Source organism: Streptomyces sp. NPDC007264 (assembly GCF_042869095.1).
Classification (GTDB): Bacteria; Actinomycetota; Actinomycetes; order Streptomycetales; family Streptomycetaceae; genus Streptomyces.
The window spans coordinates 56284-113954 of the sequence record NZ_JBIAFD010000020.1; the positions used below are offsets into that span (position 1 = coordinate 56284).

At 73.0% G+C, this 57671-nt stretch carries 46 protein-coding genes and 1 pseudogene (2 of these 47 only partly in view); 22 read left to right on the plus strand and 25 right to left on the minus strand.

Annotated features, from left to right (window positions below; translation table 11 throughout):
* The 3 genes from ACFYMU_RS28335 to ACFYMU_RS28345 all read right to left on the minus strand — a co-directional run.
* Positions 1 to 504, minus strand: partial view of an alkaline phosphatase D family protein gene (locus ACFYMU_RS28335; RefSeq protein ID WP_388378877.1) — the start only. Its footprint begins 1137 nt before the window's first position; only the first 504 of its 1641 coding nucleotides appear in the window; the start codon lies at positions 502 to 504; the stop codon falls past the left edge of the window.
* A gap of 381 nt (positions 505 to 885) precedes the next feature.
* Positions 886 to 3117: a catalase/peroxidase HPI gene (katG, locus tag ACFYMU_RS28340; protein WP_388378879.1), complete on the minus strand. Its 2232-nt coding sequence runs from the start codon at positions 3115 to 3117 to the stop codon at positions 886 to 888.
* Positions 3118 to 3150: 33 nt separating this feature from the next.
* Entirely contained in the window at positions 3151 to 3588 is a 438-nt protein-coding gene (locus tag ACFYMU_RS28345; RefSeq protein WP_388378882.1) for a Fur family transcriptional regulator, read from the minus strand.
* Between the two features lie 332 nt (positions 3589 to 3920).
* Here ACFYMU_RS28345 and ACFYMU_RS28350 point away from each other — a divergent pair, with 332 nt between their 5' ends.
* The 3 genes from ACFYMU_RS28350 to ACFYMU_RS28360 all read left to right on the plus strand — a co-directional run bounded on the left by ACFYMU_RS28350 (position 3921) and on the right by ACFYMU_RS28360 (position 8023).
* Positions 3921 to 5321 (plus strand): hypothetical protein, encoded by a 1401-nt coding sequence (locus ACFYMU_RS28350; RefSeq protein WP_388378885.1) that lies wholly within the window; start codon positions 3921 to 3923, stop codon positions 5319 to 5321.
* A gap of 192 nt (positions 5322 to 5513) precedes the next feature.
* Complete coding sequence (locus tag ACFYMU_RS28355) at positions 5514 to 6785, plus strand: AAA family ATPase (protein WP_388378888.1); 1272 nt, start codon at positions 5514 to 5516, stop codon at positions 6783 to 6785.
* Positions 6782 to 8023 (plus strand): VWA-like domain-containing protein, encoded by a 1242-nt coding sequence (locus tag ACFYMU_RS28360; protein ID WP_388378891.1) that lies wholly within the window; start codon positions 6782 to 6784, stop codon positions 8021 to 8023. The genes ACFYMU_RS28355 and ACFYMU_RS28360 overlap by 4 nt, the downstream gene beginning before the upstream one ends.
* An 8-nt stretch (positions 8024 to 8031) precedes the next feature.
* Here the strand turns inward: ACFYMU_RS28360 and ACFYMU_RS28365 are convergent, their stop codons facing one another.
* Entirely contained in the window at positions 8032 to 8700 is a 669-nt protein-coding gene (locus ACFYMU_RS28365; protein WP_388378894.1) for a GntR family transcriptional regulator, read from the minus strand.
* A 148-nt stretch (positions 8701 to 8848) separates the two neighbouring features.
* On the opposite strand from ACFYMU_RS28365, the gene ACFYMU_RS28370 reads away from it, so the two are divergent.
* From ACFYMU_RS28370 to ACFYMU_RS28390, 5 genes are all read left to right on the plus strand, one after another.
* Entirely contained in the window at positions 8849 to 10507 is a 1659-nt protein-coding gene (locus tag ACFYMU_RS28370; protein ID WP_388378897.1) for an L-lactate permease, read from the plus strand.
* Positions 10507 to 11889 carry an FAD-binding oxidoreductase gene (locus ACFYMU_RS28375; protein ID WP_388378900.1) on the plus strand — a complete coding sequence of 461 codons (1383 nt, stop codon included), beginning with the start codon at positions 10507 to 10509 and terminating at the stop codon, positions 11887 to 11889. The genes ACFYMU_RS28370 and ACFYMU_RS28375 overlap by 1 nt, the downstream gene beginning before the upstream one ends.
* Positions 11886 to 13061, plus strand: coding sequence for a (Fe-S)-binding protein (locus ACFYMU_RS28380; protein WP_388378903.1), 1176 nt, complete (start codon positions 11886 to 11888; stop codon positions 13059 to 13061). Before ACFYMU_RS28375 ends, ACFYMU_RS28380 begins: the two co-directional genes overlap by 4 nt.
* Positions 13062 to 13206: 145 nt before the next feature.
* A complete protein-coding gene (locus ACFYMU_RS28385) occupies positions 13207 to 14067 on the plus strand; it encodes a YhjD/YihY/BrkB family envelope integrity protein (RefSeq protein ID WP_388378906.1) in 861 nt (286 codons plus the stop codon).
* A gap of 59 nt (positions 14068 to 14126) precedes the next feature.
* Positions 14127 to 14327 carry a hypothetical protein gene (locus ACFYMU_RS28390; protein WP_388378909.1) on the plus strand — a complete coding sequence of 67 codons (201 nt, stop codon included), beginning with the start codon at positions 14127 to 14129 and terminating at the stop codon, positions 14325 to 14327.
* 87 nt (positions 14328 to 14414) lie between these two features.
* Here ACFYMU_RS28390 and ACFYMU_RS28395 read toward each other — a convergent pair whose 3' ends face one another.
* From ACFYMU_RS28395 to betA, 9 genes are all read right to left on the minus strand, one after another.
* The gene (locus ACFYMU_RS28395; RefSeq protein WP_388378912.1) at positions 14415 to 15017 is read right to left on the minus strand and encodes a sarcosine oxidase subunit gamma; all 603 of its coding nucleotides are present in this window, start codon (positions 15015 to 15017) and stop codon (positions 14415 to 14417) included.
* Complete coding sequence (locus ACFYMU_RS28400) at positions 15010 to 18291, minus strand: sarcosine oxidase subunit delta family protein (RefSeq protein ID WP_388378915.1); 3282 nt, start codon at positions 18289 to 18291, stop codon at positions 15010 to 15012. The genes ACFYMU_RS28395 and ACFYMU_RS28400 overlap by 8 nt, the downstream gene beginning before the upstream one ends.
* A gap of 11 nt (positions 18292 to 18302) precedes the next feature.
* Positions 18303 to 19535: a sarcosine oxidase subunit beta family protein gene (locus tag ACFYMU_RS28405; RefSeq protein WP_388378918.1), complete on the minus strand. Its 1233-nt coding sequence runs from the start codon at positions 19533 to 19535 to the stop codon at positions 18303 to 18305.
* Positions 19532 to 21991: an FAD-dependent oxidoreductase gene (locus ACFYMU_RS28410; RefSeq protein WP_388378921.1), complete on the minus strand. Its 2460-nt coding sequence runs from the start codon at positions 21989 to 21991 to the stop codon at positions 19532 to 19534. Before ACFYMU_RS28410 ends, ACFYMU_RS28405 begins: the two co-directional genes overlap by 4 nt.
* 277 nt (positions 21992 to 22268) lie before the next feature.
* Positions 22269 to 23231: an ABC transporter substrate-binding protein gene (locus ACFYMU_RS28415; RefSeq protein ID WP_388378924.1), complete on the minus strand. Its 963-nt coding sequence runs from the start codon at positions 23229 to 23231 to the stop codon at positions 22269 to 22271.
* A 13-nt stretch (positions 23232 to 23244) separates the two neighbouring features.
* Positions 23245 to 25215, minus strand: coding sequence for an ABC transporter permease (locus ACFYMU_RS28420; RefSeq protein WP_388378926.1), 1971 nt, complete (start codon positions 25213 to 25215; stop codon positions 23245 to 23247).
* The gene (locus tag ACFYMU_RS28425) at positions 25215 to 26303 is read right to left on the minus strand and encodes a glycine betaine/L-proline ABC transporter ATP-binding protein (RefSeq protein ID WP_388378929.1); all 1089 of its coding nucleotides are present in this window, start codon (positions 26301 to 26303) and stop codon (positions 25215 to 25217) included. The genes ACFYMU_RS28420 and ACFYMU_RS28425 overlap by 1 nt, the downstream gene beginning before the upstream one ends.
* 20 nt (positions 26304 to 26323) lie before the next feature.
* Positions 26324 to 27793, minus strand: a complete 1470-nt coding sequence (locus ACFYMU_RS28430) for an aldehyde dehydrogenase family protein (RefSeq protein WP_388378933.1) — start codon at positions 27791 to 27793, stop codon at positions 26324 to 26326.
* Positions 27794 to 27879: 86 nt separating this feature from the next.
* A complete protein-coding gene (betA, locus tag ACFYMU_RS28435; RefSeq protein ID WP_388378936.1) occupies positions 27880 to 29562 on the minus strand; it encodes a choline dehydrogenase in 1683 nt (560 codons plus the stop codon).
* Between the two features lie 203 nt (positions 29563 to 29765).
* Between betA and ACFYMU_RS28440 the strand changes: the two genes are divergently transcribed.
* Entirely contained in the window at positions 29766 to 30512 is a 747-nt protein-coding gene (locus tag ACFYMU_RS28440) for an IclR family transcriptional regulator (RefSeq protein ID WP_388379046.1), read from the plus strand.
* Positions 30513 to 30532: 20 nt separating this feature from the next.
* Here ACFYMU_RS28440 and ACFYMU_RS28445 read toward each other — a convergent pair whose 3' ends face one another.
* The 3 genes from ACFYMU_RS28445 to ACFYMU_RS28455 all read right to left on the minus strand — a co-directional run bounded on the left by ACFYMU_RS28445 (position 30533) and on the right by ACFYMU_RS28455 (position 33316).
* On the minus strand, positions 30533 to 31663 hold the full coding sequence (locus tag ACFYMU_RS28445) for an aromatic ring-hydroxylating dioxygenase subunit alpha (protein ID WP_388378939.1): 1131 nt from the start codon (positions 31661 to 31663) through the stop codon (positions 30533 to 30535).
* Positions 31664 to 31793: 130 nt separating this feature from the next.
* A complete protein-coding gene (locus tag ACFYMU_RS28450; RefSeq protein WP_388378941.1) occupies positions 31794 to 32957 on the minus strand; it encodes an NAD(P)/FAD-dependent oxidoreductase in 1164 nt (387 codons plus the stop codon).
* The gene (locus ACFYMU_RS28455) at positions 32954 to 33316 is read right to left on the minus strand and encodes a bifunctional 3-phenylpropionate/cinnamic acid dioxygenase ferredoxin subunit (RefSeq protein WP_388378944.1); all 363 of its coding nucleotides are present in this window, start codon (positions 33314 to 33316) and stop codon (positions 32954 to 32956) included. The genes ACFYMU_RS28450 and ACFYMU_RS28455 overlap by 4 nt, the downstream gene beginning before the upstream one ends.
* 377 nt (positions 33317 to 33693) lie before the next feature.
* On the opposite strand from ACFYMU_RS28455, the gene ACFYMU_RS28460 reads away from it, so the two are divergent.
* The 3 genes from ACFYMU_RS28460 (at position 33694) to ACFYMU_RS28470 (ending at position 35828) form a co-directional block, all read left to right on the plus strand.
* Positions 33694 to 34503 (plus strand): SGNH/GDSL hydrolase family protein, encoded by an 810-nt coding sequence (locus ACFYMU_RS28460; protein ID WP_388378947.1) that lies wholly within the window; start codon positions 33694 to 33696, stop codon positions 34501 to 34503.
* 159 nt (positions 34504 to 34662) lie between these two features.
* A complete protein-coding gene (locus ACFYMU_RS28465) occupies positions 34663 to 35187 on the plus strand; it encodes a hypothetical protein (protein ID WP_388378949.1) in 525 nt (174 codons plus the stop codon).
* A 173-nt stretch (positions 35188 to 35360) separates the two neighbouring features.
* On the plus strand, positions 35361 to 35828 hold the full coding sequence (locus ACFYMU_RS28470) for a hypothetical protein (protein ID WP_388378952.1): 468 nt from the start codon (positions 35361 to 35363) through the stop codon (positions 35826 to 35828).
* Here the strand turns inward: ACFYMU_RS28470 and ACFYMU_RS28475 are convergent.
* Positions 35810 to 36703 carry a hypothetical protein gene (locus tag ACFYMU_RS28475; protein WP_388378955.1) on the minus strand — a complete coding sequence of 298 codons (894 nt, stop codon included), beginning with the start codon at positions 36701 to 36703 and terminating at the stop codon, positions 35810 to 35812. The genes ACFYMU_RS28470 and ACFYMU_RS28475 overlap by 19 nt on opposite strands.
* A gap of 205 nt (positions 36704 to 36908) precedes the next feature.
* Here ACFYMU_RS28475 and ACFYMU_RS28480 point away from each other — a divergent pair, with 205 nt between their 5' ends.
* On the plus strand, positions 36909 to 37082 hold the full coding sequence (locus ACFYMU_RS28480) for a CsbD family protein (protein WP_388378958.1): 174 nt from the start codon (positions 36909 to 36911) through the stop codon (positions 37080 to 37082).
* A 97-nt stretch (positions 37083 to 37179) separates the two neighbouring features.
* Here ACFYMU_RS28480 and ACFYMU_RS28485 read toward each other — a convergent pair whose 3' ends face one another.
* Entirely contained in the window at positions 37180 to 38421 is a 1242-nt protein-coding gene (locus tag ACFYMU_RS28485) for a TIGR04053 family radical SAM/SPASM domain-containing protein (RefSeq protein WP_388378961.1), read from the minus strand.
* A 428-nt stretch (positions 38422 to 38849) separates the two neighbouring features.
* Between ACFYMU_RS28485 and ACFYMU_RS28490 the strand changes: the two genes are divergently transcribed.
* Complete coding sequence (locus tag ACFYMU_RS28490; RefSeq protein WP_388378964.1) at positions 38850 to 39728, plus strand: methyltransferase domain-containing protein; 879 nt, start codon at positions 38850 to 38852, stop codon at positions 39726 to 39728.
* Positions 39729 to 39751: 23 nt separating this feature from the next.
* On the opposite strand, the gene ACFYMU_RS28495 is transcribed toward ACFYMU_RS28490, so the two are convergent.
* The 3 genes from ACFYMU_RS28495 to ACFYMU_RS28505 form a co-directional block, all read right to left on the minus strand.
* Positions 39752 to 40612 (minus strand): alpha/beta fold hydrolase, encoded by an 861-nt coding sequence (locus ACFYMU_RS28495; RefSeq protein ID WP_388378966.1) that lies wholly within the window; start codon positions 40610 to 40612, stop codon positions 39752 to 39754.
* Between the two features lie 179 nt (positions 40613 to 40791).
* Positions 40792 to 41433, minus strand: coding sequence for a TetR/AcrR family transcriptional regulator (locus ACFYMU_RS28500; RefSeq protein ID WP_388378969.1), 642 nt, complete (start codon positions 41431 to 41433; stop codon positions 40792 to 40794).
* Between the two features lie 83 nt (positions 41434 to 41516).
* Complete coding sequence (locus ACFYMU_RS28505) at positions 41517 to 42206, minus strand: alpha/beta fold hydrolase (protein WP_388378972.1); 690 nt, start codon at positions 42204 to 42206, stop codon at positions 41517 to 41519.
* A 449-nt stretch (positions 42207 to 42655) separates the two neighbouring features.
* Here ACFYMU_RS28505 and ACFYMU_RS28510 point away from each other — a divergent pair, with 449 nt between their 5' ends.
* Both ACFYMU_RS28510 and ACFYMU_RS28515 read left to right on the plus strand, forming a co-directional pair.
* Entirely contained in the window at positions 42656 to 43933 is a 1278-nt protein-coding gene (locus ACFYMU_RS28510; protein ID WP_388378975.1) for an MFS transporter, read from the plus strand.
* A 254-nt stretch (positions 43934 to 44187) separates the two neighbouring features.
* Complete coding sequence (locus ACFYMU_RS28515) at positions 44188 to 46362, plus strand: SpoIIE family protein phosphatase (protein ID WP_388378978.1); 2175 nt, start codon at positions 44188 to 44190, stop codon at positions 46360 to 46362.
* Positions 46363 to 46453: 91 nt separating this feature from the next.
* Here ACFYMU_RS28515 and ACFYMU_RS28520 read toward each other — a convergent pair whose 3' ends face one another.
* From ACFYMU_RS28520 to ACFYMU_RS28535, 4 genes are all read right to left on the minus strand, one after another.
* Positions 46454 to 47191, minus strand: coding sequence for an MBL fold metallo-hydrolase (locus tag ACFYMU_RS28520; RefSeq protein ID WP_388378981.1), 738 nt, complete (start codon positions 47189 to 47191; stop codon positions 46454 to 46456).
* Positions 47192 to 47284: 93 nt separating this feature from the next.
* Positions 47285 to 48436 (minus strand): glutathione-independent formaldehyde dehydrogenase, encoded by a 1152-nt coding sequence (locus tag ACFYMU_RS28525; protein ID WP_388378983.1) that lies wholly within the window; start codon positions 48434 to 48436, stop codon positions 47285 to 47287.
* A 307-nt stretch (positions 48437 to 48743) separates the two neighbouring features.
* Complete coding sequence (locus ACFYMU_RS28530; RefSeq protein ID WP_388378986.1) at positions 48744 to 51503, minus strand: SpoIIE family protein phosphatase; 2760 nt, start codon at positions 51501 to 51503, stop codon at positions 48744 to 48746.
* A 193-nt stretch (positions 51504 to 51696) separates the two neighbouring features.
* Complete coding sequence (locus tag ACFYMU_RS28535; protein ID WP_388379049.1) at positions 51697 to 52665, minus strand: hypothetical protein; 969 nt, start codon at positions 52663 to 52665, stop codon at positions 51697 to 51699.
* 157 nt (positions 52666 to 52822) lie between these two features.
* On the opposite strand from ACFYMU_RS28535, the pseudogene ACFYMU_RS28540 reads away from it, so the two are divergent.
* The 6 genes and pseudogenes from ACFYMU_RS28540 to ACFYMU_RS28565 all read left to right on the plus strand — a co-directional run.
* Positions 52823 to 54046, plus strand: a pseudogene (locus ACFYMU_RS28540) (PP2C family protein-serine/threonine phosphatase); the annotation flags it as partial.
* Positions 54047 to 54158: 112 nt separating this feature from the next.
* Complete coding sequence (locus tag ACFYMU_RS28545) at positions 54159 to 54524, plus strand: ATP-binding protein (protein ID WP_388379052.1); 366 nt, start codon at positions 54159 to 54161, stop codon at positions 54522 to 54524.
* Positions 54521 to 55774, plus strand: coding sequence for a sensor histidine kinase (locus tag ACFYMU_RS28550; protein ID WP_388379054.1), 1254 nt, complete (start codon positions 54521 to 54523; stop codon positions 55772 to 55774). The genes ACFYMU_RS28545 and ACFYMU_RS28550 overlap by 4 nt, the downstream gene beginning before the upstream one ends.
* Positions 55775 to 55856: 82 nt before the next feature.
* On the plus strand, positions 55857 to 56681 hold the full coding sequence (locus tag ACFYMU_RS28555; RefSeq protein WP_388378989.1) for a LytR/AlgR family response regulator transcription factor: 825 nt from the start codon (positions 55857 to 55859) through the stop codon (positions 56679 to 56681).
* Positions 56674 to 57048, plus strand: coding sequence for a hypothetical protein (locus tag ACFYMU_RS28560; RefSeq protein ID WP_388378992.1), 375 nt, complete (start codon positions 56674 to 56676; stop codon positions 57046 to 57048). The genes ACFYMU_RS28555 and ACFYMU_RS28560 overlap by 8 nt, the downstream gene beginning before the upstream one ends.
* Positions 57045 to 57671, plus strand: partial view of a cation acetate symporter gene (locus tag ACFYMU_RS28565; protein ID WP_388378995.1) — the 5' portion only. Its footprint extends 975 nt past the window's final position; 627 of the gene's 1602 nt are visible here — the first part of the coding sequence; the start codon lies at positions 57045 to 57047; the stop codon falls past the right edge of the window. The genes ACFYMU_RS28560 and ACFYMU_RS28565 overlap by 4 nt, the downstream gene beginning before the upstream one ends.

Sequence of the window (57671 nt, forward strand, 5' to 3'; positions counted from 1 at the left end):
TCTGCTGCCCCGACCGGGCGCTGTGCGCGTACGGCCGGTGCGGCTGATCCAGGTGCCGGCCTTGAAGCGGTAGTGGTGGACGCGGTTCTCGCGCAGGCCGCGGACCTCCACGTGGACGGCGTGGTTGAACTCGGGGTGCGCGGTGACGGTGCCGCGCCGCAGCACACGCCGGAAGTTCTCGTCGGCGGCCACCTCCCACTGCACGGCGACGCGACGGGCCGGCAGGCCGCCGTCGGCCTGGTGGGGGGCGGGCGCCAGCCGGGTCCAGAGCAGCACGGAGCCGGGCAGCGGGTCCCCGGAGGCGACACCGAGCGTGAACGGGTCGTCGGACAGCTGCCGCGCGTCGAGTTCGGCGGCGCCGGCGACGCCGGCCGTCGGCAGGTCCACCGTGAACGCCAGCGCGGCGGCCGCGCCGGTGACGGTCAGGAAGCGGCGACGGCCGACATGGCGTGCGGCCGCACGGAGTTCGGGGGCTTGGTCCGACGGGCGCGTTGCGGGTGTCATCCGGGCCTTCCCTGTCGAGATGGTTGCCGGGTGGCATTCGAACGGCCCGGAGCGACATCAACCTGGAACGTTCATGACAATCACATGGCGAAGGGATGAGTTCCCCGTGCCGCGCCCGCGCCCGGTCGGGCGGCGGCTCGGCGCACGGTCGGCGCGGCGCCCGCGCGGCGACCCGACCCCCTTGCCAGGTCAGCAAGCTTGTTTGCCGAAAGTGCGGACACGCCGCAGGGTGGCGCCATGGCCTACGACGTCGTGGCGACGGACCACCAGCGCCGGCGGTCCCGTCTGACGCCCCTGCTCGTGCGCACGGATTCCCGTCCCAGCCTCATCGAGGACGTCCGGGCCGGCCCGTGAGAGCCGGCCCGGACGTCGTGATCAGGCTCAGGCCAGGTCGAACCGGTCGAGGTTCATGACCTTGACCCACGCCGCGACGAAGTCGTTCACGAACTTCCCCTTCGCGTCGTCGCTCGCGTAGACCTCGGCGAGCGCACGCAGCTCGGAGTTCGAGCCGAAGACGAGGTCGGCGCGGCTGCCGGCCCACTTCAGCTCGCCCGTGACGGCGTCGCGGCCCTCGAACGTGGTCGCGTCCTCGGACGTCGCCTTCCACGTCGTGCCCAGGTCGAGCAGGTTGACGAAGAAGTCGTTGGTCAGGGACCCGGGGGTGGTGGTGAGGACGCCCAGCTGCGACTGCTGGTGGTTCGCGCCCAGGACCCGGAGGCCGCCGACGAGGGCCGTCATCTCGGGGGCGCTCAGGGTCAGCAGGTTCGCCCGGTCGAGCAGCAGGTACTCGGCCGGCAGCCGGTTGCCCTTCCCCTGGTAGTTGCGGAAGCCGTCGGCGGTCGGCTCGAGCGCGGCGAACGACTCCACGTCGGTCTGCTCCTGCGTCGCGTCCGCGCGGCCCGGCGTGAAGGGGACCCGGACGTCGTAGCCCGCGTCCTTGGCGGCCTTCTCGACGGCCGCACCGCCGGCGAGCACGATCAGGTCGGCCAGCGAGATCCGCTTGCCGCCGCTCCGGGCGGCGTTGAAGGACTCCTGGATGCCCTCCAGGGTGCGCAGCACCGTCGCCAGCTGGTCCGGGTCGTTGGCCTCCCAGCCACGCTGCGGTTCGAGGCGGATGCGCGCACCGTTGGCGCCGCCGCGCTTGTCGCTGCCGCGGAAGGACGAGGCCGACGCCCAGGCGGTGGACACCAGCTGGGACACCGACAGGTCCGAGGCGAGAACCTGGGCCTTGAGGGTGGCGACGTCCTCGTCGTCGACGAGCTCGTGCGTCACCTCCGGCAGCGGGTCCTGCCAGACCAGGGTCTCGGTCGGGACCTCCGGGCCGAGGTAGCGCACGACCGGGCCCATGTCGCGGTGGGTCAGCTTGAACCAGGCCCGGGCGAAGGCGTCCGCGAACACGTCCGGGTTCTCCAGGAAGCGGCGCGAGATCGGCTCGTAGACCGGGTCGAACCGCAGCGCCAGGTCGGTCGTCAGCATCGCCGGGGCGTGGCTCTTCGACGGGTCGTGCGCGTCGGGGACCGTGCCCGCCCCGGCACCGTCCTTCGGCCGCCACTGGTGTGCCCCGGCGGGGCTCTTGAACAGCTCCCACTCGTAGCCGAACAGGATCTCGAAGAAGCTGTTGTCCCAGGCCGTCGGGGTGTTCGTCCAGGTCACCTCGAGACCGCTGGTGATCGTGTCACCGCCCTTGCCGGTGCCGTAGGAGCTCTTCCAGCCCAGGCCCTGCTCCTCGAGCGACGCGGCCTCGGGGTCCGGGCCCACGTTGTCCGCCGGACCCGCGCCGTGGGTCTTGCCGAAGGTGTGACCGCCCGCGATGAGGGCGACCGTCTCCTCGTCGTTCATCGCCATGCGGCGGAAGGTCTCGCGGATGTCGCGGGCCGCGGCGATCGGGTCCGGGTTTCCGTTGGGGCCCTCCGGGTTGACGTAGATGAGGCCCATCTGGACCGCGCCGAGCGGGTTCTCCAGTTCCCGGTCACCCGTGTAGCGCTCGTCGCCGAGCCAGGTGGTCTCGGGACCCCAGTAGACGTCCTCCTCCGGCTCCCACACGTCCTCGCGGCCGCCGCCGAAGCCGAACGTCGTGAAGCCCATCGTCTCCAGGGCGACGTTGCCGGCGAGGATCAGGAGGTCGGCCCACGAGATCTTCCGGCCGTACTTCTTCTTGACCGGCCACAGCAGGCGGCGGGCCTTGTCGAGGTTGGCGTTGTCCGGCCAGCTGTTGAGCGGGGCGAAGCGCTGCTGGCCGGCGCCGGCGCCACCGCGGCCGTCGCTGATCCGGTAGGTGCCCGCGCTGTGCCAGGCCATGCGGACGATCAGGGGGCCGTAGTTGCCGAAGTCCGCCGGCCACCAGTCCTGGGAGGTGGTCAGCACCTCGGCGATGTCCCGCTTCACGGCCGGCAGGTCCAGGGACTTGAAGGCCTCGGCGTAGTCGAAGTCCTCGCCGAGGGGGTTGGCCACGGCGGGGTTCTTGGCGAGGATCTTCAGATTGAGCCGGTCCGGCCACCACTGGCGGTTCCCGCCACCCTGGGTCGGGTGCGCAGCGCGCCCGTGCGCGACCGGGCAGCCACCTCCGCCCTCCGACTTGGCGTCTACGACGATTGCATCATGGTTCTCAGACATGGGAATCCTTCCGGACCAGGTGGATCACGGTGCTCAGGAGCTGCCGGTGGTGGAGCAGTCGGGGCACAGGCCCCAGTAGATGACCTCGGCCTCGTCGATCGAGAAGCCGCGGTCGTCGGACGCGGTCAGGCACGGCGCCTCACCGACGGCGCATTCGACGTCGGCGACGGTGCCGCACGACCGGCACACGGCGTGGTGGTGGTTGTCCCCGACGCGTCCCTCGAACCGGGCCGGGCTGCCGGCCGGCTCGATGCGGCGTACGAGTCCCGCGGCGGTGAGCGCGTGGAGGGCCTCGTACACGGCCTGCACGGAGACATGGCCCACGCGATCGCGCACCCCGGCGGTGATCGCCTCGACACCGAGGTGGTCACCGCCCCGGACGGTCTCGAGCAGCGCGACGCGGGCGGCCGTCACACGCAGGCCGGCACCGCGCAGCTCCTCGCCGGTGGTCGGCCTCGGGGATGCGGTCATGGCGCCAACCTACCTCCACAAACACGAACGGTTCAAGAAAAAGAATCGTTCTAAATCTGACAGAGAATCAGACGCTTTTTGCCCTGTTTTTTCAGGAAACATCGCCCAGATGGTGATCTTGAGGGTCTCACAGTCGAGCCGCACCGGTCACGGAATGCGTACACGTACGTCCTGCGGGTGAGCGCACGCCACCGCGGACCGTGTCCGCCGCACGGGCCGGGCCGCCGCGGCGGCGGGACCTGGCGCGCCGAGGGGAGCGGCGCTACGATCACCGCGATGACGACTCACTCTCTCCGCAGATTGGGGGATCCGTCCGCGCAAGGTGAGTGCTGATGCTCACTCACACCGCGCAGGAGGATTCCCGCCTTTCCCTCTGGCTGCACGTGCGCGAGTACGCCGTGCCGCCCTCCGTGATCGAGACTGCGACCGCCCGCCGCCTTGCCGGGGACTGGGCGGGGGCATGCGCCGCCGCAGGCATCGATGTCGATCTCCAGCTGCGTTCCGTGGCACGCGTGTACGGCCGGGAACTGTCGGCCCGGGTCCGGGCCGACCTGCGCCGTCTGGCTCCCGACCTGTTGCGCTGGCACATGCCGAGGATCGCTCCCGACGGGCTGCTGCGCCCCGGTGCGACCCTCACCCTGGCCCGCTACGGGACCGAGGGCCGCGACGGCGCGGGACCGGTGCACCTCGTGGCCCGGACCCCGCCGGCCTGGGCCGACGCCGGACAGCGGTTCAGCCTCGCGCTGTGGGACGAGTCCCGCGCCGCCGGCGCCCGCCGTCACCCGCATCCCCACCCCGACCGACGGTTCCGCCTCGACCTGCACCGCCACCTGTGGGACGCGCGCCGGGCCGGGGAACTGCGCATCCGGTCCGGGGCCGATCGGCCGGGCGCCGACGGTCCGCCCGCCGTGGACCCGGACCCGCCCGGTGGCATGCCGCGGGGGCGCCGCTGTGCCGTTGACCGCTGGGCGGCCGAGGCCGGGATCCTGCTCCGGGCCCTCGGACGGTCCGGCGGTGCCGTCGCCGTGCGGCTCGGGGCGCGGCATCGGCTGGTCCTGGAGGTGGCCGCGGACGACGACGGCTCCGGGCCGCCCACGCCGCGGATCGCCGCGGCCTCCGCGGAGGGCGGCTCCCGCGGGCTGCCGGTCCTGCCCGACGCGGCGACCTGGGCGCTGCCCGACCTGGAACTGCTCCGCGCCGGGCTGATCGAGGCCGACCGGCTGCATCCGCTGGTCGCGTCGGCCCTGGTACCGGACCATCGGCCGGCCGGTCCGTGCCGGCCGATGGTCCGGCCGGGACGGACCCGCCTCGTCGAGTGCCGGGGGGCTCAGCACCGTATCGGCCTGGTCGGCGGGGTGCTGGCCCCGCTGGACCACGACCCCGACGAGGTCCGCCGCGGGGAACTCCTGGCGGCACTGACCGGCACTCCGCTTCCGTGCCTGCGGGCCGTCGACGAGGCGCACCGTCGTCCGGACTGCCTCCCCGACATCCGCGCGCGCCTCGACCACGGCGACACCGCCGGTGCGCTCGCCGCCGTCGAGGCTCTGCTCGGGCCCGGTGCCCTGCTGCGCAGCGGCGCGCTGCGGGACGAACTGGAGGCGGCCGCACTGCGACGGATCACCTACGGGCTGTTCAGGGCAGACCTGTTCGGCCCGGGCCCCGGAGGCGCCCGCCGGGGTCGTCCCCGTCCCCGTGACCACCGCTCCCACCCGCGTCACGCCGCCCTCCACTGACCCCTGGACCTCAGGGGTCTCCTCCTGCCACGGGGCCTCCCCACCGCCCCCGGCATCCCGCCGACTTGAGAGATCCCACCGACCTGCGCATCCCGCGGACAAGGACCCCCGTCGGCACCGGGCGCCGCCGCCGGCCCCGGGCGCCCGTCCCCCGCACCCACCCGACCCACCACGAACCCCTAGGTGACACCCATGCCCGTAGACATCGCGTCCACCTCGTCCACCACGACCGTCGCCCCTCCGGACCCGCCCCACGCCTCCCAACTCGACGTGGCCGACGAGTTGCTGACGCTGCTGCACGACACGGCCACCGAACCGCGCCCCGACGCGCAGCTGGAGGCCCTGACCCTGGCGGTCGCCGCCGATCTGCCCGTGCTCCTGTGGGGTGAACCCGGGATCGGCAAGACCGCCGCCCTGACCCAGCTGGCCACGGCCCTCGACCTTCCGCTGACCACCGTGATCGCCAGCGTGCACGAGCCGTCCGACTTCTCCGGACTGCCCGTCGTCGGGGACGATCCCGCGGAACAAGGTGTTCCCATGGCCCCGCCGGACTGGGCCGTCCGGCTGGTGCGGGCCGGCCGGGGCCTGCTGTTCCTGGACGAGCTGTCCACCGCGCCGCCGGCCGTTCAGGCCGCCCTGCTCCGCCTGGTGCTCGAGCGGCGGATCGGCGCCCTGCGGCTGCCGCGCGGGGTGCGGATCGTGGCCGCCGCCAACCCGCGCTCCTCCGCGGCCGACGGCTGGGAGCTGAGCCCGCCGCTGGCCAACCGGTTCGTCCACCTCCCGTGGGCCCACGACCACGAGGTGGTGGTACGCGGCCTCGGCGGGACGTGGCCGCGGGCCACCCTGCCACGTCTCGGCCGGACCGGGCTGCCGGAGGCCGTGGCCCTCGCCCGCCGGGCGGTGTGCGGGCTCCTCTCCGCCCGTCCTGGGCTGGTGCACCGGCTGCCCGCCGACGAGGCCCGCCGCGGCGGCCCCTGGCCGTCACCGCGCAGTTGGGAGATGACGCTGCGTCTGATCGCCTTCGCGACGGCGGCGGGCTCCTCCCGGGACGTGCTGTCCGCCCTGGTCAGGGGCACGGTGGGGGACGGTCCGGGGCTGGAGCTGCTGGCCGCCATGGACCGGATGGACCTCCCGGACCCCGAGGTGCTTCTCGCCGACCCGGCCGGAGCCGCCCTGCCCGAACGGGGGGATCTGCGCCAGGCCGCGCTGGACGCCGTGGTGGCCGCGGTCCGCAACCGCCCCGACAGGCCACGCTGGGACGCGGCATGGGCGCTCCTGGTCCGGGCGCTGGAGACCGGAGCCCCCGACCTGGTGGTCGTCCCGGCGACCACCCTGGCCACGCTGCGCCGGGAGGACTGGGACGTTCCGGCATCGATCGAGCGGCTGGCCGGCGCGGTGTCCCTGTCCCGGCGGGCGGACCGGGCGGCGGCCCGGGCCGCCCGTGCCGTGGAGACGGACCGGTGATCCGGAAGGCCCCGGGTGCGCTGGATCGCGACAAGCTCTTCGCCGCCCGGCTGCAGGCCGCGCGGGCCCGGCCCCATCTGGCGACCGCGCTGTTCGCCCTGCACGCCGTGGAGTCACGGCTGGTGCCGACGATGGCCGTCGACCGGCACTGGCGGTGCTATGTCTCGCTGGCGTTCGTGGACCGCACGCCGGTGGAGGAACTCGCCGCGGTGTGGGTGCACGAGGTGTCGCACCTGCTGCGCGACCACCACGCGCGCAGTGACCGGGTCGCGCGGGAGCGCGGGCTGACCGGTCCGGGAGACCGGCTGCGGATGAACATCGCGGCGGACCTCGAGATCAACGACGACGCGTTCGGTGACGGGCTGGTGCGGCCCGAAGGAGCCGTCGAGCCGGGGACGTTGGGGTTGCCGGAGGGCGAGCTGATGGAGGACTACCTGCGCCTGTTCCGGCTCGGGCCGCGGACGCAGAGCCTGGCCTGGCTGGACTGCGGCAGCGGCGCCGACGGGCTGGAGCGGGACTGGGACCTGGGGCCGGACGGCGCGCACGGGCTCAGCGCGCAGGAACGGGACGCGGTTCGGTTCCGGGTGGCCCAGGGCATCACCGCACGCCCGGGGAACACCCCGAAGGGCTGGCGACGGTGGGCGGAGGAGGCGTTCCATCCGCCGCAGCCCTGGCGGGAGTTGCTGGGGGCGGCGGTCCGCTCGGCGACTTCCGGTGCGGGCGCGGGCGAGGACTACACCTACGGCCGGCCGTCGCGGCGCTCGGCCGGGGTGCCCGGGGTCGTACTGCCGAGTCTCCGGCGCAGGCCACCGCGGGTCTCCGTGGTCATCGACACCTCCGGGTCGGTCAGTGACGCCGAGTTGGGCAGCGCGCTCCTCGAGGTGGCCGCCATCTCCCGGGCGCTGGGTGGCCGGAACGATCTGATCACCGTGCTGCCGTGCGACGCGGCGGCGCGGATCGCGCATCCGCTGTGCCGTGCCGAGGGAATCCCGCTGGTGGGCGGCGGAGGGACGGATCTGCGCGCGGGCTTCACCAGGGCGCTCCGGGCCCGGCCCCGACCGGACGTGATCGTGGCCCTCACCGACGGGCAGACGCCCTGGCCGGGCGCACGGCCGCCGTGCCGGACCGTCGTGGGCCTGTTCCCCCGTCGGCGGACCGGCGCGTCCTGGGACGAGGACGACCCCGGCCACGTGCCGGACTCGCCGCCCGAGTGGGCACGCGCGGTCGTCATCGGGTAGCGGCCAGGTCAGCCGCGGCTCTCCTCGAAGAGCCGCTGCAGCGAGCGGCAGGCGCCGTCGAGGTGGTCGCGCATCCGGCGCACCGCCTCGTCCGCGTCGCCGGCGCGCAGCGACTCCAGGACCGCGCAGTGCTCGGCGACGATGCGTTCCCGGCCGAGGGTGTGCCGGGTCTGCACCATGCACAGGTGCATCTCGCCCTTGATGCCGCGGTAGAGCCGGCTGAGCCGGGGGCTGTCGACGGCGTCGACGAGGGACTGGTGGAAGCGCAGGTCGGACTCCACGAAGGCGCTGTGCGGCGCGTCGGCTCCGAGCCGGTCCAGATCGGCTATGGCGCGCTCGGCGGCGGTCACCGGCACGGTGCCGCGCTCGACCAGCACCTGTACCACCTGTGTTTCCAGCGGGGTGCGGACGAGGAACAGGTCGTCGACGTCGGCGCGGGTGAGGTGGGGCACGTAGGCGGGCTTGTTCGCCTCCCGCTGGAGCAGTCCCTCGTGCACGAGGGCGGTGACCGCGCTGCGCGCGGTGGGTCGCGAGACCCCGTACTCGGTCGCGATCTCCGTCTCCGCGAACGTGGTGCCGGACGCGAGTTGACCGTCGAGGACCCGATCGCGCAGGGATGCGGCCAGGGCGTCGACGACCGAGACGGTGGACAGCCGGATCGCGGCGTCCTGAGACATGACTACCTCCGTGGGGACACCGGCATTCTCTCACGCAGCCCCGCGCGATCCATTGACAGACATGTGTCATTGTCTGACAATCGACCGACCCTGCCCGCGGGCAGTGACGGGGGTCACACATGGCAACGGAACGAGGCAAGGACGCGTCATGGCCGGTTACCGACAGATCTTCGACCCCGTAGGGGGCTCACTCGGGTGGAGCGCGATGCTCGCGGCGCTTCCCCTGATCACGCTCTTCGTCCTGCTGGGCGGACTGCGCTGGAAGGCGTGGAAGGCGTCCCTCGTGTCTCTGGGCGTCGCCCTCACGGTGGCGGTCGCGGCCTACGGCATGCCGGCCGGGCAGGCGGCGCTCGCCGCGAGCGAGGGTGCGGCGTTCGGCCTGTTCCCGATCGTCTTCATCGTGCTGAACGCCCTGTGGATCTACAAGATGACCGAGATCACCGGCTGGGACGCGGTGCTGCGCCGCGCCTTCGGCTCGCTCTCGGGCGACCAGCGCGTCCAGGCCGTGATCATCGCGTTCTGCTTCGGTGCGCTGCTGGAGGCGCTGGCGGGCTTCGGCACTCCGGTCGCGGTCTCCTCGGTGATGCTGATGGCCGTCGGGCTGAGACCGATGAAGGCCGCCGCCGTCTCCCTGGTCGCCAACACCGCCCCCGTCGCCTTCGGCGCGATCGCCGTCCCGATCACCACCCTGGGCAAGATCACCGGCATGGACGCCGCCGACCTCGGTGCCATGGTGGGGCGCCAGACCCCGCTCCTGGCGCTGTTCGTCCCCCTCATCCTGGTGCTCATGGTCGACGGCAGGCGCGGGGTCCGGGAGACCTGGCCGGTCGCCCTGGTCGGCGGCGCCGCGTTCGCCGGTGCCCAGTTCGTCACCGCCAACTACCTGTCGTACGAGATCGCCGACATCGTGGCGGCCTTCGCGGGCGCCCTGGCCGTCGTGGGCATGCTGCGCGTGTGGCAGCCCCGGCAGGTGCTGGTCGCCCAGGCCCAGGCTCCGGTGATCGCGGGCGGTGCGGGCGCCGACGACGCCTCGGAGGGCGTACTGCGGCGCCGCCGGACCGGGGAGGGCTCCGCGCTGAAGGCGTTCGCGCCGTACCTGGTCGTGGTGGCGCTCTTCGCCGTGGCCACCTCGGGGCCCGTCAAGACCTGGCTCGAGGCGCACTCGGGATGGAAGTTCGGCTGGCCGGGCCTGGACGTCGTCAACGCCAAGGGTGTGCCGCTGTCCGCGCTGACCTTCAACCTCAACGTCTTCAACGCAGGCGGAACGGTTCTGCTACTGGCGGGGCTGCTCACCGCCGTGCTGTACGGCATCGGGGCCCGCCGCACCGCCGGCGCGTACGCCGACACCGTCCGGCAGTTCCGCTGGACCGTCGTCACCGTCATGGCGGTGCTCGCCCTCGCCTACGTGATGAACCTGTCGGGCCAGACCGTCACCCTCGGTCTGTTCCTCGCGCAGGCCGGCGGCGCGTTCGCCCTGCTCTCCCCCGTCGTCGGCTGGCTCGGCGTGGCCGTCACCGGCTCCGACACCTCCTCCAACTCCCTGTTCGGCATGCTCCAGCTCACCGCCGCCCAGCAGACCGGCATCTCCCCCTACCTCCTCGCCGCCGCCAACACCACCGGCGGCGTGCTCGGCAAGATGATCTCGCCGCAGAACCTGGCCATCGCCGCCGCGGTCGTCGGCCTCGAAGGCCGGGAGGGCGAGCTGTTCCGCAAGGTGGTCGGCTGGGGCCTCGGACTGCTCGTCGCGGTCTGCGCCCTCGTCTACCTCCAGTCCACCCCTGTCCTGGACTGGATGGTGGTGCGCTGATGCCCGCCGTCACCCGGCTCGCCGCGGACCTCGCGGCCATCGTCGGCGGCGACCACGTACGGGTGGACGACGGCGCGCTCGCCGTCTACGCCCGCGACGCCACCCCGCTGTTCACCGCGCGCCCGCAGGCGGTGGTGCTGCCCGGCAGCACCGAGGAGGTCGCCGCCGTGCTGCGCCATGCCACCGCACACGGCGTCCCGGTGGTGCCGCGGGGCGCCGGCTCCAACCTGTGCGCGGGAACCGTCCCGCTGCAGGGGGGCATCGTCCTGGTGCTCACCCGGCTGAACAAACTGCTGGAGATCAGCCCGGGCGAGCTGCTCGCGCGGGCGCAGACCGGCGTCACCACCGCCGCGCTCGCCGACGCCGCGGCCGCCGAGGGGCTGCTGTACGCCCCCGACCCGGGCAGCCGCACCGTCTCCACCATCGGCGGCAACGTCGCCACCTGCGCCGGCGGCCTGCGCGGCCTGAAGTACGGCGTGACCCGCAACTACGTGCTCGGCCTGGAGGCGGTGCTGCCCACCGGCGAGGTCATCCGCACCGGCGGCAGGCTGTGGAAGGACGTCGCCGGCTACGACCTGACCCGGCTGCTCACCGGCTCGGAGGGCACCCTCGCGGTGATCACCGAGGCCACCGTGGCCCTGCTGCCCGCGCCCGCGGACACCGGCACCGGGGTGGCGTACTTCGACTCCCTCGCCGACGCCTCCCGCGCGGTGGCCGCCGTCATCGCCGCGGGGATCGTCCCGGCCACGCTGGAGTTCCTCGACCGCAAGTGCATCGACGCCGTCGAGGAGTTCGCCGGGCTGGGCCTGCGCCGGGACGCCGGCGCCCTGCTGATCTTCGGCGACGACGGGGCACCGGCCACCGTCGCCGGCACTCTCGCCCGCATCCAGGACGTGTGCCTGGACGCGGGTGCGCTGGAGGTCACCCTCGCCGAGGACGTGGCCCGCGCCGACGCGCTGCTCGCGGCGCGCCGCTGCTCGCTGCCCGCGCTCTCCCGGCTCGGCTCGCTGACGATCCTGGAGGACGCCACGGTGCCGCGGCACCGGATGGCCGAGATGGTCGACCGCATCGACGAGATCGCCGACCGGTACGAGGTGCGGATCGCCACCTTCGGGCACGCCGGGGACGGCAACCTGCACCCCACCTGCGTACTGGACCCGGACGACGGCGAGGGAGCCGAGCGCGCCCACAAGGCGTTCGCGGAGATCTTCGCCGCCGCCATCGCGCTCGACGGCACCATCACCGGCGAGCACGGCGTCGGCGCGGCCAAACTGCCCTACCTGGCCGACCGGTTGGGCGAGGACCAGATGGCCCTCCTGCGCCGCATCAAGACGGCCTTCGACCCGGCAGGCATCCTCAACCCCGGAAAGCTCGGATCATGACCGATCACCACGGCGGCTCCTCCCCCGGGCCGGGGCAGCGCCCCGGCATCTTCGACAAGGAACTGCTCGAGCGCTGTATCTCCTGCGGGTTCTGCCTGCCCGCGTGCCCCACCTACGCCCTGACCGGCGAGGAGACCTCGTCGCCCCGCGGCCGTATCACCCTGATGCGGGCCCTGGAGGCCGGCGACCTCGCCCCCGACGACACCACGCTGGCCGAGGAGTCGTCGTTCTGCCTGGGCTGCCGGGCCTGCGAGACGGTGTGCCCGGCGGGGGTGGAGTACGGGCAACTGCTGGAACAGTGGCGCGACCACCAGTGGAGCGGGCCCGACCGCCCGTGGATCGCCCGCGTGCTGATGGCGTTGACGGCGCGGCCGGGTCTGCTGCGGCTCCAGGGGCTCGTGCGCCGCCACGCGCGCGGTCCGGCGAGAGCCGCGGCGCGGACCACGGCCCCGGCGGACGCGCCCGGCGACCGGCCCGCCGAGCCGCCGGTGTCGCTGATGCTCGGCTGCGTCGAACGCGGCCTGTATCCGAAGGTGTCCCGGGCCGCCCGGCAGCTGTGCCCGGAGGCCACCGTGCCCGGCGGCCAGGGCTGCTGCGGTGCGCTGCACGCCCACAACGGCGACTCCGCGACCGGCGCCGAACTGGCCCGCGCACTCGGCGAGCGGCTGCCGGGCACCATCGTCACCACCGCGGGCGGCTGCGCCGCGCACCTCGCCCACCACCTCGGCGAGGACCGGGTGCGGGAACTGAGCCAGTACCTCGACGACAAGGGGCACCGGCCCGTCGGCCAGGTGACGGTGAACGGCCGCAGGGCACGCGCCGCACTCCAGGACTCCTGCCATCTGCGCAACGGCATGGGCGTGACCCGCCCGCCCCGTGAGCTGATCGCCGCGGTCGCCGACTACGTCGAACTGCCCGGTGCGGGTACATGCTGCGGCGCTGCGGGCACGTACGCGCTGCTGAGGCCCGACGACAGCAGGAAGGTGCTCGACCCGAAGCTGGACGCCGTGGACGAGGCGGACGTCGACTACGTCGTGGCGGTCAACCCCGGTTGCCTGCGCCAGTTGCAGCAGGGCCTGCGCCGCCGTGGCTCCCGCGCGAAGGCGATCCACCTGGCCGAACTCCTCGCCCTCGCGGCCCGTTCCGACCCCGGCGCACCGGCACGGCCGTGACACCTCGCGCCCGCCCGAGCGCCCGCCCGAGCGGATGCCCGGGCGGGCGCGGGGCAGACGGGTCCCTTCGGAGACACCGGGTCCTGGGGGTGACGACGAGGACGGGAAGGTTTCGTCCGGCGGGCGGTCGGGAACCGGGGGACCCATGACGGGTTCCTCAGACCCGCCCGGGAACGACGTCCCACCGCAGCCGCGAGCGCGTTCCCGCCGGCACGACTCGGCCGTCCGACGACTCTACCGGCACGGCAGCGAACTGGAACTGCTGCACCGGTCCATGGGCTTCGCCGCGCTGGGCCTGGTCACCCTCGCGCCGCTGCTGATCGTCGTCGCCGCCGCCTCCCCCTTCCCCCATCGCGGCTTCGACGCCTGGGTGATCGACGGCATGAGCCTGTCGGGACACCCCGCACAGGCCGTGCGGCGCCTGTTCGCGGCGCCCCGCAAGGTGCTGAGCGCGACCAGTGTCTTCAGCGTGGTCCTGCTGGCGCTGTTCGGGCTGACCTTCGCCTCGAGCGTGCAGACGGGGTACGAGAGGGTCTGGGGCCTGCCCGCGGGCCGGTGGCACACCGTGTGGCGCCGGGCCGTGTGGCTCACGGCGCTGACGGCGTATCTGTTCGCCGAGGTGCAGAGCGGCACGGTGCTGCGGGAGGGCACTCCCCCGTCGGCCGTCCGCATCACCCTCACCGTCGTGTTCGGCGTGCTGTTCTTCTGGTGGGGCCAGTACTTCCTGCTGGGGCGGCGGGTGCCCCGGCGGGCGCTGCTGCCCGGGGCGATCGCCACACTGCTGGGCCTGGTCGGCCTGCGCTGGTTCTCCTACCAGGTCTTCTCCCCGCTGATCGTGAACAACGCGGTCACCTACGGCGCCGTGGGCACCGTTCTCGTCGTGCAGTCCTGGCTCATCGGGGTCGGCTTCGTGGTCTTCGGAGGCGCCCTGCTGGGCCGTCATGTCCACGATGCGTACGGCGCTCGCCGTACCCGCGGCGCGCCTCCCGTTGATCACCGTCCGTGATATCTCATTCACTCGAACGAGGGACCCATGCGCGTGCGGGCGGAGGGTACCCGGGCCCGGTGGAAGATCACTACGCCGGGGTGCTGCCGGACATGCAGCAGGTGATCGACGAGATCGTGTCCGCCGTCCGTGCGGGCGACGACGCGCGGCTGCGGGTGCTCCTCGTCGAGCGTTTCGCCCCCGAGGCGGACATCGGCGCCGTCTTCGCCCTGAGGCAGCGGCTGTACCACGCGCTGGGGGGCGGGCCGGACGGCGGCTGAGGATGCCCGGCGCCGGTACCGGCCGCGCCGGGTGCGGGGGTCGGCCCCGTCCGGTCGGCGGCGTGCACCGGCCCCGTCCCCGCGCCGTCAGGTGTACTCCACCGCCGCGTCCAGCAGCCAGTCCGTGAGGTAGGCGGCGAAGGACGAACGGACCAGCACCCAGAAGCCCGCGCCGGGCCGGTCCCGGGCGACCAGGACGACCTGGGTGCGGGCCAGTGCGGTCTGGGCGCAGCGTCCGGGGCCGAACACGCGCGGATGCAGGTCCAGCGCACAGCCGTGGGCCAGCAGATCGCGGGCCCGGGGCCCCGCGACGAGGAGGGTGGTGCGCTGCGCGGACACATCGGTGACGGACACCGGCTCGTCCCCGGCGGCCGCCCTGATCCGGGACTCCAGATCCCGCTCGCGGCCGGGCGGGCCCACCACCAGCCATCCGTCGGGACCGAGCCACAGCGCGGTCAGCTCCCCGGCGCGTGCGACCGTGTCCGGCTCGAGGGGCAGGGTGAACCCCAGGGCGAGTCCGACGGCTTCCGCCGCCGGGCCCTTGCCGTCGAGCCGCACGTCGACCTGGGACAGGAAGGGGAGTTCGGCCAGCCGTACGGCGCCGCGGGAGGTGCGCGTCGCGGCGGCCAGTCGCTCCGCGGCGTGCGTCAGGGGGCTGCGGAGCGGGGCGGGAAGGGCGGTGTCAGCCATCGCGGCGGGCTCCCTCGGGGTCGTACAGGACGGGGTGGGCGACGGTGACCGGGACCAGGCGGTCGCCCACGGGGGCGAAGAGCCGCTCGCCGATCCGCTGCCGGCCGCCCTTGACCAGTGCCAGGGCGAAGGCCCGGCCGAGTGCCGCGCTGCGGTAGCTGGAGGTGACATGACCGAGCATCGGGACCGGCGGCTCGGGAAGGACGCCCTCGGCCACCAGTTGGGTGCCCTCGGGCAGGACGTCGTCCGGGTCCTCGGGGAGCAGACCGACCAGGTGCTTGCGGTCGGGGCGGAGCGTGTCCGCGCGGGTGTACGAGCGCTTGCCGATGAAGTCGGGCTTCTTCTTCGACACCGCCCAGCTCATGCCGAGGTCGTGCGGGGTGACGGTCCCGTCGGTGTCCTGGCCGATGACGGGGTAGCCCTTCTCCGCCCGCAGGACGTGCATGGTCTCCGTGCCGTACGGGGTGATGCCGTAGCGGGCGCCGGCCTCGTGCAGCGCCTCCCACAGCACGACGGCGTGCCAGGGCGACACATTGATCTCGTAGGCCAGTTCGCCGGAGAAGCTGATCCGGCACACCCTGGCCCCGATGCCGGCGACGGAGGTCTCCCGCCACGCCATGAACGGGAAGCTGTCGTTGTCCACGGCCAGCGCCGGCGCGAGCGCGCCCAGGACGTCGCGGGAGCGGGGGCCGACCAGGGCGACCGTGGCCCACTGCTCGGTGACCGAGGTGCAGTGCACACGCAGTCCGGGCCATTCGGTCTGCAGCCATTCCTCCATCCAGTCCAGGACCGCGGCCGCGTTGCCGGTCGTGGTGGTGGTCAGGAAGCGGTCCTGGGCGAGGCGGAGGACGGTGCCGTCGTCGAGGACCATGCCGTCCGGCCGGCACATGAGGCCGTAACGGATCATGCCGACCTTCAGGGTGCTCATCATGTTCGTGTACAGGCGGTCGAGGAAGACGGCCGCGTCCGGGCCCTGGACGTCGATCTTGCCGAGGGTGGAGGCGTCCATGAACGCGACGCCCTCGCGGGCCGCCCGGCACTCCCGCAGGACGGCACCGTCCTTGTCCTCGCCGGGCCGCGGGTAGTACCAGGGCCGTTTCCACTGCCCGACGTTCTCGAACAGCGCGCCGTGCGCGACATGCCGGTCGTGCAGCGCGGTCACCCGCACCGGGTCGTGCAGCGCGCCGCGGTCGCGTCCCGCGAGGGCGGCGAAGGAGACGGGGGTCCAGGGCGGCCGGCACGTGGTGGTGCCGAGGGCCGAGAGGTCCACGCCGAGCAGTTCCGCGACCACGCCGCCGGTGAGCACTCCGGATGTCTTGCCCTGGTCGGCCGCGGTACCGGCGGTGGTGTAGCGCTTGGTGTGCTCGACGGAGCGCAGGCCGGCGCCGGTCGCACGGGCCAGGTCGTCGACGGTCACGTCGCGTTGGAGGTCGACGAAGCGTGGTCCGCCGTCGGCGCCGGGGACGGCGTACACCCGCATGGGCGGCGTCGGGGCCAGCTGCGCGGGCACCTCCGGAAGGCGGGGTTGCCGGGGCGGGTGGCCCTGGGCCGCGATCGCGCGGGCGCCGGCTGCGGCGCCCTGCGCGAGGACCGCGGCCAGGTCCGGGGCGCCGTTCGCGCTGCCCGCGACCACCACGGCCTGACGGCAGGCTGCGGGGACGAAGCCGCCGAGCGTGTCGTCGTGGCGCAGCCGGCCGCCCGCCTGGCTGAAGAGGTGCACGACGGGGTTCCAGCCGCCGGAGACCAGCAGCAGGTCGGCGGTGAACTCCCGCGACACCGCCGGCTGCCCGTACCTGGCGACGGTCACCGCCGTCAGGCGCGCGCCGCCCCGGGTGCCGGTGACGGCGTGACCGGGCAGCACCCGGATCCCGGCCGCGCGGGCACGGTCGGCCCACTCCCCCGGCTCGGGCCTGGTGTCGACGATCGCGGGGACGTCGGCGCCCGCCGCCGCCAGGTCGAGTGCGGCCGCGTAGGCGCTGTCGTTGGTGGTGAACACGACGGCGCGGCGGCCGGGCAGCACACCGTGGCGGTGGACGTAGGCGCGGGCCGAGGCGGCCAGCATCACGCCGGGGCGGTCGTTGTCCGCGAAGGCCATCGAGCGCTCGTGGGCGCCGGTGGCGAGGACGACGTGACGGGCGCGGATGCGCCACACCCGCTCGCGGGCGAGGCGTTCGGGGGCCCGGGCGCCGAGGTGGCCGGTGCGGCGTTCGACGGCGAGGAGGTGGTTGTCGTCGTAGTACCCGAAGACGGTGGTGCGGCGCAGTACACGCGTCTCGGGTGCGGACGTCAGCCGCGCGGCGGTCGCCTCCACCCAGTCGAGGTGCTCCCCCGTGCCGAGCAGGCTGCCGCCCGGTTCCGGTCGCTCGTCGGCGAGGATCACTCGGGCGCCGGTGCCCGCGGCCGCCGCGGCGGCCGCGAGACCCGCGGGGCCGGCGCCGACCACCAGCAGGTCGCAGTGGGCGTGGACGGCGTCGTACCGCGCCGGGTCCGGCCCGGTGGCGAGGCGCCCCCGGCCGGGCAGACTGCCGGCCACCAGGCCGTCGTACAGCTCCACCGTGGTGGCGGGCAGCATCGGCTCGGGGAAGGGGGCCTCGATCTGCACGACGGCGTTGGGTTCCTCCGAGCCGGCCGAGAAGATGCCGCGCGGGCGGCCGAGCCTGATGCTGGTGCCGGCCTGGATGACGCCGTTGGCGAGGAGGGCGGAGGCGAGGGTGTCGCCTCGGTAGCCCTGGTACGCGGTGCCGTCGAAGGTGAAGTCCAGGGGTTCGTCCCGGTGGATCCGGCCACGGGCGGCCAGACGGAACGGCTGGGTCCGTTCCCCCGCCCCGCCCCGTCCCGGCACCACGGGCCTGCCGCGGGGCCCCGCAGGGGCCTGTGCCACCGGACCCGCGCCCGGCCCCGAAGGGGCCTCGTCCGCACCCGCCGCACCCGCCGCACCCGCCGCACCCGCCGTACGGGCCGGAGGAGCGGGAGGAGCGGGAGGAGCCGGACGCGTTCCGAACGCGGCCGGACGTTCCTCCCCCGCCCGGTACACCGCCAGGATCTCGTTCGTCGCCGTGTCCCGCACCGCGTTGAACCAGCGTCGGCAGCCCGCCGCGTGGCTCCACCGCTCGGCGAACGGGCCCTTGGGATTGTCGCGGAAGAACAGGTACCGGGCCCACTCCTCGTCGGTGAGGGCCGCCGGGTCCTGGGGGTAGGGCACGTGCGCCTGGCCGCCGTAGTGGAACTCGGCCTCGTCACGGGGCCCGCACCAGGGGCAGGGAATCAGCAGCATGGTTCGGCTCCCTAGTGGGCCACCGCCGCCGCACCGTGTTCGTCCACGAGCGCGCCGGTGGTGAAACGGTCGAGCGAGAAGGGGGCGTTGAGGGGGTGGGGGGCGTCGTGGACGATGGTGTGGGCGTAGACCCAGCCGACGCCCGGGGTGGCCTTGAAACCTCCGGTGCCCCAGCCGCAGTTGAGGTAGAGGTTGTCGACGGGGGTGAGGCCGACGACGGGCGAGGCGTCGGGGGTGACGTCGACGATCCCGCCCCAGGTGCGCAGCACATGGGCCCGGGCGAACACCGGGAAGAGCTCCAGGGCGGCGGACATCTGCCGTTCGATGACGTGGAAGGCGCCGCGCTGCGTGTAGGAGTTGTACGCGTCGACACCCGCGCCCATCACCAACTCGCCCTTGTGCGCCTGGCTGACGTACACGTGGACCGCGTTCGACATCACCACGGTCGGGTGCACCGGTTCCAGGAGCTCGGAGACGACTGCCTGCAACGGGTGGCTCTGCAGCGGGAGTTCGATGCCGGCCATGGCGGCCAGCACGGAGGTGTGGCCGGCCGAGCACAGCGCCACCTTCCCCGCCGCGACGGGCCCGAGCGTGGTCCGCACTCCCACGACCCGGCCGCCGACGATGTCGATGCCGGTGACCTCGCAGTTCTGGATGATGTCGACACCGGCGGCGTCGGCCGAGCGCGCCAGGCCCCAGGCGACGTGGTCGTGCTTGGCGATGCCCCCGCGCGGCTGGTAGGTGCCGCCCAGGACCGGGTGGCGCACGTCGGGTGAGATGTCGACGATCGGGCAGACGTCCTTGACCGCTCGGGCGTCGAGCCATTCGGCGTCCACGCCGCTCAGCCGGTTGGCCTCGACGCGGCGCACGCCGTCGCGGACGTCCTGGAGGCTGTGCGCGAGGTTGAGGACGCCGCGCTGCGAGAAGAGGAGGGGGTAGTCGAGCTCGTCCTCCAGTCCCTCCCACAGTTTCAGGGCGTGCTCGTAGAGGCCGGCGCTCTCGTCCCAGAGGTAGTTGGAACGGATGATGGTGGTGTTGCGGGCCATGTTGCCGCCCGCGAGCCAGCCCTTCTCCAGGACGGCGACGTCGGTGACGCCGTGGTTCTTCGCCAGGTAGTGGGCGGTGGCGAGGCCGTGTCCGCCGCCGCCGACGATCACCACGTCGTACGAGCGCCGCGGCTCGGGCGTGCGCCACAGCCGGTCGGGGTGGTCGGGGAGATCGGCGCCGGGGGTGCGGGGGCTCATCGGGTGTCTCCGTCGTTCCGGCCGCGCAGACGGGACATGGTCGGATCGAACAGGGGCTCGTCGGCGACGACCGCCTCGACGCGCTGGTCGAAGTAGCCGATGTGCACGGTGTTCCCGGTGGTGGCCAGTTCGGCGGGGAGCCAGGCGTAGGCGATGCCCTTGCCGATGGTGTAGCCGTAGGCGGCGCTGGTGACATGACCGACGGCCCGGTCGCCGTCGTACACCGGCTCCCTGCCCATGACGACGGCCCGCGGGTCGTCGATGGTCAGGCAGGTCAGTCTGCGCCGCACGTCGGCCCGGCGCCGCTCGAGTGCGGCCCGTCCCACGAAGTCGCCCTTGTCGAGCTTGACGGCGAAGGCGAGCCCCGCCTCGTACGGGTCGTGCTCGTACGTCATGTCGGTACCGAAGGAGCGGTAGCCCTTCTCCAGGCGCAGGCTGTTGAAGGCGCCGCGGCCGGCGGCGATGCCGCCCAGGGGCCTGGCCGCCTGCCACAGCGTGTCCCACAGCTTCAGGCCGAGGTCCGCGGTGGTGTACAGCTCCCAGCCGAGCTCCCCGACGTACGACAGGCGCATCGCGGTGACGGGCACGGAACCGATGTGGGCGCGCCTGGCCCGGAAGTACTTCAGGCCGTCGTTCGAGAAGTCGGCGTCGGCGAGGGGCTGCAGCACGTGCCGGGCCAGTGGCCCCCACAGTCCGATGCAGCAGGTGCCGGGCGTGATGTCGCGCACCGTGACCGAGCCGTCGGCGGGCAGGTGGCGCCGCAGCCGGTCGAGGTCCACGTTGCCGTTGGCGCCGACCTGGAAGAGGTCGGGGGACAGCCGGGCGACGGTGATGTCGCTGCGGATGCCGCCGCCCTCGTCCAGCAGCAGGGTGTAGGTGACGGAGCCCACGGACTTGTCGACCTTTCCGGTGGACATCCGCTCCAGGAACGCGGCGGCACCGGGCCCGGCGACCTCCAGCCGCTTCAGCGCGGTCATGTCGTACAGGGCGACGGTCTCGCGGGTGACCTGTGCCTCGGCGCCGACGACGGGCGACCAGTAGCGGGCGGCCCAGTCGTTGGGGACCGGGATGCCGCGGCCCTCGGTGAGCGCGGCGTTGGCCTCGTACCACTGCGGGCGTTCCCAGCCGTTCGCCTCCAGGAAGAACGCGCCGAGGTCCTGCTGGCGGGTGTGGAAGGGGCTGGTGCGGATGGGGCGCGGATGTCCCGAGGGCTGCAGCGGGTGCAGGATGTCGTAGACCTCGACGAAGTTCTGGCAGTCGCGGGCGAGGACGTACTCCGGGGCGAGCTGGTGCGGCTCGAAGCGGTTGACGTCGCACTCGTGCAGGTCGAAGGACGAGCAGTGGCCGTCCACCAGCCACTCGGCCACGGCGCGGCCCACTCCGGCGGAGTGGGTGACCCAGACGGCCTCCGCGACCCAGAAGCCCTGGACGTCCGGGGACTGGCCGAGGAGCGGCAGCCCGTCGGGGGTGAAGGAGAACAGTCCGTTGATGCCCTCCTCGATCTCGGCCCGGCGCGTTGCGGGAAGCAGCGACCGGGTCTCGCTCCAGGCGTCGGCGAAGTCGTCCTCGGTGAACTTCAGGACCGACGGCATCGCGTCGGCGTCGTCGACGGAGAGGATGTCGTCGGCGGCCACCGGCATCGGGCGGTGCCCGTAGAAGCCGATGCCCAGCCCGTCGAAGCGGTCGCGGTAGTAGAGGTCGGCGTCCTGGTGCCGCAGGATCGGGCGCACCGCCTCCTCGGTCTGGCCCGCCAGGGCGGGGATGGGGCCCGTCCAGGCCAGTTGGTGGGCGAGCGGGGTGAGCGGGAGGTCCATGCCGGCCATGCGGGCGACCTTCGGGCCCCAGATGCCGGCGCAGCACACGACGATGTCGGCGGGCAGTTCGCCGTGGTCGGTGAGGACGCCGGTGACCCGGCCCGCGCCGTGGAGCACGTCGAGGACCTCGTGGCGGGCGAGGAAGCGCACGCCGCGCGCGCGGGACCGGCGGATCTGCGCCTCGACGGCGAGGACGGCCTTGGCCAGGCCGTCCGTCGGGACCAGCAGGCCGCCGAGGACCTTGTCCTGGTCGAGCAGCGGGTGCCGCTCGACGCACTCCTGGGGGCCGAGGAGGTGTGCCTCGACCCCCCAGGCGGTGATCCAGCCGTGGCGGCGGTGGAGTTCGGCGAGGCGCTCGGGCGTGGTCGCCACCTCGAGGCCGCCGACCTGCAGGAAGCAGGGCTTGCCGTCGACGTCGAGGGAGCGGAACTTCTCGACGGTGTAGCGGGCCAGTTCGGTCATGGTCTTGGAGGCGTTCGTCTGGAAGACCAGGCCGGGGGCGTGCGAGGTGGATCCTCCGGTGGCCGGGAGCGGGCCCTGGTCCACCACGGTCACATCGGTCCAGCCTCGCTCGGAGATCTCGTCGGCGAGGGCCGCTCCCACGACCCCCGCTCCGATGACGACCACTCGGGGTCCCGCCATCACCACACCTCCAGTTGCTGCCTACGCAACATGATTCAGGTTGCGCAACTCAATGTGCCTGCCGTGCGGATGGGTGTCAAGGGGGCCCCGACCTCGGGAAACGGCCCGGAACGCGACGGGCCCGGCAGGCTGTCGGCGCAGCCTGCCGGGCCCGTGACGGGGCGTTCGGGTGCTGGGGCGTGTTGCGAGAGCGGCGTCGTCCGCTTTCGCGACACGCCCTGGTGCGAGGGCGGCCGCCGCCGGTCCCGGAGCGGGGGCGGCGCCGCCGTGACCTCGGCTACTTCAGCCAGGCGTCGACCTTGTCCCGGTGGGACTCCACCCACTTCTTCGCCGCCGCGTCGGCCGTCATCCGGTCCACGGCGATGTACCGGGCGACGGTGTTCTGGTCCTCGTTGGTCCAGTGGAACTTCTTCACCAGGTCGTAGGCCGGGCCGCCGGACGCGGCGAACCTGGCGCTGACGACCTTGTCCAGGTCGTACACGGGATAGTCGCAGGCGACCTTCGCCGCCACCGCGTCACACCCCGTCGTGTACTCGGGCAGGTCGACCTTGACCAGGGGCACCTCCGACAGGAACCACTGCGGCTCGTAGAAGTAGCCGATCACCCATTCCTTGTTCTTCTCGGCCTTGCGGAACGCCTGGATGAGCGCGGTCTCGCTGCCCGCGTACACCACCTTGAAGTCCAGGTCCAGGTTCTTCACCAGCGCCGCGTCGTTGGTGACGTAGGACGGGTCGCCGTCCAGGAGCTGGCCCTTGCCGCCCGACTCGGAGGTCTTGAACCGGCCGGCGTACTTGTTCAGGTTCTTCCACTGGGTGATGTCGGGGTGCGCCTCGGCCAGCCACGGCGGCACGTACCAGCCGATGATGCCCTTGTTGCCGGTCCGGCCGGCCTCGACCGCGGTCTTCTGGCCGGTGATGTACTTCTTCTTCAGGTCGTCGTGGCCCCAGTTCTCCAGGACGGCGTCGACCTCGCCGGTCCCGAAGCCCTGCCAGGCGATCTCCTCCTTGAGGTCCTTCTTGGTGACCGTGCAGCCGAGGTCGTGCTGCGCGACGTACGCGACGACCGCCGCGTCCGCCTCGTAGCCCACCCACGGGTTGACCGCGAGGTTGAAGGTGCCGCACTTTCCCGAGCCCTTGGAGCCGGCGGAGGAGCTGTCGCCGACCTTCGCTCCGGAACAGGCGGTGAGGATGAGGCCGAGGACGGCCAGGCCGGCCGCGCCGGCTCGCCAGTGTCTTGCCATGGTGTCGCGCTCCTTATGCGCTGGTGCGTCGCGCAGCTGCCTGAGTGATCCGGTCGAACATGACTCCGAGCAGTACGATGGCGAGTCCCGCCGCCAGTCCCTTGCCGTACAGCTCGCCCTGCGAGAAGCCGGCCACGACGTCGTAGCCGAGGGCGCCTGCCCCCACCAGGCCGCCCACCACAACCATCGACAGCACGTAGATGAGCCCCTGGTTGGTCGCGAGAGTCAGGGCGCCGCGTGCCATCGGCAGCTGGACCTTGGTGATGATCTGCCAGGTGCTGCACCCGGCGGAGGTGGCCGCTTCCACCGTGGTCCCGGGCACGTTGCGCACCCCGTCCGCGATGATCTTGATCGCCACGGGTGCCGCGTAGACCACGGCCGCGGCGATCGCGGTGAAGCGCGTGGCGCCGAAGAGCGCGAGGAACGGCACGAGGTAGACGAACGGCGGCATCACCTGCGCCGCGTCCAGCGTGGGCCGCACCACCCGGTCGACGAGGGCACTGCGTCCCATCCACACCCCGACGACGACGCCGAGCAGCATCACCAGCACGGTGGCCACGACGGTCGAGGCCAGCGTCGTCATGCCGTCCGACCACACGCCCGTGCCGACCAGCAGACCCACGCAGACCGCCGTGGTCGCTCCGGCGCGCCGTCCGCCCAGCACCGCGCCCAGCCCGGTCAGGGCGGCGCCGACCAGCCACCACGGGGAGTCGGTGAGCAGCGACTGGAACGGGTTGAGCAGACCGTTGGTGACGGCGTCCCGGAAGGCGTTGGTGAGGCCCGAGAGATGGTCCTGCGCCCAGGTGGTCGCGGTGTCCGCCGCGCTCGCGACGGCCCTGCCGGTGCCGCCCCGCCCCGGGAACTCGGCGGCCCACACATAGGTGTGGGACAGGTACACCAGTACCGCGGCCACGACCGCGCCGAGCGCCAGCAGCGGCCGCCGCCAGGTGAGGAAGCGGCTGCCGGAGCGCCGGGCGGCCTCCTCGCGTCCGCTCGCCGCGGTCGTGACGCGGTCGAGCACGATCGCCATGACGACGATGGCGAGGCCCGCGTTGAAGGCCGTGCCGACGTCGAGGGACTGCAGGGCCTGGACGACGGTCTTGCCGAGTCCGGGCGCGTCGATCAGGGCGGCGATGGTCACCATGGCGAGGGCGGCCATGATGGTCTGGTTGACGCCCATCACCACGGTCCGCCTCGACATCGGCAGCAGGACCTTCACCAGGGTCTGACGGCGCGTGGACCCGAGCGAGTCGGCCGCCTCGACGGTGGTCCGCGGGACGGAGCGGACGGCGTGCGCGGTGATGCGGATCGCGGGCGGCGCCGCGTAGATCAGCGTGGTGATCGTGGCGGAGGCCGGACCGATGAGGAAGAAGAGGGTCAGCGGGGCCAGGTAGACGAAGGTCGGCATCGTCTGCATGAAGTCCAGGAACGGCGTCATGATCCGGTCGAAGCGGTCGGACAGTCCGGCCCACAGGCCGAGCGGGATGCCGATCACGAGTGCCACGAGGACCGCGGACAGGGTGAGCGCCAGCGTGTCCATGCTCTCCTGCCACAGGCCCTGCAGCCCGAGGAAGGTGAAGCCGGCCACGGCCAGCAGGGCGACCCGCCAGTTGGCGACGGCCCAGGAGACACAGCCGGTGAGGCCGACGACGCCGAGCCAGCCGATCTGCGGCACCGGGCGGCCGCCTGCGGGTCGGGAGACGAGGGACTGGACGAAGGTCACCAGGTTGTCGATGACCAGCCGGATCTCGTTGAAGAAGTAGAGGAAGAGCGGATCGGAGTTGCGGTGGGCGCCGATCGCGTCGTTGACGTCGTTGAACCAGCGGTGCAGCGCGGTGAGGTCGGCCGCGGCGAGGGGCAGCGTCTGCCGGCCGCGCAGCACGGCGAAGAGCGCCAGCCAGGCGATCAGGATCGCCGCCACGACCGTGCGGCGGCTGATCCCGCGTACGGCCGCCCTCGGTGCGGTCGCGTCGGCGGCGGCCATCACGCACCGCCCTCCCGCCCGGCGACCACGGAGAGGATCTCCTCGTCCCCGACGATCCCGAGCAGCGTGCCGTCCTCGACGACCTTGACCGGTTTCTCGGCCGCCAGCACCGCGCGGGTGGCTTCCCGCACCACGACGTCCGGACCCAGCTCCGGCCCGTCCAGGGCGTCGTGGGGGCCGGCCGGGCGCATGATCCAGCGCAGTGTCAGCACGTCGGCGCGCGGCACGTCCCTGACGAAGTCCCGTACGTAGTCGTCGGCGGGGGCGCCCACGAGTTCGTCACCGGTGCCGCACTGCACCGTCCTGCCGTCCCGCATGATGAGGATGCGGTCGCCGAGCTTGAGCGCCTCGGACAGGTCGTGGGTGATGAACACCATGGTCTTGCCGACCTCGTGGTGCAGGCGGATGACCTCGTTCTGCATGTCGCGGCGGATCAGCGGGTCGAGGGCGGAGAAGGGTTCGTCGAAGAAGAGCACGTCCGGGTCGCCGGCGAGCGCCCGGGCCAGGCCGACGCGCTGCTGCATGCCGCCGGAGAGCTGGTCGGGGTAGGAGTTCTCGTAGCCGGCGAGGCCGACCAGTTCGACGACCTCCAGGGCCCGCCGGGTGCGCTCCGCCCTGCCCGTTCCGCGGATCTCCAGGCCGAACGCCACGTTGTCGACGACCCGCCGGTGGGGCAGCAGCCCGAAATGCTGGAAGACCATGGAGAACTTGCTGCGCCGCAGTTCGCGCAGGCGCCTCGTGTCGGCGCCCCGGATGTCCTCGCCCTCGAAGACGACCTCGCCGGCGGTGGGTTCGATCAGCCGGGTCAGACAGCGCACCAGCGTGGACTTGCCGGAGCCGGACAGGCCCATGACGACGAAGACCTCGCCGGGCGAGACCTCGAAGGTGACGTCGCGTACGGCGGCGGTGCATCCGGTGCGGTCCATGAGCTCGCGGCGGGTCAGCCCGCACAGCTCCTCGGACTCCGGCACCTGGTCGGCCTTCGGCCCGAACACCTTCCACAGCCCGCGCACGGAGATGACCGGCGTGCCGTCCGAGTCCTGGGCTGTGCCGCGCCGCTGCGGCACCTCGGTCTGCGAGGGGGTCACGATCGGCCTCTCTTCGGCGTTCAGCCGCGGAACCAGTGCTGCGGCCGGGGGTGGATGTTCTGCCAGACGTGTTTGGGTTCCCGGTATTCGTCCAGGCCGGTGGGGCCCAGCTCGCGGCCCACGCCCGAGTGCCCGAAGCCACCCCATTCCGCCTGCGGCACATAGGGGTGGTAGTCGTTGATCCACACCGTGCCGTGGCGCAGCCGCCGCGCGACCCGCTGGGCCCTGCCCGCGTCCTGCGTCCACACGGCTCCGGCGAGTCCGTACGCGGTGTCGTTGGCGATGCGGACGGCGTCGTCCTCGTCGCGGAAGCGCTCCACGGTGAGCACGGGTCCGAAGGACTCCTCGTGCACCACGCGCATGTCCTGCCCGCACCCGTCGAGGACGGTGGGCGGGTAGTAGAAGCCGTCCGCCAGCGCGGGGTCGTCGGGGCGGGCGCCGCCGCAGCGCAGCACGGCGCCCTCGGCGACGCCCGCGGCGACGTACGCCTCGACCTTCTCGCGGTGTGCGGCGGAGATCAGCGGTCCGGTCTCGGCCTCGGGGTCGAAGGGGCCGCCGAGGCGGATCCGGCGGGCGCGGCGCACGATCTCGTCGACGAGGGCGTCGTGGAGGCGGTCCTCGACGATCAGCCGGGCGCCGGCCGAGCAGACCTGTCCGGAGTGGAGGAAGACGGCGGTCAGCGCGAAGTCCACGGCCGTGTCGAAGTCGGCGTCGGCGAAGACCACGTTCGGGTTCTTGCCGCCGAGTTCGAGTGCGACCTTCTTCACGGTGGGGGCGGCGGCGGCCATGATGCGCCGGCCGGTCCGGAGACCTCCGGTGAAGGAGACCATGTCGACCGCCGGGTGTTCGGACAGCGGTGCGCCCGCCTCGGGTCCGGCGCCGAGCACCAGGTTCGCGGCTCCGGCCGGCAGTCCGGCCTCCTGCAGCGCCCGCATCAGCAGGATCGCCGTGGAAGGCGTGAGCTCGCTGGGCTTGAGGACGATCGTGTTGCCGGCGAGGAGGGCGGGGGCGACCTTCCAGGACGCCTGGAGCAGCGGGTAGTTCCAGGGGGTGATCAGGCCGCAGACCCCGACGGGTTCATAGGTGATCCGGCTGAGGGCGTCGTCGCGGCCGGTGTCGACCACCCGGCCGGCGCTGGTGCCGGCGATGCCGCCGTAGTAGCGGAGACAGGAGACGACGTCGGCGGTGTCGTACTCGCTCTCCACCAGCCGCTTGCCGGTGTCGAGCGACTCGGCGCGGGCGAACTCCTTGGCGTCGCGCTCGATGATGTCGGCGGTGCGCAGGAGCAGTGCGCCGCGCTCGCGTTCGGGGGTGCGGGGCCAGGGTCCGTCGTCGAAGGCCCGGCGGGCCGCGGCGATCGCCGCCTCGGTGTCGGGGCGTGTCCCTTCGGACACGGTCGCCACCGGCGTGCCGTCCGCGGGACACCGGATCCCGCGGTGACCGCCGGCCACCGCGGCGCGCCATTCTCCGTCCACGTACAGGTCTGCCACGCGCCGATCCCTTCAACCGGAATTCGTTGCGCATCGTGCATTGTATTGCTCGTGGTGAAACACCCTGGCGAATCAGGGGAGATACGTCAAGGGGTTGGCCCGCTCGCCCGTTTCCGGGCGTCGGGGTGGCGGTAGTACACGGCCGCGGAGGGCGGCAGGGGCTCGTCGCCGAGGATGAGGTCCGCCGCCTTCTCGGCGATCATCATCACCGGTGCGTAGATGTTGCCGTTGGTGACGTACGGCATCACCGACGCGTCCACGACGCGGAGCCCGTCCAGTCCGTGCACCCGCATGCTCAGGGGGTCGACGACGGACATCTCGTCGGTGCCCATCCGGCAGGTGCAGGAGGGGTGCAGCGCGGTCTCGCCCTCCTCGGCGACCCAGGCGAGGATCTCCTCGTCGGTCCCGACGGAGGGCCCCGGGGAGATCTCGCCGTCGTTGTAGGGGGCGAGTGCGGGCTGGTTGAGGATCCTGCGGGCGACACGGATCGCCTCCACCCACTCCCGGCGGTCCTGGGCGGTGGAGAGGTAGTTGAAGCGCAGCGCCGGGTGCTCGCGCGGATCCCTGCTCCTGATCTTCACGGAGCCGACGGCGTCGGAGTACATGGGGCCCACGTGCACCTGGTACCCGTGGCCGCCCGCCGGCGAGGAGCCGTCGTAGCGCACCGCCACGGGCAGGAAGTGGAACATCAGGTTGGGGTAGTCCACGCTGTCGTTGCTGCGGGCGAAGCCCCCGGCCTCGAAGTGGTTGGTCGCCGCCGGGCCCTTGCGGAAGAGCCACTGCAGTCCGATGAGGGGGGCCCGCCACTTCGCCATGTACGGCTGCACGGAGACCGGCTGCCTGCAGGCGTACTGCACGTACACCTCCAGGTGGTCCTGCAGGTTCTCGCCGACGCCCGGCAGGTCCTGGACGACGTCGACGCCGAGGGCGGCCAGTTCGCCGGCATTGCCGACGCCGGACAGCTGGAGCAGCTGCGGGGAGTTGACGGCGCCGCCGCACAGGACGACCTCACCGGCGCGGACCTGCCGGGCGGCACCGCCGCCGCGCCGGTACTCGACGCCGACGGCGCGCCTGCCCTCGAAGAGCACGCGGGTGACCAGGGCGCGGGTGACGACGGTGAGGTTGGGCCGCCTCATCGCGGGCCTGAGGTACGCCTTGGCGGCCGAGAGGCGGCGGCCGCGGTGCACATTGCGGTCGAAGGGCGCGAAGCCCTCCTGCCGATAGCCGTTGACATCGTCGGTGCGGGGGTAGCCGGCCTCCTGGACGGCCTCCAGGAAGGCGGTGAACAGAGGGTTGGTGGCGGGGCCGCGCTCGAGCACGAGGGGGCCGTCGTGGCCGCGGAACTCGTCGTCGGGGTCGGCCGCGAGGCAGTTCTCCATCCGCCGGAAGTACGGCAGGCAGTGGGCGTAGTCCCAGGTCTCCATGCCGGGACCGGAGGCCCAGCGTTCGTAGTCCATGGGGTTGCCGCGCTGGAAGATCATGCCGTTGATGCTGCTGGAGCCGCCCAGCACCTTGCCGCGGGCGTGGTAGATGCGCCGGCCGCCCAAGTGCGGCTCGGGTTCGGACTCGTACTTCCAGTCGTAGAAGCGATTGCCGATGGGGTGGGTCAGCGCCGCGGGCATGTGGATGAAGACGTCCCACGGGTAGTCGGACCGGCCCGCCTCCAGCACCAGTACCCGGTGGGCGGGATCGGCCGAGAGCCGGTTCGCCAGTGCGCTGCCGGCCGATCCACCGCCGACGATGACGAAGTCGTACTGCAAGGGAGCCATGCTGCCTCGTCTCGCTCGCGCCGTCGATACGCGAGGCATGCTAATACGGTAGCGTAATGCGCACCAGGTTGCGTTGAGCGCAACTTGGGCGGGCTCTGCACGGCCCTCGCGTTGCTTGCGTCCACGTTGTTTACTGCGCGTATAGTTTCGCTGTGAGCAACTACAGTCCAGATATCGACACGACGGGCCCGCAGGCCGGCGGGGTGCAGTCCGTCGACCGGGCCATCAGCGTCCTCGAGATCCTGGCCCAGCGCGGCGAGGCGGGTGTCAGCGAAGTGGCCGCCGAGATCGACGTCCACAAGTCCACCGCGTTCCGCCTGCTCGGGGCCCTGGAGGCGCGCGGCCTGGTGGAGCAGGCCGGCGAGCGCGGCAAGTACCGGCTCGGTTTCGGGATCGTACGCCTGGCGGGCGCGGTCACCGGCCGGATCGACATCACCCAGCAGGGCCGCCCGGTCTGCGAGCGCCTCGCGGAGGAGATCGGGGAGACCGTCAACATCGCGGTGCTCCAGGAGCGCTACGCGGTCAACCTCTACCAGGTGCGGGGCCCGGGGGCGGTCGCGGCGCACAACTGGGTCGGCCAGCTGACCCCGCTGCACGCCACGTCCAGCGGCAAGGTCCTGCTGGCGTACCTGCCCGCGGCGGAGCGTGCCGCGCTGCTGTCCGAGGCGGGCCTGAAGAAGGCGACGCCGCACACCATCACCGCGAGGACGAAGCTGGAGAAGAACCTCGCCGAGGCCCGGGAGCGCGGCTACGCCCTGACGCTGGAGGAACTGGAGATCGGGCTGCACGCCATGGCGGCGCCGATCCGCGACCGGGACGGCCGGGTCATCGCCGCCATCAGCGCCTCCGGACCGTCGTACCGGTTCACCGAGGAGCGCATGCGCGAACTGGCGCCGCTGCTGCTGAAGGGCGCGGAGGAGATCAGCCACCGGATGGGCCACCTGGGCTGAGCCGCGGCCGCCGCCAGGGGCTACTGCGGCGGCCGGGTGCCCAGGCGCTCGTGCACCCAGTCGTGGAAGGCGGCGATGTGGTGCTCGCTGGGCACCAGGACGCCGCCCTCGGCGTACAGCCGGGAGCTCATTCCGGGCTGGGTGCGCTCACAGGCGTCGAAGTCCTGGCGGTTGACCCGGTCGAAGAGCTCCACGGAGCGGCTGATGTCCTTGCCGCCCTCCACCACTCCGGGCAGGTAGAGCCAGTCGCACTCGACGACCGTGCGGTCGACGGCCACCGGGTACATCCGGTGGAAGATCACGTGGTCCGGGACGAGGTTGATGAACACCTGCGGCTTGACGGTGATCGCGTAGTAGCGGCGGTCCTGTTCCTCGGACACTCCGGGGATGCGCTCCAGGCCCGGCGAGCCGTCGACGGTGAAGCCCTGGATCCCCGCACCGAACGCGGCGCCGTGGCCGACGTAGTACTGGGCGGCGTAGCCGTCGGCGAACTCGGGGAGCACCTCCGTGAGTTCGGGGTGGATCGTGGCGCAGTGGTAGCACTCCATGAAGTTCTCGACGATGAGCTTCCAGTTCGCCTTGACGTCGTAGACGATCCGTTTGCCGACCGCGAGGGCGGCCATGTCGTAGTGCTCGATCGCCTCCGCGTCGCCGAGGCGGGTGACGACCTCGTCGACGACCTCCGCGAAGGGGGGCGGGTCCTCCGCCAGGCACGCCCAGACATAGCCGAGCCACTCGCGGACGGCGACGGCCGCCAGGCCGTACTCGGTGCGGCTCACGTCGGGCATCTTGGTGAGGTTGGGCGCCGCCACGAGTCTCCCCGTCAGGTCGTACGTCCAGGCGTGGTACGGGCATTGGAAGGCCCGCTTGACCTCGCCGGACGACTGTGTGCAGATCCTGGCCCCGCGGTGCCGGCAGACGTTGAGGTAGGCGCGGACGGAGGTGTCGCGGGCGCGGGTGACGAGGACGCTCTCGCGGCCCACGTCCACGGTCCGGAAGGCTCCGGGCCTGGCCAGGTCGGACGACCGGGCGACGCAGAACCACATCCTCTCGAAGATGCGCTCCTGCTCCTGGGCGAAGATCCCGGGGTCCGTGTAGGAGGAGCCGGGAAGGGTGGCGATCAGGCTCTCGGGCAGGCTGGTCGAGGTCACGGTGCACTCCTCGGGAAACGTCGTGGATCGGTCGTTCACGCGCCGGGAAGAGCGGCTCCGGACCGTGTCACGGACGGGACGGTGCTGCGCACCGGAGGAAGGCGCAGCCTGGAACACGGCGCCGGCGGTGTCACGCCCTGGCGCCGGCGAGCCTCTTGCGCCAGGAGGCGAACAGCCGCGGCCGGTCCATCGCGAGCACGGCGACCGGATGGCCGGCACGCCGGTAGACGGCCAGGAAGCAGCGGTCGTCGACGGCACCCTCCTCGACGGTCACGCCGTCCGCACCGGCCGCATGACCGGCGAACTGGATCCTCACGCCGTACTGGTCGGACCAGAAGTACGGCGGCCCGGGCGCGCCCGGTTCCACCGCGCCCCAGGACAACAGCGCGGCCACGGCGGCGTCGGGGCGTTCCCGCGCGCCGGTCCAGTGCTCGACCCGGACGTGACGGCCGATGCGGGGGTCGTACCAGGAGGCGCAGTCGCCGACCGCCACCACACCGCCCACGCCGGTGCGGCCGTCCGCGCCGCACCTGACGCCGTCCTCGAGCACGACGCCGGATCCCTTCAGCCACTCGACACAGGGCCGCGCACCCACGCCGACGACCACGGTGTCGGCGGGGACGCTGCGGCCGTCCTCGAGCAGCACGGCATCGACACGCCTCTCGCCGCTCAGCCCTTTGACGCCCACGCCGCACGACAGCCGTACGCCGTGGTCGGCGTGGAGGGCGGAGACGACGCCGCCCATGGCCCGGCCGAGCGGTCCGGCGAGCGGTACCGGGGCCGCCTCGACGACGGTCACGTCGAGCCCGAGGGCGCGGGCGGTCGAGGCGACCTCGGCGCCGACGAATCCGGCGCCGATCACCACCAGCCGTCCGCCGCGGGCCAGTTCGTCCCGCACGGTGCGGGCGTCGTCCAGGGTGCGCAGCACATGCACCCCGGCCAGGCCGTCGGCGCCCGGCAGCCGGCGCGCGACCGCCCCGGTCGCGATGACGACCCCGTCGGCCCGCACCTCATGACCGTCGGCGAGCCGTACGGCGCGCCGGGCCCGGTCGAGCCCGGCGGCGCGGGTGCCGAGCAGCCATTCCGCCCGGAGGTCCTCGTCGTCCGTCTCCAGTACGAGATCCGCTTCGCCCAGGGCACCGGACAGGAACTCCTTGGACAGCGGCGGCCGGTCGTACGGGCGGTGGACTTCGTCCCCGATGACGACGAGCCGCCCGTCGTACCCCCGCTTCCGCAGCGCACGCGCCGCCGACAGGCCGGCCAGCGAGGCGCCCACCACGGCCACGGTCCTCACGCGGCGCCCCCGGCGAGACGGGACGCGCCGCACGGCGGCAGGTCGGGGGCCTGCGTGGACAGCCGGACGTAGACCATGCCGTCCTCGACGAGGACCTGGTGGGTGCGCACCGGGAGTCTGGCCGGCGGGGCGTCGACGGCGCCGGTACGGAGGTCGAACGTGGAGGCGTGCAGCGGGCATTCCACCTCGCAGCCCTCCAGCCAGCCGTCGGCGAGCGAGGCGTCCTGGTGGGTGCAGGTGTCGTCGATGGCGAACAGCTCGCCGTCGTCGGTGTGGAACACCGAGACCGGCGGATCGACGTCGAGCCGGAGAGCCTCGCCTCGCGGCAGATCCGCGAGACGGCACGCGGGAATCATCATGACACCTCGGTGCGTATAGCGAAACGGATTGCGATGAGCGCAACATCAGTCTGCGGGCGCCCTCGAACCCTTGTCAAGGAGCGCAGTGCAGGCCCCACAGCGGGTCGAAGTTGCGTCACCGGGGCGCCGAAGGACGGTTCTCCCGGTCGGTGCGCGCCGGTCGGGCCGCGGCCGGAACGCCGCCGGGCGGGTGACGGCCCTTCGGGTGAAGCCCGCTCCTGGGCACGGCGGGCCGTCGCGCTCCGCCGGTGCGGCGAAAGCCCCCCGGCGGCGGGGGGTTTCAGAGGGCCGCACGGCCGCGGACGCTTCTCCACCGGGCAGGACACGGCGGCACGACCGTGGCGGCCGGGGCGAACGGGCCGTGCTAAGGGAGGTGTATGAGACAGTCCCGAATCGCGGCATGCATGTCCTCCTTCCTTCTCGCCGCCGCCTGCACCGTCACCGGTGCCGCCTCGGCACAGGCGACCCCGCGCACGGCGGCCACCGGGTACGTGGCCCTCGGTGACTCCTACTCCTCCGGTGTCGGGACCGGCAGCTACCTGAACTCCAGTGCCGGCTGCCTGCGCAGCGCCCGGGCGTACCCCGCCCTGTGGGCCGCGGCGCATGCGCCGTCGTCGTTCAGCTTCACCGCGTGCAACGGCGCACGCACCAGCGACGTGCTGGCCAAGCAGCTCGGCCCGCTCGGCACCCGCACCGGCCTGGTCAGCATCACCGTCGGCGGCAGCGACTCGGGCTTCGGCGACGTCATGACGACGTGCGTGCTGCGGGGCAACACCGCGTGCCAGAGCGTCGTCGCCGAGGCCCGGTCGTACATGGACCGGACCCTCCCGCACGACCTGGACCGTCTCTACACGGCCATCAGGAGCAAGGCCGCGGCCGCCCACGTCGTGGTGCTCGGCTATCCGCGCCTGTACCGGCTCAAGGGCACCTGCGTGGCGGGCCTGCCGGAGGCCGCACGCTCCGCCGTCAACGACGCCGTGGACAATCTCAACAGCGTGATCGCGAAACGCGCCGCCGACCACGGGTTCACCTTCGCGGACGTCGCCCCCGCCTTCTCCGGGCACGAGATCTGCTCCGGCAGCCCCTGGCTGCGCAGCGTCAACTGGCTCGCCCCCGTCGAGTCGTACCACCCCACGGTGCTCGGGCAGTCCGAGGGCTACCTCCCCGTCTTCAGCGGCACGGCCTGAGCTCCGTCCGGCCGTGGACGTCCGCCCCCACCCCGCCTCCGCGGCGGGTGGCGGGACCCGCCCTCTGGCGGACGCGCGTAGACCTCGGGCATCATCTCCATGCACCACCTGCACCGCCGACCCCACGAGATGCACGGCCCGACCGCAGGAGGTCCTCGCATGAAGATCCGCTCCGCCCTCACCGCTCTCGCGCTCACCGTCGCCCCCGGGCTCGCCGTCCTCAGCGGCGCCGGCGACGCCCTCGCCGCCCAGGACGGTGCCCAGACCGTCACCGTCACCAAGATCTCCCACGCCACCGCCACCTCGATGTTCCGTCAGGTGGGCATCACCTGGTCGTCCTCCGGCAACTGCTCCGACCGGAACAACTCGACCTGCACGTCCTTCGAGCAGCTCAACCTGGCCACCGCCCAGGGCGCCCAGACCCTCAAGGGCGCATCGGGCTGTGCGCTGAACATCACCGGCGGCACGGAGACCGGCCACGCCAGCGGCACCTACTCGCACTGGAACGGCTACAAGCTCGACTACGGCAAGAACACCTGTGTCACCAACTACGTGAAGGGCACGTTCACGTACATCGGCCTGCGCGGCGACGGCGCGCCCCAGTACCAGTCCGGCGCCGGCAACATCTACGCCGACGAGGGCAATCACTGGGACGTCCTCTACTACAACTGCGGAGGCTGCTGACCCCGTCGGCGACCGTCGCCCGGGGCGGCCACCGGCCCGGGCGACGGTCGCGCGGTGGCACGGCGTGGCGGCTGTACGAGTGGTGCATCCCCTGGCACGGTCGTAGCGTCGGTGGAAGAAGTCGGTCCGGGCAGGGGCGCATGGATCCGGAGAACAGCGAGCCGGGAGCGGACATGCGGAGACACATGGTGAGCACGGCGGTGGCACTCTGCGCCGCCGCATCGCTCGTGGGAGCCATGGGGACGGCCTCCGCCGCCCCTGGGGCGGCGCCGGCCGCGCACACGGCGCAGCGGCAGCAGGCCGGGGACCCTGTGCTCGTCGACTGCTTCTGGCGCCCTCAACTGGAGCCGGGCGACTTCATGATCGCCTGCGGTGACGGCAACAGCCTGCTGACCTCGCTGCACTGGTCGAGCTGGGGCGCCGGCTCGGCGGTGGCCGAGGGTGTGAACGTGGTGAACGACTGCGTGCCGTACTGCGCCGCGGGCAGGTTCCACTCGTACCGCGTCATCGTGCGGCTCGACGACCCGCGGCCCTGGAAGAAGCACCCGCAGGTGCGGCACTACGCCCGGATGAGCCTCATCTACACCGACGGCCGGCCCAGCGGCTACGGGCGCGTGGAGACCTACCCCCTGTGGAACTGACGTGAACCGCCGAGCAGGGGCCCGGTGAGCCCCACGGGGTTGCCCGGAGGGATCAGTCCCGCCTCCACCACCGTCCGCGCCAACGGGGCGAGCAGCTCGGCGAGTCGTGCGGTCGCGGCCGGGCCCACGGCCCGCCACGGCCCCTCGGCGGCGGCATCGGGCGCGTCCTCGATCGCACGGCGCTCGCCCGCTCCCCGGGCGGTCAGACGCCCCTCGTCGTCGAGCCATCCGCGCTCCCGCAGCTCCGCTTCCGCGGCGTGCCAGGTCGCGGCGTCCCATTTCCTGCCCTCGCGCAGCATCGCGCCGTCCGATTCCCCGGCGGCGGCCTTGAGCACCAGCGCCTGGACCGGGCCGATGCCGCGGCTCACCAGTACGGCGACATGCCCGTCGCCCCGGTGTTCGCGCAGTGTGGTCACCGCCTGCCAGAGACGCACACGCGGCTCGGCCGGCCGTTCGAGGGCCTGATTGGCGGCTGCGAGCACACGCCCGGCGGTGTCGGCCGCCCGGGCCGCGTCCCAGGCGAGATCCGCCGCCTCCGCGATCGACGCGTCGCGCAGCGCGTCCTGCCCGTACAGCCGCCGCATGGCGAGATCCACCGCCCGCTCCCGTGCGGCCAGGACGTCCGACGGTGTGGCGTACCGCCACGCGTCCGGCAGTGCCCGGGTCACCCGGTCGGGGTGGAACACATAGAAGCTGCTGGTCACCACCGCCGGTTGCACCGGTCCCAGCGGGGCGGCGCGCATCGCGACGTATCCCATCCAAAAGCCCCGCATCCCCGCCTCGTCGGCGGCGCGCACCGCCTCCGGGGTGAAGTACACGAGGTCGTGCACCGGCTCGGCGAGTTCCCACATCGATCGGGACGAGACGTCGCTCACCGTTCCCCCTTGCTCCGCTGTTCCGCGGTCCTTGCACCGCCCACCGGTCATGACGGTTGTCATAGCACATTCTCATGACGGCTGTCATAAGAACCGTGGTGGACCCCGGGGCTGCGGGGCTCGGCCCTCGGTCGTGTTTGCCCGGCGGGCACGCGGTCACTCGGTCTGTGACCCGGGAGTCGAGGGCGGCTTGGAGTGAGCAGCGGTGGCACGAGACGAGAAGGCCAAGGCCAAGAAGGAACAGGCCAAGGGCAAGGCCAAGGAGACAGTCGGCCGCGCGGTGGGCAACGAGCGCATGACGGCCGAGGGACAGGCCGAGAAGGCGAAGGGCGACGCGCGTCAGGCCAAGGAGAAGGCCAAGGACGCCTTCCGGCGCTGACGAGCGGGACCCCGCCGGCGGAATCCCGCCCCGCCGGTCCCCCGGCCCGGTCCGCCGGGGCGGCGGACCGCCGGGGCGGGGCCTTCGTACGCGGCCTTCACCGCGCCGTTCGCGCGGGGGACGGCGCGCCGTCCGCCTTCCCGGTCGCGCCCCCGGACAGGAGGGCGGCCAACTCCCGCTGGCGCGGGAAGGATCCGGGAACGTAACCGCACCACGGCTCCTCGGCGTACGGGTCGCCGGTCACACCGTAGGCCCGGGAACGGGAGCCGCCGCAGACCTGGCGGAACTCGCACGAGCCGCACCGGCCGCCCAGCCGGTCGGCGTCGCGCAGGCCCGTGAACAGCTCCGACGAGCGGTAGATGTCCGTCAGCGGCCGCTCACGCACGCTGCCCGCACCCAGCGGGAGGAACCCACTGGGGTGCACGGTCCCCGTGTGGGAGACGAAGACGAAACCCCGGCCCGCGTTGACGTCCAGCGGGGGGCGGCGCACGCGCCGTTCCCCCGTGTCGAGCCCCAGTTCACCGATGCGGTCGCGCAGCCGCCGGTACAACGGACCGAGCCGGAGCGCCTCTTCATGGTCCTCGCCGAGGTCCGCCAGTATCCGCCGCTGCAGCGCCACACGGCGGAAGTGGTGTGCCTCGGTGGTCTTGGCGGGCACGGTCAGACCGACGTCGTACACGAAGTTCAGGACGTCCTCGGTCTCGCCCGCCGTCAGTGCCCCGAGTACCTTGCCACGCCCCGTCGGCACGAGGAAGAAGGCGCTCCACAGCATCGCCCCGTGATCATGGACGAGGCGGACCACGTCCGGCAGGTCGTCGAGGTTGCGCCGGGTGACCGTGGTGTTGATCTGGACCTTCATGCCCAGCTCGCGGGCCGCGTCCCAGGCGTCGAGGGTCCAGCGGAACACGCCGGGCACACCGCGGAACCCGTCGTGCAGTGCGGCCGTCGAGCCGTCCAGGCTGAGCGAGAGCCCGACCGCTCCGGCCTCGTCGACGGCCCGCAACCGCTCGGGCGTCAGGGTGGGGGTGCCGGACGGCGACACGGCGACCCGCACTCCCGCCTCCTTGCCGTGCGCGACGAGCTCCAGCAGATCGGGGCGCTGGAAGGGATCACCCCCGGTGATCACGAACAGCGGGGCGGGTTGCCCGAAGGCGGCGACCTGACCCATCAGGTCCTTGGCCGCGTCCGTGTCCAGCTCCCTCGGATCCCGGTCGGGGACGGCCTCCGCGCGGCAGTGCAGACAGGCCAGGGGGCAGGCCCGGGTGGACTCCCAGATCACGATGAACGGCTTGTCGGCCACGTCCTGGCGCTGGCGGCGCACCGCCCGCCCGCCGCTCACCGCGGCCTGCCGGCCGTACGTCCGGCCGCCCGGGAGTCAGGGCAGACGTGCGGGGCGGCCGGACGATGACCGCACCGGGGGGTACGGACCGCACGTCGCGCCGGTCTCGACCAGGGACGGACAGGGCCGGGCCGGCGTTCGGTGCGGTCGTACATGCGGCTACCTCCGGTTCGATCACCCGCCAGCCTGCACCGCGCCCGGCGTCCGGCCCCACGGCCGACCGGCCCTCCCGCCGGGGCCGTTGGTCCCTCGTTCCGCCGTGTCCGTGACCGGCCCCGGCCTTCGTGACCGGCCCCGGCCTTCTTCGTGGCCGGACCGGTGGTCCCTTCGATGGGGACGTTCGGCCCCATACGGAGACAAACAACGAAATTAGCCTTGCCTGTACGGCCCCGGCGATCGCGAGGGCCGAGGCCGAGGGAGGCACGAGCATGGCTGGCACCGATCGCGGACGGCCTTCCCGGCACACCCGCCCACCCGCCGGCGGCTCGGCAGCCACCCGGCTGCCCGGCCACCGGGCCCTCGCGCGCCTGGGCAGACGCGTCCCGCGCCCGGGAGGCCTCCGCCTCACGCGCTGGATGCTCGACCGACTGGGCGTGGGACCGGACGACCGGGTGGTGGAACTGGCCGCCGGGGTGGGGGCCACCGCCCGGCTGACACTCGCCTGCGCGCCCGCCACCTACACCGCCGTCGACCGTGACGCCGCGGCCGTGGCCGCGTTGGGCACCCTGACGGCACCCGGCCCGACCGAGGTCCGCGCGGTGCGCGCGGACGCCGCGGCCACCGGTCTGCCCGACGGCTGCGCCACCGTGGTGTACGGGGAGGCGATGCTGACGATGCAGCCCGACCCCGCCAAGCGGCGGATCGTGCGGGAGGCGCGTCGGCTCCTCGCCGGCTCCCGCGGCCGGTACGCCCTCCACGAACTGTGCCTGCTGCCCGACGACCTGGACCGGGCGCGCGCCGAGAAGATCACGGCGGATCTGTGCGAGGCCATGCACATCGGTGCCCGGCCCCTGACCCCGGCCGGCTGGAGCGACCTGCTGGCCGCCGAGGGGTTCACCGTCGTCGCCCGGGAGACGGTGCCGATGGCCCTTCTCGGGACGCGACGGCTCGTCGCCGACGAGGGAGCCGACGGAGCCCTCGACGTCATCGGCCGCGCCCTGCGGGACCCGGCGGCCCGGCGCCGGGCACTGCACATGCGGCGGGTCTTCCACCGGCACCGGGCCCATCTGGGGGCGCTCGGCCTGATCGCCGTCCCCGCCCCGGCCGCGCCCCGGCCCACCGGCGGGACGCCGACGGCCGCCGGGTGAGCACGCTGTCCGGGGCGGGCCGGTCACCGCCGGGTGGAGCCCGCCGCCCCGGCGGCCCGGAGGATGAGGTCCGTGACGGCGCCGGGGTGGGAGATCATGGCCACGTGGGAGGAGTCGATCTCCACCGTGTGCGCACCCGCCCGCCGCGCCTCGAAGCGTTCCTGGTCCGGGTCGATGGTCCTGTCCTGCCTCGCGACGAGGAACCACGACGGGATGTGCCGCCAGGCGGCCGCCCGGGCCTTCTCGGAGAACGCGGCCGTGGCGGCGGGTCGTTGGGTCGCCGCGAGCAGCCTCGCCGTGCGCTCCGGGAGGTCGGCGGCGAAGACCTGGTGGAGCCTGTCCCGCCGGAGGTACACGTCGGTCCCCTGGATCCCGTTGCCGGCCCGGTACTTCACGGACCGGGTGGCGGTGCCGAGTTCGCTCGGGAACCTGACGGCCAGTGACATGCCGCTCTCGCCCTTGTCGGGCATCAGCGCCGACACGTAGACCAGCGCCTTCACCCTCGGTGCGCCGGCGGCCGCCGAGCTGATGACCGCGCCGCCGTACGAGTGGCCCACCAGCACGATCGGGCCCTTGACGCCGTCCAGCACCGACGCGATGTAGGCGGAGTCGCCGTACAGGCCGCGCAGCGGATTGGCGGGAGCCATGACGGGATAGCCGCGGCGTTCGAGCCGCTCGACGACCCCGTTCCAGCTGGAGGCGTCCGCGAACGCCCCGTGCACGAGGACGATGGTGGGCTTCGTCCCGGACGTGCCGCCGCCGACGGAGCCGCCCGCGGCACCCGGGGCCGCCCAGGCCGTGCAGAGGGCCGCGGCGCACGCCGCCGCCGCGAGGCGCGTACCGCGTTCCCGGCGTCGTATGCCGGGGTTCCCGGAAGCTGACATGCCGTGCTCGCTTTCCTCGACGCCTACGACACCTCACTGTTCACCCTTCCGCGCCGGTCGTCCCGGCCGGGTCCTCCATTCGGGTCACGGGTGGACGGGTGAAGGACGGCGATCGGCGCGCCCCTCAGGACACGGTGCCCGCCGGCCGGCCGGGGCACGACCGGACCGCGGCCGCGGCGTCAGCGGGCGGGGCGCGTGTCCGGACGGCGGTAGACCCCGTGCCAGTAGCCGTGGGCCAACTCCTGGGCGACGAGCGCGTCGTCGCCGGCGTCCCCGCCGGAGACCTGCCGGGCGATGACCTCCCCACCTCCCTGGACGATCACCGTGGCGGCGAGCTCGGGGACGACGTCCGCGGATGTACGGCCCGCCCGCTGCTCCTCCTTCAGCACCGTCACCAGGTTGTCGATGAAACGGTCCTGGTGCGCCGCCCACGCCTCGCGGACCGCGGGGTCGTACGCGGCCACCTCGTGGATCGCGGACAGCAGTGCCGCGTGTTCGCGGTAGTGCCGCACGATGAGTTCGTACGTCCGCGCCAGACCCTCGACCCCGCCGTCCGGGCCGCAGGGCCGCCATGCCTCCGCGATCTCGTAGCTGCGCGCCTTGAGGGACCCGCTCACCCGCAGCAGGACGTCGACCTTGTCGCGGAAGTACAGATAGAAGGTGGAGCGCGAGATCCCGGCGGCGTGCGCGATCTGCTCCACGCTCAGCTCCGTGTACGTCGCACCACCGCGCAGGAGTTCTTCGAGCGCCGACAGGATCCGCTGCTCGAGTGCGGCCCGCCGGTCGGCCGCGCTGGAAGGTCGTCGAGTGGTGGAAGCCATGCCGTCATCCTAGGGAGCCGGTGGAAGGGGCCGTGGCCCGTGCCGTCGGGCCGGGCGGCCCGCCGAGGCGGGGCGTGGCCCGCTCAGCCGGCCGACTCCAGCGCGATCTTCGCGAGGAGGACGGCGAACTCCTCCGGCATCGAGAGGAACGGTGAGTGGTCGCTCTGGATGCGGTGGACCGTGCCGGTCCTGGCGGCGAGTTCCTCCTGGTTCTGCGGCGGCAGCGCCCGGTCCCGCTCGCAGACCACGTACGTCGACGGGACGGTGTGCCACCCGGCCCGGGTCAGCGGCTCGCTGAAGGACCTCGTGCTCTGCGGCACCAGACGCTCCGTCGCCTCCTCCGCCTCGGCCTGCGGCACGTCCGTGTAGAACATCGGCACCGGCTGACGGGGCACGGGCTGGAATCCGTGCGGCTCCGGCGGCACCGGCGCGCCGTGGTACCCGAGGAGGCTCTCGCCGACATCGAGCCGGTACGCCGCCAGGTAGACGACGTGCGCCACATGGGCGGCGTCGGCGACGGCCTCGGTGACCGGTATGCCGCCGTAGGAGTGGGCGACCACCACCACCGGCCCGTCGATGCGCTCCAGTTCGTCGAGCACCACGCGCGCGTCGTCCCGGACACCGGCCTCCCGCCCGGCGCTGGGCAGGTCGACCGTCCGGGTCGTCCAGCCGTCGGCACCGAGCACGGGGGTCAGCTTCTCCCAGCACCAGGCGCCGTGCCAGGCCCCGTGCACCAGCAGCAGGGTCGGTCGGGAAACTCCAGCAGCAGTCACGGACACTCCACTCTCACGATCGGACGGCCATGGCGCTCCTCAGCGCTCGCACGGGAGCCTAGAAGAGATTGGACACACTGTCCAACAGGCCGTCCAACACACCGTCCGGCAACGGCGGGTGCTACATCCGGGAGCCGGGGACCGCCCTGCCGGTGCCGACTCGCGGGAGGCAGGGGAGCGGTTTCCGCTATGTTGGCAGCGCACTGTGATTCACGCCTCAACAGGCGTATCGGCGTGCCCGTTCACCCGTCTTCGCCTCCCCCTCCGAGCGGAGTTCCATGGCCGATATGCATGTCATGACCATGACTGAAATGGGCGTGCCGCCCCCACCGCCGTCCCGTCCGCCGCACCGTTCGGCACTCCCTCACGCACGAAGGCCACACCCCGGGCCCTGAGCAACTCCCGAGCCTGCGTCCACCCCCTGCCGCTCGACGAAAGCCCCCCACTCCGTGACCATCTCCCTCCACGACGGCCGACCCGCCGGCCGCCACGCCGCCGTGCCCGCCGGCAGCCTCTTCCGACGGGTCTACGCACCCCGTGCCTGCGACGCGCTCGCCTTCTCCATGTCGACCTACGCGATGCCGCTCCTGGTGCTGGCGACCACGGGCTCCTCGTCCCTGACGGGCCTGGCCTTCGCACTGGAGTGGATACCCCGGGTGGCCGCGTTCGGCCTGGCGGGGGGCCTGGTGGACCGGAGCGGCGCCGCGATCGTGTGCTTCCTCGCCTCCCTGGCGCGCGCCGTGCTGGTGGCGGCCGCCGCCGTCGTCCTGGTGATGCTGCCCCGGGGAACGGCGGAGACCGTCGCCGTCATGGCGCTGGCGGCCGTGACCGGCACGCTCACCCAGTTCAGCTTCATCGCCAACGAAGCCGTCGGCGCCGTGGTGAGCCGCCGGGTGGAGGGCCGGTCCCACAAGGTGCAGTCGGTGCTCATCGGCATCGACCAGACGGCCACCCTCGTCGGGCCGGCACTGGGCGGTGTCCTCCTCCTGACCGGGCCGACCCGCATGCTCGCGTGTCTGAGCCTGCTGTCCTTCCTCTCCGCCGGACTCGCCCTGCAGACCCCGCCCACCCCGCTGCGCGCCGCGCAGCAGGGCGGACAGCCGCAGAGCGGAGGGCTGCGGGAAGGCTGGGAAATGCTGCGCTCACTGCCCGTCCTGAGCCGGCTCGTGGCCGGGCTGGCCTGCTCCAACCTCGCCCTGGGCCTGTTGCAGTCGGGGAGCCCGGTCATCGTGGTGGAGGGCTTCGGACGCTCCCCGGCCGCCGTCGGCACCCTCTGGTCGGCGGCCGCCGCTTCCACGCTGCTCGCCATCACCTGCTGCCGGTTCGCCCTCAACCGGCTGGGCCTGTGGGGCGTCGGCGTCATCAGCTCGACCGTGGCCGCGGCGGCCTGCCTCGCACTCCCCTACGCTCCCTCCTACACCGCCTACACGGTCCTCGTGGCGCTCTTCATGGCCGGCGACGGCGGGCTCACGGTCGTCCTGCGGACCGTGCGCTCCCTGGTCATTCCGCCCGCGGCCTTCGGCACGACCCTTTCCCTGACCATCCTGCTCCTGCTGCTGCCCTTCCCTCTCGCCGGCGTCGTCGTCGCCCTCACCCCGGCGCCGTATCTGACCGGGGCGATCGCGGGGTGCGCGGCGCTGCAGGCACTGGCCCTGGTGGTCACCTTCGTGCGGCTGCGCAACGCCCCGGTGCTGCGGGGCACGGCGGATCCGCGCCCGGCCGCCTGACCGGCCGGCGGGTGCCGGGCCCGGTGCCCCGCGTCCCGCCCGCATCCGGCCGACCCGGACCGGCCGGCGCGGACCGGCCGACCCGGACCGGCTGGCGCGGACCGGCCGGCGCGCCGCCGGGCGGATCGCGGCCCGGACCGCGTGGTCGTGCACATCATCCCGTCAGACGTGATATCGGAATAAACTTCTCAAAACTCCCTTCGATGCATCGGGAGTGGGACAGTGAAGGTAGGACCGCGGGAGGGAGGCAGCCCGTGACGCCCGTAGGCCCCAGGTCAGGTCCGGCCGGTGCGACCGCCCTCTCACCGCGGTGGCGGGCGGAGGCGGAGCTGTTCGGACCCGCACCGGTGATCTTCGCCTCGCTGGGCGGCCCCCGGCATGTGGTGGAAACGGCGAACTCGGCCTTCTTCGCCCTCGTCGGCAGCGGCCGGGCGGAGACCGGCGTGCCGATCGCGGAACTGATCCCCGACCTCGCGCGGCAGGGGCTGCTCACCCGCCTGGGAGAGGTGTACCGCACCGGCATTCCGCATCGTGCCCGGGACAGCCGGCTGATCCCCGGAGAGCGGGAAGGCGCGCACGGGAGGTTCTTCGACCTGACGTGCGAACCCCGGCGGAGCGCGATGGGCCGGATCGACGGTGTGGTGTTGATCGCCGTCGACACCACCGCCTACCGCGACACCCAGTTGCTGGCCGCGGAGCAGCGCGCCCTGCTGGAACAGATCGTGCGGGAGGCCCCGCTCCAGGAGATCCTCGGCGGCATGGCCAAGGCCATCGAGGACCTCTCCCCCGAGATGATCGTCTCGGTGCTGCTGACCGACCCCGACCAGCGGCGGCTGCTGCACGGTGCCGCTCCGGGGCTGCCCGCCTTCTACAACGCGGCGATCGACGGCATCAGGATCGCCGAGGGCGTGGGCGCCTGCGGCACGGCGGCGTACCGCCGCGCGCCGGTGTTCACCGCCGACATCGCCACGGACCCGCTGTGGGAGGACTACCGGGCGGTGGCGAAGCGGGCCGGTCTCGCGGCCTGCTGGTCCACCCCGGTCCTGGGCACGGGCGGCCGGCTGCTGGGCACCTTCGCCATGTACCACCGCACCCCGAGGACGCCCACGCCGAAGGACCTGGCGCTCGGTTCCGCCTTCACCCGCATCGCGGCGCTGGCCATCGAGCGCCACGAGTCCCTGGCGGCCGGCCGCGCCGCGCGCGAGCGGGAGAACGCGGCGCGTGAGGACCTGGCCTTCGTCCTGGACGCGAGCACGGCCATCGCGCGCGAGCAGCACTACGCCGACAGTCTGCGGCGCCTGGCCCGCCTGACCGTCCCCGAACTGGCACCGCTGTGCGCCGTCTACGTGATGGAGGGCGGCCGCTGCACGCGGATCGCCTTCGCGGCCGAGAGCCCCGCGGACGAGGACCTGCTGACGGCGTCGAGGTGGTACGACGAGGCGGACCGCGCGGTCGCCGGCGTGATCGCCTCCGGCACGACGGAGACGGGGCTCCTCGGCTCCTTCCCCGGAGCGGAGCCCGGCGGGCGCGGCACCGGGTACATGTGCGTGCCGCTGACGGCCCGCGGCTGCACCTTCGGGGTGCTGGCACTACTGGGTGTCGACCGGGACCCGGACAGCCATGTCGTCGCCCTGGCCGAGGAACTCGCCGGCAGGGCGGCCCTGAACGCCGACAACGCCCGCCAGTTCACCTACCGGGTGCGGCTCGCCCAGGACCTCCAGGCCGGCCTGCTGCCGCCGCAGCTGCCCCATGTGCCGGGTGCGGCTCTGGCGGCGTCCTATCATCCGGCCGGTGAGGGGCTCGACGTCGGCGGCGACTTCTACGACGTCTTCCCGCTGCCCGGTGACCGCTGGGCCGTCATGATCGGCGACGTGTGCGGCCACGGCGCGGTGGCCGCCACCACGACCGGCATGGTCCGCCACACGGCGCGCGCCGTCGCCCGGCTGGTGGAGGACCCGGTGTCCGTGGTCGCCGCGATCAACGACGCCCTGGAGGAGCACACCGCCGGGCAGGACCTGTTCGTCTCGCTCGTCTACGGCGAACTGCGCCGCGTCCCCTCAGGTCTGGCCGTGAGCCTGATGCGCGCGGGCCATGTGCCGCCCCTCGTGCGCCGCGCCGACCGCAGCGTGGAGCGGCTCGTGCCACCGGGCATGCTGCTGGGCATCGGCTGCGAGAGCGTGGGCTCGCCCGCGCGCGTCGAACTGCGCCCGGGCGACAGCCTGGTCCTGGTCACGGACGGCATCACGGAGGCCCGGTCCCCGCAGGGCGAGCAGTTCGGCGAGGGACGGCTCACCGACGCCCTCACCACCTTCCCCGCCGCCGCTCCGGGCGCCGTCACCCTGCTCGAATCCGTCACCACGGCGGTCACCGCCTTCACCGACGACACGTCCCGGGACGACCAGGCGGCGCTGGTGGTGACCGCCGTCTGAGGTCCCCCGGAGCGCCGCCGGACGAGCGAGGTCCCCAAAGGTCCGGGGCGCGCCTCCGAGCCGGGCCGCCGGACCGCGGGCACCCGTGCCGTCAGACGTCGAACACCATTCCCTCGTCCGCCGCGACGACGTCACCGGTGAACGTGCCGCGCGCCTCCCTGACGGAGCGTTCACGGTCGCTGCCGGGCCAGAAGTGCGTGAGGACAAGACGCCCGGCCCCCGCACGGTCGGCCCAGGTTCCGGCGTCCGCGGCGCTCATCAGGCGGGGATCCGCACCGCCGGGGCCACCGTCCTGGAGCGTCGTCCCGGCGATGAACAGGTCCGCTTCGGCGGCGAGTCGGCCGAGGACCGGGTCCGGGCCCGCGTCCCCGCTGTAGGCCAGGGTCAGGCCCGGCGCGGTCAGCCGCACACCGGCGTGCGGAACGTGATGGGGAAGCGGTGCGCCGTCGAGCACGTACGGGCCGACCCGGTGGCGGCCCGGGAGCGTGTGGACGTCGAAGACGTCGAGCAGGTCCTCGGTCGGCTCCATGGCCTGCACCCGGCCGATCACTCCGGGCGTGCAGTACAGCGGCACCGGCACGGCCCGGCCGGTACCGAAGAGCAGAGCCCGGCACAGGGCGCTCAGATCGGCGCAGTGGTCCGGGTGCTCGTGGGTGATGACGACGGCGTCGATGTCGGTGGCGGCGCACCGCTCCAGCAGTCGCGGCAGCGTGGCGTAGCCGAGGTCCAGCACCAGCCGGAACCCGTCGTGGTCGAGCAGGAAACCGCTGGCGGCGCGCCCGGCCTCGGGCCAGGCCCCGCACGTTCCCAGCACACTCAGCCCCCGCACCCGGCCCATGATGCCACGGGCGGTGCCGGCGGACACGTCAGGCGACCGCCGGCACCGCCCGAGGCCGGGCGCGGGCGCGCCCGGGCCCGTCTGTCATGCCGCGAGTGCGTGACCGGGGTGCAGCACCACCTTGGTGTAGCCCTCGACGCGCTTGTCGAACTTCTCGTACGCCTGCGGCGCCTGTTCCAGCGGCAGTTCGTGGGAGACCACGAAGCTGGGCTTGGCACGGCCGGCGATGATCAGGTCGCGCAACTGGCGGTTGTACCGCTTGACGTTGCACTGGCCGGTGCCCATCTGCTGGCCCTTCTCGAACATCCGCCCGATGGAGACCAGGAGTTGGCCGTGCTTGGCGTGCTCGTCGGGACCGCCCGGGTCGGCGGGCACGTACAGGCCCGGCACGCCGAGCATGCCGGTCGGCCGCACCGTCTCGACGAGCGCGTTGAGGACGACGGCGGGTTCCTCGTGGCTCGCGTCGTGGGCCTGGGCCTGGTAGCCGACGGCGTCCACGCCCTTGTCGGTGCCCTCCCCGCCCGTCTGCTCCGTGATCTGCTCGGCGGGGTCGCCCTGCGTGAAGTCGATGGGAATGGCGCCGATCTCCCGGGCCTTGGTGAGCCGCTCCGGCACCCCGTCGACGACGAACACCTTCGACGCACCGCGCAGCAGCGCCGAGTAGGCGGCCATCAACCCCACCGGTCCGGCGCCGAAGACGGCCACGCTCTCCCCGGGGGACACCTGGGCGAGTTCACATCCGTGGTAGCCCGTCGGGAAGATGTCGGCGAGCAGGACGAAATCGGTCTCGAACTCGTCACCGGGCGGCAGCTTCAGGCAGTTGAAGTCGGCGTAGGGCACGCGCAGCCGCTCCGCCTGGCCGCCGGTGAACGGGCCCATCGCCACGTACCCGTAGGCTCCGCCGGCGAAGCCGGGATTGACCGTCAGGCAGAAACCGGTCTTCCCCGCGAGGCAGTTCTTGCAGAATCCGCACGCGACGTTGAAGGGCATCACGACCCGGTCGCCCTGGGTCAGGGAGGTCACTCCGGACCCGACCTCCTCGACGACGCCGAGGTTCTCGTGGCCGAAGACGATGCCCGACTCGGCCGCCGTGCGGCCCTCGTACATGTGCAGGTCGGATCCGCAGATCGCGGTCGACGTGACCCGCACCAGCACGTCGTTGGGATGCTGGATCTGCGGGTCTTCGACGTCCCTCACGGCCACGTTGAAGGGCTTCTCGTAGACGACGGCTTTCACCTGGGTCACCTCCGCGTCGAGCGCTGGACGACGGCGGCGACGGCCGGGCCGCTACCGGGGGACACACAGGGGAACGCCGGAACTCGGGCCGTCGGTCTGTGGGCCGTGGCCCCGATCCGCTCGCTTCACCGCCGGTACTTCCAGGTAACGCCGGTACGGCACGGACCGCAACCTACGCCGGGTGCGGGCTCAAGTGACGCACCGTGCACGGATCTTCGCCGACCGGAGCGGCGGGCGGACCGCTCCCCTGTCCCGTTCCCGCTCGCCGGGCCCGCTCGCCGTTCCCGCTCGCCGGGCCGTCGCCGGATCACGCCGGTGCCGGCGGCCCGGCTCCATGGACGCCCAGCAGGGCCGCACCCGTGTGCGGTGGCGCCGGGGCGGGCTCCCCGGCTGCCTCGGGGAGCGTCTGCTCGGCCCAGATCACCTTGCCCTGGGGGGTGTACCGGGTGCCCCAGCGCTCGGTCATCTGCGACACCAGGAACAGACCGCGGCCCCCCTCGTCGGTGGTCGCCGCGTAGCGCAGGTGCGGTGAGGTGCTGCTGCCGTCGGACACCTCGCAGATCAGGGCGCGGTCGTGGATCAGCCGTACGTGGATCGGCTCCGTGCCGTAGCGGAGGGCGTTGGTGATGAGTTCGCTCAGGACGAGCTCCATGCTGAAGCCCAGCTCCGTCAGGCCCCACTCGTCGAGTCGTTCGGACAGGACGACGCGCATCCCCGCGACGGCCGCCGGGTCGAACGGCACGTCCCAGTCGGCGATCCGCTCGGGCGGCAGCCCCTGCGTGCGGGCGATCAGCAGGGCGACGTCGTCCGTGGGCCGCCCGGGCAGCAGTGCCTCCACCACGGCCTGGCAGCTGTCTTCCGGCGGCCGGTCGGGATGGCCCGCGAGCGCGCCGCGCAGCAGTTCCATGCCCACATCGAGGTCGCGCGTGCGGTCCTCGATCAGGCCGTCGGTGTAGAGGACGAGCTGGGTGCCCTCCGCGAGGTCCAGCTCGGCCGTCTGGAACGGCATGCCGCCGAGGCCGAGCGGCGGCCCGGCCGGGAGGTCGGGGAAGGTGACGCTTCCGTCGGGGGACACCAGCGCGGGCGCCAGGTGGCCGGCGCGCGCCATGGCGCAGCGGCGCGTCACGGGGTCGTAGATCGCGTACAGGCAGGTGGCGCCCACCACGCCGGCGGCGCCCTCCGTGGTCGACTCGTCCTGGTCGATCCGGCCGACCAAGTCGTCGAGATGGCTCAGCAGTTCATCGGGGGGCAGGTCGAGCGTGGAGAAGTTGTGCACCGCCGTCCGCAGCCGGCCCATGGTGGCGGCGGCGTGGAGACCGTGCCCGACGACATCGCCGACGGCCAGCGCCACCCGGCTCCCGGGCAGGGGAATCACGTCGAACCAGTCCCCGCTCACGCCCGACTGCGCGGGGATGTAGCGGTAGCCGACGTCGAGGGCGCTCTGCTCGGGCAGGGCCCGCGGCAGCAGGCTGCGCTGGAGTGTCACGGCCAGGGCGTGCTCGCGGGTGTACCGGCGGGCGTTGTCGATGCTGACCGCGGCCCGGGCCACCAGTTCCTCGGCCAGCGACTGCTCCTCCTCGTCGAACGGGTCGTGCTGCTCGGAGCGGTAGAAGTTGGCCAAGCCCAGCACGACGCCGCGGGCCCGGATCGGGGCGGCGATGAGCGAGTGGATGCCGTACTCCAGGATCGCCTTGGTGCGCTCCGGGTCCTGTGCGTGCCAGCCGGTGGCGGTCGACAGGTCGGGCACCAGCTCGGACTTCCCGCTTCCGTAGCCGCGCGCCTGCGGCGTGGAGGGCAGGAAGTGGATCAGCCGGCCCTTCTCGTAGAGCGGGTGGTCGTCGTGGACCCCGTACACGGCGGTACGGCGCATGGCCGTCCCCGCGCCGGGCGGCTCCTCGCCGTGCAGGACGGCGTCGGGCAGGTCCACGGTGACGAAGTCGGCGAAGCGGGGGACGGCGACGTGTGCCAGCTCGTCGGCGGTGCGGATCACGTCGAGGGTGGTGCCGATGCCCAGTCCCGCGTCGTAGAGCAGCTTGAGCCGCTCACGTGCGACCTCCGCCCTGCCGGACACGGCCTGCAGTTCGGTGGAGTCGCGCAGCGTCACCACCGTTCCTTTGGGGCCTCCGTCGCGGTCCGTGGGGCGCTGGTTGACCGCAAGCAGCCGCTCCCCGGCGAAGTGCACCTCGTCGGTGGCCTCGCGTCCGGACGCGAGCAGCGCCACCGTCTCGGGGTCGAGGTCCGACAGCTCCCACACATGCCGCCCCTCGGCGTTCTGCGGAAGCTCCAGCAGCCGCCTGGCCTCGTCGTTCGCCAGCAGGAGCCGCCCGTCGTCCCCGATGATGAGCACGCCTTCCCGCACGGCGTGGAGCACCGCGTCGTGGTGCTCGTACATGCGGGCCATCTCTTCGGGAGCCAGGCTGTGGGTCTGCCGGCGCAGCCGTCTGCCCACCAGTGCGGTCCCGCCGGTGGCGACCACGAGCGCGCCGCCCCCGGCGGCCAGGATGATGGGGAGTTGCCGGTCCACCTGGTTGGTGACGTTCTTGACCTTCAGACCGGCGGAGACCAGGGCCACGATCCTGCCCTTCTCGTTCCTGATGGGAACGGTGGCCTGCACCTCGTGGCCGAGCGGGCCGTGGACGCTCTCGGTGTAGACCTTCCCCTGCAGCGACGGGCCGATCCTGCCCACGAACCGCTTGCCGATCCGGCTGGGCAGGGGATGGGTGTAACGGATGCCCTTGGTGTCCATGACGACGATGAAGTCGACACCCGCGGACGTGCGCCCGACCTCGGTGAGCGGCTGGAGGATCTTCGACGGCTCCGGGGTCTTCAGGGCCGCCACGACGCCCGGTGCGTGCGCGAAGGTCTGCGCCACGGCTATGGAACGCCGTCTGGCCTCGGCGCTGGTGTCCCGCTGGGACTGCAGCACCAGGGCGAAGACGGCGCACGCCACGAGCAGCACCACCAGCGCCACCTGGAGGGCGAACACCTGCCCGGCAACGCTTCGCGGGCTCTTTCCGATCAGTGACCGCAGCGATACGCGTCGAAACCGGACGAAATGGTCCGCCATGCCCCATTTCTAGCACTGGTTGATCCCGGGTGGCCACGGCCTGACCCGATGACCGGTTCCCGGTGGGGGATTTCTTTCCCACGGGCCCCACGGGTCACATCCGCACCGCCGGCTTCAAGGGAAGAGCAGCAGGCCGCGGTTCAGCCGCGGCCTGCCCCCACGGCAACGCCCCTCACCGTCTTCCACCCGCCGGTCAGGAGACGTCGCGGAACGTACCGGCCGGGCCGATCACGCCGGGCCCGAACTTGTCCCTGATGCGGTCGCTGACCTCTTCGGCGGCCAGCCGGGCCTCGCGGGCGTGATCCAGACTGAGCTGTTCGGCGACCTGTCCGGCGTCGACCAGGTCCTCGCCCTTCAGCTCGATGCCGGTGAGCCGGCCGCGCTGCAGGGCCGCCGCGTCCATCAACCGGTAGGCCGGCACGCGCAGATCGTCGTCGTGCGCCGAGGGCCGTTCCAGGCGGCGCGTCTTCTCCCAGCGCGCGCCCCCGGCGAACCGCAGCGTCAGCGTCAGCCCGCGGACCGCCTGGCCCCGGCGGCGCAGCAGCCGCCCCAGCCGGACCACGAGATCCAGCAGGGCCGCGCGGACCGTGGCGCCGTCAAGGGTGTGCCGGGGAAAGTCGCAGCGGACCACGGCGGAGGCGGGAAGGGCACGGGGCACGACGGGCCGGGGGTCGATGCCGCGGGCCCGGTCGGCGGCCAGGCGGCCGGCCCGGCCGCCCAGCAGGCGCTGCACGGTGGCCGGGGGCACTGCGGCGAGCAGGCCGACGGTGTGGACGCCGTACTCCCGCAGGATCCCGGCCTGGCGGGGACCGATGCCGTACAGGGCCTCGACGGGCAGGGACCCCAGCCACTCGGCGACATCGCCGGGCTCGACGGCGAGGACGCCTCCCGGGGGCCGGATCCGGCCGGAGGCGGTGGCCGCGACCGTGATGGTCGGCCCGATCCCGACGCGGACGTCCACGCCCAGCCGGGAGATGGTCCGCACCCGCAGCATCTCCCCCAGCCGGCGTGCGCCGACGCCGTGATAGCGCAGCGCGCCCTTCAGCTCCACCAGGGCCGCCGACGGCGGTAGGGCCTGGACGACCGGGGACAGCTCCGTCAGCTGTTCCAGGATCTGCCGGAAGACGTCCTCGGGCAGGCGGTCGGGGCAGCGCACATGCATCACGGTCGACACGTCGTCCCTCGTCGTGTCCGCGGTCACGGCATCCACCTCCCGTCACCCACATTATCGAACGATAATTCGAACACGCGAGGGCTGAGGGTCCGGGTGGTGGGTACCCGAGCAGGCGACGCACACCTCCGGCGAAGGGAGGGCCGCCATGACCACTCCGGACAAGGGGCCGGACGGCGGCGGCGCACCGGTGACCCCGGCGGGGATCCTCCTGGACTCCGCGGGCGTGATCACCGAGTGGAGCGAGCAGACCGAGGCCCTGCTGGGCCACGCGCCCGAGGAGATGGCGGGCCGGCCGCTGTCGTCGCTGCTCGTCCGGCCCGACCCGGCCGCCGGACCGGTCGCCCGGCAGACCCCGCCCGTCCGCGGCGGCAACCGGGTGCGCCTGCGCGACCGTTCCGGTCTCGCGGTGGAGACCGAGTGGCGGATGTACCCGCAGATCGACGCGGAGGGTCCCGTGACCTGGACGGTCCACCTCGGCCGCGCTCAGGGCACGGAGCCGGTCGACTTCGACCGGGCGGTGCTCGACGCGCTGCTGAGCGAGTCGCCGTTCGGGCTGCACGTCCTCGACACCGACCTCCGGGTGGTGCGGTTCAACACCGCCTCGCCCGGCATGCGCGGGGTCCGCGACGAGGACGTCGTCGGCCGGCGGGTCCGCGATGTCGCGCCCACCGTGGTGACCGAGGCCGCCGAGCGGCAGCTGCGGCACGTCCTGCGCACCGGTGAGCCGGTCATCGACTTCGTCCAGCCGGGAAGCCCTCCCGCCCAGCACGCCGTCGAGGCGGCGTTCAGCTACCTGCCGGGGCACGCCGGCGGGCTCTGGTACGACGTCATCCCGCTGTCCGGCGCGCGGGTCGCGCTCGCGGTGGGGGACGTGGCGGGCCAGGGCATGCGCGCCGTGGCCACCATGGGCCGACTGCGCGCGGCGACCCACAGCCTGGCCGCGCTGGACCTGGCCCCGGAGGAGGTGCTGGCGCACCTCGACGACCTGATGGTCCAGCTCGCCGAGGAGAGCCGGGCGGTCCCCGACACCGAACCGCTCGACGGCCCGCCCACCACCGCCACCTGTGTGTACGCCGTCTACGACCCCGTGAGCCGGCGTCTCGACGTGGCCCGGGCCGGGCATCCCGCCCCGCTCCTCACCCAGCCCGACGGACGTACGCAGCCGGCCGGCGCGCCCGCCGGCTCGCCGCTGGGCGGCAACGGCCTGCCGTTCGAGACCTGGGAGACGCACCTGCCCGAGGGAAGCCTGATCGCCCTCTACACCCAGGGCCTCGTCGGCCGGCCCGCCCCGGCAGGGGTCGAGCGGCTGCGGCGCATCCTCGCCCAGCCGCACACGAACGTCAGGGAGGCATGCGACGCGGTGATCTACTCCGAGCTGTCCGCACGACCCCGAGGAGGACGTGGTGCTCGTGATCGCGCGCACGCGCGCCCTGCGCGAGGACGAGGTCGCCTCCTGGACCTTCCCCAGCGATCCCGCGATCGTGGCCACCGCGCGCACCCTGGCCGACCGCCGGCTCGCCAGCTGGGGACTGTCCGATCTCGTGTTCACGACGGAGATGGTCGTCAGCGAGCTGGTGACCAACGCCATCCGCTACGCCCAGGGCACGATCCAGGTGCGGCTGATCCGCGACGGCTCCCTGATCTGCGAGGTCACCGACGCCGGCACATCGGCCCCCCATCTGCGGCATCCGCACACCACCGACGAGGGCGGCCGCGGGCTGCTGCTGGTCGCCCGGCTCACCGAACGCTGGGGCACCCGCCACACCCGCCGCGGCAAGACGATCTGGACCGAGCAGCCACTGCCCGCGCGCGTCGCCGACGATCCCCCTCCCGCCTCCGGCATATGACACCGTCCGCCGCGCCGCCCCGCCGTCGCGTTACCGTGTCCGGCATGGCGGGCATATTCCGGCAGCGCAGATGGCTGCGCCGCCACCCAGGATTCGACGGGCGGGCCGGGCAGGCCGCCTTCGAGGCGCTGCACCGTGCGTCTCTGGCGGCACCGGCACTGCGCGGTGGGCTGACGGAGTCGTCGGCCGGCGCGGCCGCGCGGCATCTGCGCGAGCTGCTCGGCGTTCCCGCGCTGGCCATCACGGACACGGAGCGGGTGCTGACCTGGGACGGTGCCCGCAAGCACCACGCCGCACAGGTCGTGGACCTGGCGGCGGAGGTGCTCGCGGGCGGCAGGACGGCCGTGGTCAAGGCCGACCGGGTGTGGTGCGGACAGGCGCGCTGCGAGGTCAGGGAGGCCGTCGTGGCGCCGCTGGTCGTGGAGGACCGGGTCGAGGGTGCGCTGCTCGCGTACGCCCCGGGAGTGTCGGCGGGGCTGGTCCGGGCGACCGGCGAGGTGGCCCGCTGGACCTCCGGTCAGCTGGAACTCGCGGAACTGCACCGTTCCCGTACCCGCCTGGTGGAGGCGGAGCTGCGTGCGCTGCGCGCGCAGATCTCCCCGCACTTCTCGTGCAACGCGCTGACGGCGATCGCGTCGTTCGTCCGCACCGATCCCGAGCGCGCCCGCGAACTGCTGCTGGAGTTCGCGGACTTCACGCGCTACTCCTTCCGCCGGCACGGAGAGTTCACCACGCTGGCGGAGGAGTTCCGCTCGATCGGCCAGTATCTGCTGCTGGAGCAGGCACGCTTCGGGAACCGGCTGCGCGTCGACGTGCAGGCCGCGCCGGAGGTGCTGCCGGTGGCGGTGCCCTTCCTGTGTGTGCAGCCCCTGGTCGAGAACGCGGTGCGGCACGGTTTCGAGGGCAAGCCCGGACCGGGGCAGATCACCGTGATCGCGGGGGACGCGGGTGCCGAGGCGCACATCACCGTCGAGGACGACGGGGTCGGGATGGATCCCGAGAAGCTGCGGCGCATCCTGGCGGCGGGCGGAACGGGGATGTCCGGTGCCACGGGGTCGGGCGGGATCGGGCTCGGAAACGTGGACGCCCGGCTGCGCCAGGTGTACGGCGATGCGTACGGGCTGGTGATCGAGACCGCGCCGGGAGCGGGGACCCGGGTGCGCATGCGGGTGCCCAAGTACCGGGCGGGCGTGTCGGCGCCCGCCGTCGGCGCGGACCGTGTGACCGGCCGACCCGATACGCTCAAGTGAGCACCCTGTTCTCACATGTGTGACAAACCCCACACCCCTTAGTGGATTGACCGAATGTGCGAAGAATGTCCACACTCACATAATGCTGCGCTTTCTGGTGGCCGATGACGAGCCGCACGCACTCGACGAGCTGGTCTACCTCCTCGGGCTGATCCCGGGGGTCGGACCGGTGGAGTCCGCCGCGGACGGAGCCGCCGCACTGCGGGCGATGGACCGCGCGCTGGAGGAGAACCGCGCCATGGACGCGGTCTTCCTCGACGTCCGCATGCCCGGGCTCGACGGCCTCGACGTGGCGAGGGTCCTCTCCCGGTTCGCCGAGCCGCCACCGGTGGTGTTCGTGACCGCGTACGACGACTTCGCGGTGCCGGCCTTCGAGGTGCGGGCCCTCGACTACCTGCTCAAACCCGTCCGCTCCGACCGGCTCGCCGAGACCGTGCGGCGGATCGCCGAGCGGCAGCCGGGACCGGGCCGTCCGGACCGGGAGACCCCCGTCGCGCGGCCTCCGGCTCTCACCGCCTCGCCCACGCCCACGCCCACGGCGGCGGCCTCCGACGACCAGGTGATCCCCGTCGAGCTGTCCGGTGTGACGCGGTTCATCCAGCGTTCCGAGGTGCGGCACGTCGAGGCGTGCGGCGACTACGTACGCCTGCACCTCGCCTCCGGCAGCCATCTGCTGCGCGTGCCGCTGTCGACGCTGGAGGACGAGTGGCAGAACGCCGGATTCGTACGGGTGCACCGCCGCCACCTCGTCGCGACCGAGCACATCGAGGAACTGCTGACCGACGCGGGGCGGCTGTCGGTGCGCGTGGCGGGCACCGTGCTGCCGGTCAGCCGCCGCAGCAGCCGCAAGCTGCGCGAGCTGCTGCTGTCCCCGTCGTCCCCACCCGGAAAGGCCGCGGATGGCTGAGCTGCCGCGCCGGGTGAGCGTCACCCATCCGCGCACCCAGGCCGCCCGCCCGGGGCTGCGGCACTCCGTGGTGCGGGACGTGCACGAGCAGACGGCGCTCGGCGAGGTGTACGTGAAGGCGCTGATCCGCGCCCAGCTCCGGCTGGGACTGCTGATCTGCGCCGCCGTCTGCCTGCCGCTGGCCTGTCTGCCGCCGCTGCTCGCGTACGTGCCGGTGCTGCGCGAGGGACGCCTGTGGGGCGTGGGCCTGCCGTGGCTGATCCTCGGGCTGCCGGTGTACGCACTGCTGGTGGCCGCCGGAGCCGGCTACGTACGGCGGGCCGAACGCAACGAACGAGACTTCGCGGAGAACGTCCACCGCTCATGAGCACACCCCAGAACCTGACCGCCGTACTGCTGGTCGTGCTCGCGACCGTCGCCGTCGGCGGCTACGGCCTCAGATCCCGGTCCACCTCGGACTTCTACGTCGCCTCCCGCACGGTCTCACCGCTGCGGAACGCCGCCGCCATCAGCGGCGAGTACCTCTCGGCCGCCTCCTACCTGGGCATCGCCGGGCTGGTGGTGGCGTACGGGAGCACCATGCTCTGGTACGGCATCGGGTACACGGGCGGCTATCTGGTCCTGCTCGTCCTGGTGGCCGCGCCACTGCGCCGGTCGGGAGCGTACACCGTCTCCGACTTCGCCGAGGCGCGCCTCGGCTCGCTGGGCGTACGGCGGGTGGCCACGGTGTTCGTCGTGGTCATCGGGTGGCTCTACCAGGTGCCGCAGCTGCAGGGCGCCGGCCTGGCGCTGCACACCACGCTCGGCGCACCCCCGTGGGCGGGCGCCGTGCTGGTGTCGGTGGTGGTCCTGGTGAGCGTGATCGCCGGCGGCATGCGCAGTGTCACCCTGGTCCAGGCGTTCCAGTTCTGGCTGAAGCTGGCCGCGCTCGCGGTCCCGGCGATCGTCCTGCTGCTCGTCTGGCGCGGCGCCTGGCACCCGTCGGGCACC

Coding starts and splice junctions, on each gene's coding strand:
- ACFYMU_RS28530 (WP_388378986.1), bottom strand. CDS start 51,503: ATGGCGGACCATTTCGTCCGGTTTCGACGCGTATCGCTGCGGTCACTG.
- ACFYMU_RS28500 (WP_388378969.1), bottom strand. CDS start 41,433: ATGGCTTCCACCACTCGACGACCTTCCAGCGCGGCCGACCGGCGGGCC.
- ACFYMU_RS28455 (WP_388378944.1), bottom strand. CDS start 33,316: ATGATGATTCCCGCGTGCCGTCTCGCGGATCTGCCGCGAGGCGAGGCT.
- ACFYMU_RS28560 (WP_388378992.1), top strand. CDS start 56,674: ATGGCTGAGCTGCCGCGCCGGGTGAGCGTCACCCATCCGCGCACCCAG.
- ACFYMU_RS28400 (WP_388378915.1), bottom strand. CDS start 18,291: ATGCTGCTGATTCCCTGCCCCTGGTGCGGGCCCCGTGACGAGGCCGAG.
- ACFYMU_RS28535 (WP_388379049.1), bottom strand. CDS start 52,665: ATGCATGTGCGCTGCCCCGACCGCCTGCCCGAGGACGTCTTCCGGCAG.
- ACFYMU_RS28550 (WP_388379054.1), top strand. CDS start 54,521: ATGACACCGTCCGCCGCGCCGCCCCGCCGTCGCGTTACCGTGTCCGGC.
- betA (WP_388378936.1), bottom strand. CDS start 29,562: ATGGCTCCCTTGCAGTACGACTTCGTCATCGTCGGCGGTGGATCGGCC.
- ACFYMU_RS28345 (WP_388378882.1), bottom strand. CDS start 3,588: ATGACCGCATCCCCGAGGCCGACCACCGGCGAGGAGCTGCGCGGTGCC.
- ACFYMU_RS28350 (WP_388378885.1), top strand. CDS start 3,921: ATGCTCACTCACACCGCGCAGGAGGATTCCCGCCTTTCCCTCTGGCTG.
- ACFYMU_RS28460 (WP_388378947.1), top strand. CDS start 33,694: ATGAGACAGTCCCGAATCGCGGCATGCATGTCCTCCTTCCTTCTCGCC.
- ACFYMU_RS28355 (WP_388378888.1), top strand. CDS start 5,514: ATGCCCGTAGACATCGCGTCCACCTCGTCCACCACGACCGTCGCCCCT.
- ACFYMU_RS28465 (WP_388378949.1), top strand. CDS start 34,663: ATGAAGATCCGCTCCGCCCTCACCGCTCTCGCGCTCACCGTCGCCCCC.
- ACFYMU_RS28365 (WP_388378894.1), bottom strand. CDS start 8,700: ATGTCTCAGGACGCCGCGATCCGGCTGTCCACCGTCTCGGTCGTCGAC.
- ACFYMU_RS28405 (WP_388378918.1), bottom strand. CDS start 19,535: ATGAGCCCCCGCACCCCCGGCGCCGATCTCCCCGACCACCCCGACCGG.
- ACFYMU_RS28490 (WP_388378964.1), top strand. CDS start 38,850: ATGGCTGGCACCGATCGCGGACGGCCTTCCCGGCACACCCGCCCACCC.
- ACFYMU_RS28370 (WP_388378897.1), top strand. CDS start 8,849: ATGGCCGGTTACCGACAGATCTTCGACCCCGTAGGGGGCTCACTCGGG.
- ACFYMU_RS28385 (WP_388378906.1), top strand. CDS start 13,207: ATGACGGGTTCCTCAGACCCGCCCGGGAACGACGTCCCACCGCAGCCG.
- ACFYMU_RS28495 (WP_388378966.1), bottom strand. CDS start 40,612: ATGTCAGCTTCCGGGAACCCCGGCATACGACGCCGGGAACGCGGTACG.
- ACFYMU_RS28555 (WP_388378989.1), top strand. CDS start 55,857: ATGCTGCGCTTTCTGGTGGCCGATGACGAGCCGCACGCACTCGACGAG.
- ACFYMU_RS28415 (WP_388378924.1), bottom strand. CDS start 23,231: ATGGCAAGACACTGGCGAGCCGGCGCGGCCGGCCTGGCCGTCCTCGGC.
- ACFYMU_RS28420 (WP_388378926.1), bottom strand. CDS start 25,215: ATGGCCGCCGCCGACGCGACCGCACCGAGGGCGGCCGTACGCGGGATC.
- ACFYMU_RS28375 (WP_388378900.1), top strand. CDS start 10,507: ATGCCCGCCGTCACCCGGCTCGCCGCGGACCTCGCGGCCATCGTCGGC.
- ACFYMU_RS28410 (WP_388378921.1), bottom strand. CDS start 21,991: ATGGCGGGACCCCGAGTGGTCGTCATCGGAGCGGGGGTCGTGGGAGCG.
- ACFYMU_RS28395 (WP_388378912.1), bottom strand. CDS start 15,017: ATGGCTGACACCGCCCTTCCCGCCCCGCTCCGCAGCCCCCTGACGCAC.
- katG (WP_388378879.1), bottom strand. CDS start 3,117: ATGTCTGAGAACCATGATGCAATCGTCGTAGACGCCAAGTCGGAGGGC.
- ACFYMU_RS28380 (WP_388378903.1), top strand. CDS start 11,886: ATGACCGATCACCACGGCGGCTCCTCCCCCGGGCCGGGGCAGCGCCCC.
- ACFYMU_RS28470 (WP_388378952.1), top strand. CDS start 35,361: ATGCGGAGACACATGGTGAGCACGGCGGTGGCACTCTGCGCCGCCGCA.